This is a genomic window from Mesorhizobium sp. B4-1-3, from assembly GCF_006439355.1.
In the GTDB taxonomy this organism is placed as follows: Bacteria; Pseudomonadota; Alphaproteobacteria; order Rhizobiales; family Rhizobiaceae; genus Mesorhizobium.
The window spans coordinates 228310-276706 of sequence record NZ_VFTG01000006.1; the positions used below are offsets into that span (position 1 = coordinate 228310).

Annotated in this window: 41 protein-coding genes and 1 pseudogene (1 of these 42 cut by a window edge); 11 read left to right on the forward strand and 31 right to left on the reverse strand. The window is 64.3% G+C overall.

What is annotated here, in order from left to right:
* The 4 genes from FJW06_RS11215 to FJW06_RS11230 all read left to right on the forward strand — a co-directional run.
* Positions 1-274, forward strand: partial view of a substrate-binding domain-containing protein gene (locus FJW06_RS11215; RefSeq protein ID WP_246674578.1) — the end only. 788 nt of this gene lie to the left of the window's left edge; the window shows 274 of its 1062 coding nt (coding positions 789-1062); its start codon lies beyond the left edge, outside the window; the stop codon is at positions 272-274.
* Between the two features lie 43 nt (positions 275-317).
* Positions 318-1289, forward strand: a complete 972-nt coding sequence (locus FJW06_RS11220) for an ABC transporter permease (RefSeq protein ID WP_140751527.1) — start codon at positions 318-320, stop codon at positions 1287-1289.
* Positions 1290-1301: 12 nt separating this feature from the next.
* The gene (locus tag FJW06_RS11225) at positions 1302-2501 is read left to right on the forward strand and encodes an alanine racemase (protein ID WP_140751529.1); all 1200 of its coding nucleotides are present in this window, start codon (positions 1302-1304) and stop codon (positions 2499-2501) included.
* 86 nt (positions 2502-2587) lie between these two features.
* The gene (locus FJW06_RS11230) at positions 2588-3325 is read left to right on the forward strand and encodes an ATP-binding cassette domain-containing protein (RefSeq protein ID WP_140751531.1); all 738 of its coding nucleotides are present in this window, start codon (positions 2588-2590) and stop codon (positions 3323-3325) included.
* A gap of 78 nt (positions 3326-3403) precedes the next feature.
* Here the strand turns inward: FJW06_RS11230 and otsB are convergent, their stop codons facing one another.
* The 4 genes from otsB to FJW06_RS11250 form a co-directional block, all read right to left on the reverse strand.
* Positions 3404-4186, reverse strand: coding sequence for a trehalose-phosphatase (otsB, locus tag FJW06_RS11235; protein ID WP_140751533.1), 783 nt, complete (start codon positions 4184-4186; stop codon positions 3404-3406).
* Entirely contained in the window at positions 4183-5976 is a 1794-nt protein-coding gene (locus FJW06_RS11240; protein WP_140751535.1) for a trehalose-6-phosphate synthase, read from the reverse strand. The genes otsB and FJW06_RS11240 overlap by 4 nt, the downstream gene beginning before the upstream one ends.
* A 146-nt stretch (positions 5977-6122) precedes the next feature.
* Positions 6123-8285 carry an amylo-alpha-1,6-glucosidase gene (locus FJW06_RS11245; RefSeq protein WP_140751537.1) on the reverse strand — a complete coding sequence of 721 codons (2163 nt, stop codon included), beginning with the start codon at positions 8283-8285 and terminating at the stop codon, positions 6123-6125.
* Between the two features lie 149 nt (positions 8286-8434).
* A complete protein-coding gene (locus FJW06_RS11250; protein ID WP_140751539.1) occupies positions 8435-9493 on the reverse strand; it encodes a glycosyltransferase family 4 protein in 1059 nt (352 codons plus the stop codon).
* 214 nt (positions 9494-9707) lie between these two features.
* On the opposite strand from FJW06_RS11250, the gene FJW06_RS11255 reads away from it, so the two are divergent.
* Positions 9708-10913 (forward strand): ROK family transcriptional regulator, encoded by a 1206-nt coding sequence (locus FJW06_RS11255; protein WP_140751541.1) that lies wholly within the window; start codon positions 9708-9710, stop codon positions 10911-10913.
* A gap of 3 nt (positions 10914-10916) precedes the next feature.
* On the forward strand, positions 10917-11414 hold the full coding sequence (locus FJW06_RS11260) for a peptide deformylase (protein ID WP_140751543.1): 498 nt from the start codon (positions 10917-10919) through the stop codon (positions 11412-11414).
* A gap of 10 nt (positions 11415-11424) precedes the next feature.
* On the opposite strand, the gene FJW06_RS11265 is transcribed toward FJW06_RS11260, so the two are convergent.
* The 10 genes from FJW06_RS11265 to FJW06_RS11310 all read right to left on the reverse strand — a co-directional run bounded on the left by FJW06_RS11265 (position 11425) and on the right by FJW06_RS11310 (position 23182).
* On the reverse strand, positions 11425-12222 hold the full coding sequence (locus FJW06_RS11265; RefSeq protein WP_140751545.1) for an ABC transporter permease subunit: 798 nt from the start codon (positions 12220-12222) through the stop codon (positions 11425-11427).
* Between the two features lie 2 nt (positions 12223-12224).
* On the reverse strand, positions 12225-13085 hold the full coding sequence (locus tag FJW06_RS11270; protein ID WP_140751547.1) for a 2-aminoethylphosphonate ABC transporter permease subunit: 861 nt from the start codon (positions 13083-13085) through the stop codon (positions 12225-12227).
* Positions 13078-14226, reverse strand: a complete 1149-nt coding sequence (locus tag FJW06_RS11275) for an ATP-binding cassette domain-containing protein (RefSeq protein ID WP_140751549.1) — start codon at positions 14224-14226, stop codon at positions 13078-13080. The genes FJW06_RS11270 and FJW06_RS11275 overlap by 8 nt, the downstream gene beginning before the upstream one ends.
* A 31-nt stretch (positions 14227-14257) precedes the next feature.
* Entirely contained in the window at positions 14258-15289 is a 1032-nt protein-coding gene (locus FJW06_RS11280; RefSeq protein ID WP_140751551.1) for a 2-aminoethylphosphonate ABC transporter substrate-binding protein, read from the reverse strand.
* A gap of 254 nt (positions 15290-15543) precedes the next feature.
* Positions 15544-16554 (reverse strand): NAD(P)-dependent oxidoreductase, encoded by a 1011-nt coding sequence (locus FJW06_RS11285; RefSeq protein ID WP_140751553.1) that lies wholly within the window; start codon positions 16552-16554, stop codon positions 15544-15546.
* 5 nt (positions 16555-16559) lie between these two features.
* Positions 16560-17906, reverse strand: coding sequence for an aspartate aminotransferase family protein (locus tag FJW06_RS11290; protein WP_140751555.1), 1347 nt, complete (start codon positions 17904-17906; stop codon positions 16560-16562).
* Positions 17903-19021 carry a TIGR03364 family FAD-dependent oxidoreductase gene (locus tag FJW06_RS11295; protein ID WP_140751557.1) on the reverse strand — a complete coding sequence of 373 codons (1119 nt, stop codon included), beginning with the start codon at positions 19019-19021 and terminating at the stop codon, positions 17903-17905. The genes FJW06_RS11290 and FJW06_RS11295 overlap by 4 nt, the downstream gene beginning before the upstream one ends.
* A 4-nt stretch (positions 19022-19025) precedes the next feature.
* On the reverse strand, positions 19026-20480 hold the full coding sequence (gene phnY / locus FJW06_RS11300) for a phosphonoacetaldehyde dehydrogenase (RefSeq protein WP_140751559.1): 1455 nt from the start codon (positions 20478-20480) through the stop codon (positions 19026-19028).
* A 231-nt stretch (positions 20481-20711) separates the two neighbouring features.
* Complete coding sequence (phnA, locus tag FJW06_RS11305; protein WP_140751561.1) at positions 20712-21968, reverse strand: phosphonoacetate hydrolase; 1257 nt, start codon at positions 21966-21968, stop codon at positions 20712-20714.
* An 11-nt stretch (positions 21969-21979) separates the two neighbouring features.
* Entirely contained in the window at positions 21980-23182 is a 1203-nt protein-coding gene (locus tag FJW06_RS11310) for a 2-aminoethylphosphonate--pyruvate transaminase (RefSeq protein WP_140751563.1), read from the reverse strand.
* 148 nt (positions 23183-23330) lie between these two features.
* Between FJW06_RS11310 and FJW06_RS11315 the strand changes: the two genes are divergently transcribed.
* Positions 23331-24200, forward strand: a complete 870-nt coding sequence (locus FJW06_RS11315; RefSeq protein WP_140751565.1) for a LysR substrate-binding domain-containing protein — start codon at positions 23331-23333, stop codon at positions 24198-24200.
* A 9-nt stretch (positions 24201-24209) separates the two neighbouring features.
* Here the strand turns inward: FJW06_RS11315 and FJW06_RS11320 are convergent, their stop codons facing one another.
* The 3 genes from FJW06_RS11320 to fghA all read right to left on the reverse strand — a co-directional run bounded on the left by FJW06_RS11320 (position 24210) and on the right by fghA (position 26995).
* Entirely contained in the window at positions 24210-25502 is a 1293-nt protein-coding gene (locus tag FJW06_RS11320) for a sorbosone dehydrogenase family protein (protein WP_246674579.1), read from the reverse strand.
* A 40-nt stretch (positions 25503-25542) separates the two neighbouring features.
* A complete protein-coding gene (locus FJW06_RS11325) occupies positions 25543-25995 on the reverse strand; it encodes a DUF2231 domain-containing protein (protein ID WP_140751569.1) in 453 nt (150 codons plus the stop codon).
* A 166-nt stretch (positions 25996-26161) separates the two neighbouring features.
* Positions 26162-26995: an S-formylglutathione hydrolase gene (gene fghA / locus FJW06_RS11330; protein ID WP_140751571.1), complete on the reverse strand. Its 834-nt coding sequence runs from the start codon at positions 26993-26995 to the stop codon at positions 26162-26164.
* A 324-nt stretch (positions 26996-27319) separates the two neighbouring features.
* Between fghA and FJW06_RS11335 the strand changes: the two genes are divergently transcribed.
* The gene (locus FJW06_RS11335; RefSeq protein WP_140751573.1) at positions 27320-28816 is read left to right on the forward strand and encodes an aldehyde dehydrogenase family protein; all 1497 of its coding nucleotides are present in this window, start codon (positions 27320-27322) and stop codon (positions 28814-28816) included.
* Positions 28817-28852: 36 nt separating this feature from the next.
* Here FJW06_RS11335 and FJW06_RS11340 read toward each other — a convergent pair whose 3' ends face one another.
* From FJW06_RS11340 to FJW06_RS11360, 5 genes are all read right to left on the reverse strand, one after another.
* A complete protein-coding gene (locus FJW06_RS11340) occupies positions 28853-29914 on the reverse strand; it encodes a maleylacetate reductase (protein ID WP_140751575.1) in 1062 nt (353 codons plus the stop codon).
* Positions 29895-30215: a YciI family protein gene (locus tag FJW06_RS11345; RefSeq protein ID WP_140751577.1), complete on the reverse strand. Its 321-nt coding sequence runs from the start codon at positions 30213-30215 to the stop codon at positions 29895-29897. Before FJW06_RS11345 ends, FJW06_RS11340 begins: the two co-directional genes overlap by 20 nt.
* A gap of 220 nt (positions 30216-30435) precedes the next feature.
* A complete protein-coding gene (gene ftsZ / locus FJW06_RS11350) occupies positions 30436-31428 on the reverse strand; it encodes a cell division protein FtsZ (RefSeq protein WP_140751579.1) in 993 nt (330 codons plus the stop codon).
* Positions 31429-31650: 222 nt separating this feature from the next.
* Positions 31651-32691, reverse strand: coding sequence for a proline racemase family protein (locus tag FJW06_RS11355; protein WP_140751581.1), 1041 nt, complete (start codon positions 32689-32691; stop codon positions 31651-31653).
* Positions 32692-32853: 162 nt separating this feature from the next.
* The gene (locus FJW06_RS11360) at positions 32854-34923 is read right to left on the reverse strand and encodes an FAD-dependent oxidoreductase (protein WP_140751617.1); all 2070 of its coding nucleotides are present in this window, start codon (positions 34921-34923) and stop codon (positions 32854-32856) included.
* Positions 34924-35200: 277 nt separating this feature from the next.
* On the opposite strand from FJW06_RS11360, the gene argE reads away from it, so the two are divergent.
* Positions 35201-36358, forward strand: coding sequence for an acetylornithine deacetylase (argE, locus tag FJW06_RS11365; RefSeq protein WP_140751583.1), 1158 nt, complete (start codon positions 35201-35203; stop codon positions 36356-36358).
* A 3-nt stretch (positions 36359-36361) separates the two neighbouring features.
* Here the strand turns inward: argE and FJW06_RS11370 are convergent, their stop codons facing one another.
* Genes FJW06_RS11370 through FJW06_RS11390 form a run of 5 tightly spaced genes read right to left on the reverse strand, consistent with a single transcriptional unit; the run spans position 36362 to position 41260 of the window.
* Positions 36362-37291 (reverse strand): LysR family transcriptional regulator, encoded by a 930-nt coding sequence (locus FJW06_RS11370; protein WP_140751585.1) that lies wholly within the window; start codon positions 37289-37291, stop codon positions 36362-36364.
* 50 nt (positions 37292-37341) lie between these two features.
* Positions 37342-38832: an aldehyde dehydrogenase gene (locus tag FJW06_RS11375; protein ID WP_140751587.1), complete on the reverse strand. Its 1491-nt coding sequence runs from the start codon at positions 38830-38832 to the stop codon at positions 37342-37344.
* A gap of 21 nt (positions 38833-38853) precedes the next feature.
* Positions 38854-39528 carry a DUF1028 domain-containing protein gene (locus FJW06_RS11380; protein ID WP_140751589.1) on the reverse strand — a complete coding sequence of 225 codons (675 nt, stop codon included), beginning with the start codon at positions 39526-39528 and terminating at the stop codon, positions 38854-38856.
* Between the two features lie 5 nt (positions 39529-39533).
* Complete coding sequence (locus FJW06_RS11385; protein ID WP_140751591.1) at positions 39534-39950, reverse strand: RidA family protein; 417 nt, start codon at positions 39948-39950, stop codon at positions 39534-39536.
* Positions 39951-39985: 35 nt separating this feature from the next.
* Positions 39986-41260 (reverse strand): NAD(P)/FAD-dependent oxidoreductase, encoded by a 1275-nt coding sequence (locus FJW06_RS11390; protein ID WP_140751593.1) that lies wholly within the window; start codon positions 41258-41260, stop codon positions 39986-39988.
* Between the two features lie 303 nt (positions 41261-41563).
* Between FJW06_RS11390 and FJW06_RS11395 the strand changes: the two genes are divergently transcribed.
* Positions 41564-43195 carry an amidohydrolase gene (locus tag FJW06_RS11395; protein ID WP_181178218.1) on the forward strand — a complete coding sequence of 544 codons (1632 nt, stop codon included), beginning with the start codon at positions 41564-41566 and terminating at the stop codon, positions 43193-43195.
* 20 nt (positions 43196-43215) lie between these two features.
* Positions 43216-44817 carry a GMC family oxidoreductase N-terminal domain-containing protein gene (locus FJW06_RS11400; protein ID WP_140751597.1) on the forward strand — a complete coding sequence of 534 codons (1602 nt, stop codon included), beginning with the start codon at positions 43216-43218 and terminating at the stop codon, positions 44815-44817.
* A 203-nt stretch (positions 44818-45020) separates the two neighbouring features.
* On the opposite strand, the gene FJW06_RS11405 is transcribed toward FJW06_RS11400, so the two are convergent.
* From FJW06_RS11405 to FJW06_RS30495, 4 genes and pseudogenes are all read right to left on the reverse strand, one after another.
* Complete coding sequence (locus FJW06_RS11405; protein ID WP_210238956.1) at positions 45021-45779, reverse strand: ABC transporter ATP-binding protein; 759 nt, start codon at positions 45777-45779, stop codon at positions 45021-45023.
* A 122-nt stretch (positions 45780-45901) separates the two neighbouring features.
* On the reverse strand, positions 45902-46705 hold the full coding sequence (locus tag FJW06_RS11410) for an ABC transporter permease (protein ID WP_140751601.1): 804 nt from the start codon (positions 46703-46705) through the stop codon (positions 45902-45904).
* 90 nt (positions 46706-46795) lie between these two features.
* Positions 46796-47779, reverse strand: a complete 984-nt coding sequence (locus FJW06_RS11415) for an ABC transporter substrate-binding protein (RefSeq protein ID WP_140751603.1) — start codon at positions 47777-47779, stop codon at positions 46796-46798.
* A 480-nt stretch (positions 47780-48259) separates the two neighbouring features.
* Positions 48260-48397 (reverse strand): annotated as a pseudogene (locus FJW06_RS30495) (aldehyde-activating protein); the annotation flags it as partial.

A 48397-nucleotide genomic window follows, 5' to 3' on the forward strand; every position in this document is an offset into this window, starting at 1 on the left:
CAACACGCACACCAAGATCGTCACCCTCGACCTCAATGAACCGGCCGCGCTCGACATGGTCAAGGGCGGCAACATCGCCGCCCTTGTCGCCGACGAGGCCTATTCCATCGGCGTGACGCTGGCGCGCGCCTCGGCGGGTTCCCTGGTCGGGCTCAAGGCCGAGCCTTTCTACGCGGTCGATTCCATCGCCGTCACCAAGGAGACGGTGAAGGACGGCTGGAAGAAGTCGCTCAACAAGGATGTGCCCGCGACCATCGCGGACGCCATGAAGTAAACGGCATGGCAGGCTGCGAAGCACGCACCATCGGAGATCGAACATGACCAGCGCCAACACCGGCACCGAGGTGGGCAGCTTCGTCAGCCGCTTCAATCTGCAGCAATATGTCGTCTATCTCGGCTTCCTGGCGATCTTCCTGTTCTTCGCCTTCATGCTGAGTGACAGCGGCTTCCTCACCGTCCGCAACCTCTCCAACATCGTGCTGCAGACGGCGCCGGTAACGATCATGGCGATCGGCCTCGTCTTCGTCATGTCGGCCGGCGAGATCGACCTTTCGATCGGCTCGATCGTGGCGGTATCGGCGCTTGCCGCCGCCGTCACCATCGCTTCCTACGGGATGGCGGCGGGCATCGTCGCCGGCCTGGGCGCCGGTATCCTGATCGGCCTCATCAACGGCGCGCTGGTTGCCTATGTCAGGCTGCCGTCCTTCCTGGTGACGCTGGCGACGATGGGCCTGTTCGCCGGGGTCTCGCGCTCGATGACCGATCTGCGCTCGATCTCGGTCACCAACGGGGCCTTCACGGGTTTCTTTGGGTCCGGCTCGCTGCTCGGCGTCCCCTCCCTGATCTGGTGGACGGTCATTGCCATCGCCGCCGGCCACCTCGTCTACCGCGAGACGCGTTTCGGCGCGCATGTGCTGGCGACCGGTGACAATGCCCGCGCGGCCAGCGTTTCAGGCATCAGCGTGCCGAAAATCAGGCTCGCCGTGCTCACCATCAGCGGCGGGCTCGCGGGGCTTGCCGGCCTGCTTTACGCGGGGCGCCTGCAGGCGGCGAAATACACGCTTGGCGAGACCGATCTGATGACGGTCATCGCCGCCGTCATCGTCGGCGGCACGCTGCTCAATGGCGGCAAGGGCTCGATCGTCGGCGCCCTCGTCGGCTCGCTGATGATGGGCATGTTGAACAACGGGCTGATCCTGATGGGCCTTTCGGTCTCCGACCAGATGATCGTGCGCGGCCTGATCATCCTCACCGCCGTCGCCGTGTCGCTGCGCGATAAATCCCGCTGAAGGAATCCTTCCATGTTTCTCGACGTTCTGCGCCGCCGCAACCCCGGCTTCATCGAAGCGGCGATCGGTCTTCACCAGCAGGGCAAGCTGCCGGCCAACGCCTATGTGCTCGATCTCGACACGGTGGAGCACAACGCCAAGGTTCTCAAGGGCGAAGCCGACCGGTTGGGCCTGAAGATCTTTGCCATGACCAAGCAGGTCGGCCGCTCGAGCTCGTTCTGCAAGGCGGTGATGCGCGGCGGCATCGAGCGCGCTGTCGCGGTCGACATGGCTTGCGCGCGTGCCACCCACAAAGCCGGTATGAAACTCGGCCATCTCGGCCATCTGCAGCAGATCGCGAAATTCGAAGCCGACGCGGCGGCATGGACCTTCAAGCCGGACTACTGGACAGTCTTCAACGACACCAAGGCCGAGCAAGCAGGCAAGGGCGCCAAGGCGGCCGGCTATGTCCAGGACCTGCTCGCGCGCATCGCCGCCGAAGGCGACATCTTCTACCGCGGCCATGAAGGCGGCTTCGACGCCGGCAAAATTGTCGCCGTCGCCGACCGGCTCGATGCCGTCCCGGGCGGCCGCTTCGCCGGCATCACCACCTTCCCCGCCCTGCTCTTCGACCATGCCGCGCGAAAAGTGTTGCCAACGCCCAATCTGGCGACGCTGAGCAAGGCAGCCGAGGTGCTCGCCAAGGCCGGCCGCGGGGAGATCGAAATCAACGCGCCGGGCACCACGTCGAGCGTCATGCTGGCCGCGCTGGCGGAAGCCGGGGCCACGCAGTGCGAACCGGGCAACGGCCTGCACGGCACCACGGCGCTGCATGTCATGGAAGACCTGCCGGAACTGCCTGCCGTGCTCTACCTCACCGAAGTGTCGCATCTGTCAGGCGGCAAGGCCTACTGCTTCGGCGGCGGCTTCTACATCGACCCCATCTTCCCGAACTATGACGTCAAGGCGATCGTCTCGGCTGAGCCGACCACCGCCGCGTCAGCTCTCAAAAGCGTCGAAGTGCCGCCGCCGTCGGCGATCGACTACTACGCCATGATCGACGCTTCCGGCACTAAGGCGCCAAGGCCTGGCGACAGCGCCGTCTTCGGCTTCCGCGGCCAGGCCTTCGTCACCCGCGCCTATGTCGTCGGCGTCTCAGGCATCTCGAAGGGCAAGCCAGTGGTCGAAACCATCGAGAACGGCTTCGGCGAGCCCTATGCCTGGCCCGTCTAGAGCATGATCCCAAACCGAAGGACCGCGTCAGCGAAAAGCGGGAACCAGTTTTCGGACAAGATCATGCTCCAACGAAGGAGATCACGATGAGCGCCCCCATCCTTCAGCTTCAGGACATCCGTAAGAACTTCGGCGGCATCACCGCGATCGAGAATTTCTCGCTCGAGGTCTTTCCGGGCGAGATCGTCGCCCTTGTCGGCGACAACGGCGCCGGCAAGTCGACGCTGGTCAAGATCATCTCCGGCGTGCATACGCCTTCCTCGGGCACGATCATGATCGAGGGCAAGCCAGTGACGATGTCGAACGCCACCATGGGGCGCGCGCACGGCATCGAGGTCGTCTACCAGGATCTCGCTTTGGCCGACCAGCAGACGGTCTATATGAACATGTTCCTCGGCCGCGAGCCGCTGAACCGCTTTGGCCTGCTCGACCGCCGCCGCATGATCGACGAGACGGAGAAGCTGGTGAAGGAGCTCGACGTGCGCATTCCTTCCGCGCACGCCACGATCCGCGACCTCTCCGGCGGTCAGCGCCAGGGCGTCGCGATAGCCAGGGCGACCCACTGGGCGAGCAAGTTGATCTTGCTCGACGAGCCCACCGCCGCGCTCGGCGTCGCCGAGACCGCCAAGGTGGAGGCGATCGTCCAGTCGCTCAAGCAGCGCAATGTCGGCATCCTGATCATCAGCCACAGCCTCGACCAGGTGTTCAAGCTGTCGGACCGCATCTGTGTCCTGAGGCGCGGCAAGCAGATCGGCGTGCGCGAGACGAAGAAGACCGACAAGAACGAGATCATCGCCATGATTACCGGCCTGCAGCAGCAGTAGCCGGATAGAGCAATTCCAGGAAAAGTGCGCAACGGTTTTCCGTCCGGAATTGCGTGGAAACAAAAGGTTAGCGCTGGCTCAGGCGACGAGATTGCGGCTGACCGTTGGCGCGGCAGGATCGCCGAAATTGGCCTCCAGCCAGGCGAGCGCGCTGGCGACATCCTCGATGGCAAAGCGGGCAGCCGTCTCGCCCTGCGGCTTCACGCGGATCGAGATCCCGCCCGCGGCATTGACCGTGTGGAAGCCGTTCTCGTCCGACGTGTCGTCGCCGAGGAAAACCGGACGCCTGCCGGTGAAAGGATCGAGCTGCATGAAGCGCCGGATCGCGGCGCCCTTGGCGGCTTCGAGCGGCATCAGTTCGACGCCCGCATTGCCGGCGATCACGCGGTAGCCCTTTGGCAAGCGCGCGAGCGCCGCCTCGACCAGCTCCGTCGCCCGCGTCAGAAGCTGCGGCGCAGCTCTTGTGTGGATGGCGAGCACCGGCCCCTTGCGCTCGACATAGACGGCCTTGCTTGCCAGCTCCAGTTCGATCTCATCGGCAAGCGCCGCCATATCCGCCGGCTCGTCCGCGGCCTCAATTGGACCGTCCGGCAGAAGTCTATGCTCCAGCCCATAGAGGCCAGCGATCCGGAGTTTCAAAGGGTGGAACAGATGGTCGACGGCTGCGATCGAGCGCCCGGTGATGAAGGCAAGCGCACCGTCAAGCCGCTGCTCGATTCTCTCCAGGAGAAAGCGCAGCTCTTCGCTGACCGAGACGGCGTCGGGATGCGACGCATGCTCAAGCAAGGTCCCATCGATGTCGAGGAAAAGCGCCCAGCGGCCTTCGGGAAGCGCCGGGGTAAGATCTGCCTGGATGTTCATCGGAATCCGACTGCCTGTTTGCGCTCGAACATGGAGACGACATTGTCGCCGGTGGGGCCTGCCGGCCGGTCGTACAAGGCGGTGACCCGGTCGAGTTCGCCGCGCTTTCTCAGGCGCGCCGCATCGAGCAGCATGCTGCCGGCCCAGCGATAGACATTGTTGTCGCGCACGATATCGCGCATGCGCCGCATGCGCTCACGCTGCTCGTCCGGCCCCATGGTCAGCGCCTGCAGCATCGCCTCGCTCATCATCGCCGCGTCGTAAGGATTGACGATCAGCGCCTCCAGCAACTCGCGCGAGGCGCCGGCGAAAGTGCTGAGCAAAAGCACGCCCTGTTCGTCGTCACGCGACGCGACGAACTCCTTGGCGACCAGGTTCATGCCGTCGTGCAGGCTGGTGACCAGGCAGATGTCGGCGGCGCGATAGAGTTCATAGACCGCCGCTTGCGAATGATGCTCGGCCACCATGACGACCGGCCGGTAGGTTTCGCTGCCGTAGCGTTGGTTGAGCTCCTCGGCGCAGCGCAGACATTCCTCATGCAGCTGTCTGTAGGCCGGCAGCGTGCCCCGGCTCGGCGCCGCGACCTGCAGGAACACGACTTTACCCACCATTTCGGGATGCCGAATGAACAGCTCCTCCAGCGCGTGGAAGCGATCGAGGATGCCCTTGGTGTAGTCGAGACGCTCGACGCCCACGCACAGCTTGGCGCCAGCTGGGATCCTGAACCGCTTGCGCACGCGCACCCGGCACTCCTCGACGCTGGGCAGGGCATTCAGGAGCTCGACCGGCCATTCGATCGATATCGGATAGGAATGCACCAGCGTCACCTGGCCGCCGTAGGAAATGGCTGCATCGGCGCGCTCGATGCGGCTTTCCATGAATCGGTCGACGCTCTCGGTGAAGTTGTTGGCGTGGAACTGGGTATGGAAGCCCACGATCGAGCTGCCGAGCAGGCCATCCAGGATGCGTTCACGCCAGGGGCAGATGCTGAACACTTCCGAGTTCGGCCAGGGGATGTGCCAAAAGGTGATGACGATCGCCTCGGGCAGACGCTCGCGGATCATGCGCGGCAGAAGCGCGAAGTGATAGTCCTGGACGAGCACGATCGGCCGCTCGTTGCGCGCTTCGGCAACCACCGTCTCGGCGAATTTGCGATTGACGGCTTCGTAGGCCTCCCAATCCGACTCGCGAAAGATCGGCCGCGTGAAGGCGATATGGCAGAGCGGCCACAGGCCCTCATTGGCAAAGCCCAGATAGTAGCCCTGGTACTCGTCGTCGCTCAACCAGACTCGCCGCAGCGTGTACGAGGGATGGTTCGGCGGCACCTGCACGCGATCGTTTCCGTCGACGACCGTCCGGTCGGCGCTGCCGCCGCCATAGGCAATCCAGGTGCCGGCGCAGGCGCGCGTGATCGGCTCCAGCGCGGAAACCAGTCCGCTCGCCGGCACGACAAGCTCGACGTCGCCATCCTTCGTCTCGTTGTGGATATAGGGTTCGCGATTGGAGACGACGATCACCTGCGCATCCGGCAGGTCCTCGGCAAGGATCTTGCGCAAGGTTTCCGGCGACCAACTCACGAGAGCCGCATCGACCGACTGCCCGTTCTTCTCAAACTCGCGCAGCACCTTGCGCGCGGCTTCGGTGGCAAAGTCCTCGCCGGAACCCGGCATGGCCGATGCCCTCGGATGATTGCGACGGTAACGGGATATCGAAATGAAAATCGCTAGTGCGGACAATCCGAGGCTTGCGAGAATAAGGACCAGTAACAGGTCGACGCCATATTGTGTCATTGAAATGCCAGGTTGCCTCCGGCCATCGTTCATTGTTTTTGTTGGTGCCGGCCGCGGACGGGCAAGCCGGGTCAAGTTTGGAACGCGCAAGCCTGCGATCAGTTCCGACATTTCCGATTGTTGAACGCGCGGTTGCGGCGCTTTGTTTACGTGCGCACGATGAGCGGCACTTGGCCCTCGTGCCGGTCGGGCAAGAAGGCGGCAACGCGGTCGCCGACCCGCTGGAAGGTGAGATCGACCGCTTTGTCGCCGACCGTCAGATGCCGGAGCGTGAGCGTGTCGATGCCGATCGGGAGCCTTGGGCGCGAGACATGCAATTCGCCCGCCCAGCCATCGATTTCGAGCCCGAGACAGGCCTGCATCAGCATGAAGGTGGAGCCGGCCGACCAGGCCTGCGGCAGGCAGGCGACGGGATAGGCGATCGGCGCTTCGCCCGGAGCCCGGGCGAACCCGCAGAACAGTTCGGGCAGACGCATGTTGAAATGCACGGCCGACTCGAACGTGCCGCTCATCAGCCGCACCACGCTGTCGCGTTCACCGTAGCGTGCAAGACCGACGCCGCAGAGCGCCGTGTCGTGCGGCCAGATCGAGCCGTTGTGGTAGGACATCGGATTGAAGAACACCGCATCGTCGGCGAGCGTCCTGAGCCCCCAGCCGGAATGAAAGGACGCCGACAGCAGCTGGTCGGCGACCAGCTTGGCGCGCTCGGGCTGCGGCAGCCCGACGAAAAGCAGATGTCCTGCGTTCGATGTCCGCACCTTGCAGGGCTGGCCCTCGCCATCGATGGCCAGCGCATAGAAATTCATGTCGTCCTGCCAGAAATCCCGTTCCACCGCGACCCGCATTTCCTCGGCGCGGTCCTCCCAGTGCTCGGCGTCGGCGAATTCGCCGCGGCGGCGTGCGAGTGCCGCCATGCCGCGGAAGGCGGCGAAGACATAGCCCTGCACCTCGACCAGCGCTATCGGCCCCTTGGGGATGCGGCCATCGGCGTGGAAGACCGAATCGAAACTGTCCTTCCAGCCCTGGTTGGCAAGGCCTGATTCGGCGGCGCGCTGATAGGTGACGAAACCGGTCGCGCGGCTCGCCTCCTCGGTCCATTCGGCGGCTGCTTTCAGCGAAGGCCAAAGCTTGTCGATGAAGGCCATGTCGCCGGTGCGGTCGGCGTAAGCGGAAGCCAGATGGATATAGAGCGGCGTGGTGTCGACGCCGCCATAATAGCGCCCAAAGGGAAGCTCGCGCAGCGCCGCCATCTCGCCCTTGCGCGTCTCATGCATGATCTTGCCGGGCTGGGAATCCGAAAACGGCGACGTTTCGGTCGCCTGGTGCTCGGCCAGAAAAGCCAGCACGCCCCGCGCCAGTCCGGGATTGAGCCAAAGCATCTGCAGGCTCGAAATCACGCCGTCGCGGCCGAACGCCGTCGAGAACCAGGGGATGCCGGCATAGGGATAAGGCCCCGTCGGAAGCTCGGTGGTAAGCAGCGCCACATCTGCGCGGGCGCGCTCGACCCAATCGTTGAAGACGCGGCCCGAGCTGTGCACCGTGGCGCCATGCCTGCGCTTGGCCCGCATGGCGAAACGGGCCCGTGCCGCCGCGGCCCGGAAACGGTCGCGATTGGGAGCCTCGGAAACTTCCGGACCGACTTCAACATAAAGCACCTTGCTGCTGCGCTTGGTCACGGCGATCAGGAAGTCGGCGCGGTTGTCGCTTAGTTTGTCGGGAGCCTGCGAAAAGGAGATGGCCGACAGCCGCGGCAGCCCGTCGAGACCGTCATAGCCGAGCATGACGGACTCCTTGTCCGTCTTTGCCAGGTGCGTCGTTCCGCGCTTCGCCCGCGTCGAGCCGCGCACCTCGAACATGTCGCGGAAGTCGGCTGCAAAATGCAGCGAGACGGTGATGGTCGAATGCTCACGGCTGTAGTTGGAAAGCGTGATGCGCTCGAACAGCCTGTCCTGCCACAGCAGCCTGACGCGTTCGATATGGATTGCCCCCTGCGGGATGTCGCGGCCGGCCGCGCTCTGGATCGGCAGGTTGGTAAGATTGGACGTGAACAGCACATTGTCCTGGCTGAGCGAGGCTCCGAGCAGCGACATCTGCCGGCCGCCGATGGTCAGGCGGAATTCGGAAAGCACGCGCGTGTCGTCGCGAAAGAAGCCGTCGCCCGATCCTCTGATGTCGCCATAGGCGTCGGCCACGGCGAAGCAGTCGCCCTGCTTTAGGGCAAAAAGCCGGTGCGGTTCCCGCGGCGCCGTTTCGTCGAGCGATGAAAGGGCCACGGCGGGATCGAGCTTGCGCTCGTCGAGCTCCGTCATTCGTCACCTCTTTGTTTGCCCCGCCCTAGAGCGTCATGCCGAGTGTGAAGCGGCCTTCGGACGATATCATGCTCTATCTCTTTGATTTAGAGCCGGATTCAGATTTCAGGTCGAACAGACCTGAAATCATCCGGCTCTAGGCGTCAAGGTCAGGAGGCCTTGGCCTCCGGAGCGCCGGTCAGACGCATATAGGCAGCAAGATAGTCGCGCGCCATTCTTGTCGCCGAGAACCTTGTCTCGAAGACCGCCCTCACCTGCCGCCGGTCCAGATCGAGAAGCGCGGGCATCGACGCGAGAGCACCCTCCACGCTGTCCACGACGAAGCCGGTGATGCCATTGTCGACGATCTCAGGTAAGGCGCCCTGATCCCACGCAATCACCGGCGTGCCACAGGCCATGGCCTCGATCGCGACGAGACCGAACGGCTCCGGCCAGTCGATCGGGAACAAAAGGCCCGCCGCATTGCCGAGAAATCCGGCCTTCTCGTCTTCCGTGATCTCGCCGACATAGTCGATGCGGTCGCCGTCGATGAGTGCCTCGATATTGTCGCGGAAATAGGCGCGGTCGTCGTCGCCTATCTTGGCCGCCAGCTTCAGCTTCAACCCGGACCGGCGCGCGATCTCGATGGCGCGGTCCGGACGCTTATCGCGCGACAAGCGTCCGAGGAAGGCGAGATATGGTTCTTCCGCTTGCGGCTCATAAGTCGGTTGGTAGGCGTCGAGCGGCAGCCCGTGATGGATCGTGGCGAGCCAGTTTGCGTCCGGCAGGCCGCGCTTCTGGCTATGCGAGATCGAGATCATCGGGAAACGCGGGAAGCGTTTGTAGGCCGGTGCCAGATCCACATAGTCAAGCCGGCCATGCGGGGTCGTCACCGTCCGCCCCGCGATCTCTTCAAAGAACGGAAAATGCAGGAAGTGGCTGAGATGGAAATGGATGACGTCGAACTCGCTGGCGCGTTCGCGCACCTCGGCGAGCATCGCCAGATGGGCGGCGATCTCCGATTTCTTCGGCCGCAGGTCGAGGCGTATCGCCTGGTCGCGGCCGGGCACCAGCCTCGCCGACGTCTCGCTGTCGCCGCTCGCGAACAAAGTCACGTCGTGGCCGAGTTCGACCAGCGCTTCGGTGATGTAGAAGACGATCCTCTCCGTCCCGCCATAGAGTTTCGGCGGCACGGATTCATAGAGCGGCGCGACGTGAGCTATGCGCATTTGGTCCCTCGGCTACTGACGCGAGGCAAATGCGTCAGCCGCGATATCGTTCCTGCCCATTGAGCGCAGGCGCCGTTGAGATCCGTTCGACAGGGGACAAGGCGGCCAAGGCTTTCACCCTGCAGCGCTCTCTTCGATACCGAGGGCCAAGCAATTAAATCAACTTGATTTTCTAAAGTACCCATCTACAGTTTCCGTGACTGGCAACGACCGCATGACCCTCAAGAAAGCCATCTCCGGCACCAATCTCGAGCAAGCGAAATCGCACAACCGGCGCGTGGTGATCGAGGCGATCCGCACCAACGGCGCACTGTCGCGGGCGGCGATCGCCAGGCTGACGGCGCTGTCGTCGCAGACCATCTCCAACATCGTCGAGGAACTGGAAGCGGCCGGGCTGCTGCGCCCTGAAGCAACGCTGAAAGGCGCGCGCGGCCAACCTGCCGTGCCTTATTCCATCAATCCCGGCGGCGGCTATTCGATCGGCCTGCAACTCGACCATCAGCTTGCCGTCGGCGTCGTCACCGATCTCTCCGGTGCGATGCGCGCCCGCGTCGAGAGAAATGTCGACCGGCCGACTCCCACAGAGGCCATGCCGCTGCTTGCCGCCATCTCAAGCGACCTGATCGCAACCTCTCGACTGGATCGCACAAGGCTGCTCGGCATAGGGATGGCGATGCCCGGGCCGTTCGGCGTCGAGGGCATGACTTCGGTCGGCCCGACGGCCCTTCCCGGCTGGCAGGATTTTCCGGTGGCTGACGAATTGGAGCGGCTGACCGGTATCGCCGTCACGGTCGAGAACGACGCCACCGCGGCGGCCATAGGCGAGCGGCTCTATGGCGTTGCCCGCAAGCTCGGCAGCTTCGTCTACCTCTTCATCGGCACGGGCCTCGGCGCCGGGCTTTTCCTCGACGGCCATCTCTACAAGGGCTCTCGCCACAATGCAGGCGAGATCGGACACATCATCGTGCAGCCGGGCGGACTTGCCTGCGGCTGCGGCAAGCGCGGCTGCCTGGAGCGCTACGTCTCGCTGCGCGCGGCCTATGACAGGCTCGACCTGGCGGATCCCGACCATGCTTCTCCCGAGTTGCTGGAAAACCTCCTGGCAAAGGGCGACCGCCGTTTCGAGGCATGGCTCGCCGAGGCGGTCGAGCCGTTGCGGCAGGCAATCGACATCCTGGAAATGGCGCTCGATCCAGAAACCGTCGTGCTTGGCGGTTTCATGCCGCTGTCGGTGATCGAGGCCCTGGCCGGCCGGCTTGAACCGCTCCATCTCTCGGTTAGCGCGACCAGCGTCCGTACCACGCCGCGCGTCATGGTCGGCGCCGCGGGCAAGGACACCTCCGTCCTCGGCGCAGCCGCCCTGCCGATCTTTTCGGAAACCAACCCGCAATTCGACGTGCTGCAGAAGCCGGTCACCTGACACATGGCAGTTCGGCCGATCATAAATTTTCCCGATCCCCTGCTGCGCGCCGTCGCGGATCCTGTAGAGCTTTTCGACAGCGATCTGCGCAACTTGGCCGGCGATCTCATCGACACCATGCACGCGGCGCCCGGGATCGGCATAACCGCCCCGCATATCGGCATTCTGAAGCGCCTTGTCGTGATCCAGGTACCTCCTGCCGCAAAGCCTTCGATCTATGTGAATCCGTCGATTGTCCAGGCCTCGACCGAAACGGTCCACCATACGGAAGGCAGCGTTTCGATGCCTGGCGTAACGGAAGATGTCGAGCGCCACGCCCGTGTGCGGGTTGGCTATCAGGATCTCGAGGGTAAGAAGCAATTTGAGGACGCGGAGGGCCTGCTGGCGGTCTGTCACCAGCATGAGATCGATCAGCTCGACGGGCTCTTCTGGACGCAGAGGCTGTCGCGCCTGAGGCGCGACCGCCTGATCAAACGCTACGCCAAGCTGCGATCCTCCTAGATTGGCGAGATTACGACCTCGTCTGCCGACCGGTGACCCGTTCGAGCCCGAGCAGCAGGATGAGCGTCACGGCGACGAGCACCATGGTCAGCGCCGCACCCGCGAAAACATCGCCGCGATCCGTCAAGCTGAAGATCGATACCGGCAGCGTCACCCAGCCCGGCGGATAGACCATGACGGTGGCCCCGAGCTCGCCCATCGACAGCGCGAAGCTCAGCCCGAAGGCGGCGACCAGATAGGGCGTAAGCAGCGGCAGTGTGACATGCCAGAGCCGGTAGGCCGGACGGGCGCCGAGGCTCGACGCCACCTGCTCGAAATCGGGCGAGAGCCGCGCCAGCCCGGCCGAGACATTGCCGAAGGTGAAGGCCGAGATCAGCACGAAATGCGCCACCATGACGATGGCGACGGTGCCGTTGAGCAAAAGCGGCGGATGGCTGAAGGCCACCAGCAGGCCTAGACCGACGGACACCGAAGGCACGGCGCTTGGAATGAAGAACAGCACGCCGAGCACCCTGGCCAGCGTGGCGTCCTGGATACGCAGGGCAAGCGCTGCCCAGGTGCCGCTGATCAGCGCCAGCGCGCTGGCCAGGAAGCCGGTGACGAGGCTCGCCCTCACCGCCTGCCATGCCGCCCCTTGCACGACATCACTGTAATGCTCTGTTGTCAGACCGCTCGGCAGCACGCCGTTCCATTGATTGGCCAGGCTGGAAAGCAGGATTACCGCCAGCGGAGCGAGGAACAGCACACCAAACAGCAGGGCAAAGACTGCCCAAATCACGATGCGACCGGGGCGCGACCAGACCAGCATCCCTATGCTCCGAGACGGCCGGCGGCGAACCGGTAGAGGCCGAACAGCCCCAGCGACAGCGCGATGTTGATGACCGCGATGATGCAGGCGACCTGATAGGCCGATTCCTGGATGGCCTTGCTGTAGATCAGCAGCGGCAGCGTGATGACGCCCTTGGCGCCGATGAACAGCACGATGCCGAACTCGTTCACCGTCAACAAGAGACACAGGCTGCCGCCGGCGATCAGCGCCGGCACGGCGGCCGGCAGGATGATTTGGCGCACGATCCTGAACGGCCGCGCGCCGAGTACGCTCGCCGCTTCGATCTGGCCGCGGTCGACGAGCGAAAAGGCGGCGAGCAGCGGACGCAGCACGAAGGGCGAGTAGACGGTGACCTCGGCCAGCACCACGCCCCAGGTCGAGTAGAGGAAATCGACCGGCGGCGCGTGCAGCGAGAGGACTTCCATCAATCCGGCATTGAGCATGCCCGCCGAGCCGTAGAGGAAGGTGAAGGCGAGCGTCACCAGGAACGTTGGCAGGGCGATGAAGGTGTCGATCAGCCGGGCGATTACGCCGCTGCCGGGAAACGGCACGAAAGCGAGGATCAGCCCCAGCACCAGCCCGACGATCAGGCATCCGGCGGTCGCCGCGACCGAAATGGTGATGGTGTTGAGGAGCGCGTTGAGGAAAAAGCGCGCATGCAGCACGCGCACGAACTCGGCGACGTTGGCCATGCCGCTGTCGTCGGTAAAAGCCTGCTGGACGATCAGCACCAACGGATAGAAGAACAAGAGCGCCAGCAGCGCCGCCGGCGGCACGATCCAGAACCGGCCGGGCACTCTTCTCACCGCCGACGTGGCGGGAAGGACGGCCGCGTCAGCCACAGACGTCTTCCGGTACGAGCGAGGTATCGCCGGGCGTGAAGAACAGCGGCATGGCGGAGCCGCGCTCCGGTAGGCTCAGCGGCAGCCTGGTCGCCGAGACGCGCACCGGCGTGCCGTCGACATCGAGCACCAGATGGGTGAGTTCACCCTGCCAGTGCACTTCCTTTAGCGTGCCGACGATCCTGTTGGTGTGTTCCGCGTCGCCGGTGAGGCTGAGATGCTGCGGTCTTATGCAGAGCAGGGTCTTGTCGCCGGGCTTCTCGCCACGCGCGGCGCCGGCCAGCACGGCATCGCCAAGCCTGGCCTTGGCGAACCCCTTCGGTCCCGCGGCGCTTTCCGCGACGGTGACCGGCAACAGGTTCGCGCGACCCAGGAACTCCGCCGTGAAGCGGTTCGGCGGCCGGCGATAGAGTTCGGCCGTCGGCCCGTGCGAGGACACCCTTCCGTCACGCATGATGGCGATCTTGTCGGCAAGCGTCAGCGCTTCGGTCTGGTCATGAGTGACGTAGAGGATCGTCAGTCCAGGCAGGTCGCGATGCAGCCTGGCGATTTCCTCGACCATGTTGCGCCGGATCTGAGCGTCGAGCGCTGAAAGCGGCTCGTCGAGCAGAAGCACGCGCGGCCTGACCGCCAGCGCCCGTGCAATCGCCACACGCTGCTGCTGGCCGCCGGAAAGCTCGCGCGGATAGCGCTCGGCAAAGCCCGACATGCCGACGGTCGCGAGCGAGTCCTTGACGCGTTCGGCAATCAGCGCCTTATCGGCGCCTTGCGCCCTGAGCCCAAAGGCGACGTTGTCCTCGACCCGCATATGCGGGAAGAGCGCATAGTTCTGCACCACCATGCCGAGCCCGCGCTCATAAGGCGGAAGATCGGTCACGTCGGTGGCGCCGATACGGATGCGGCCGCTTGCCGGCCTGACGAAACCGGCGACGGCCCGGAGCGCCGTCGTCTTGCCGGAGCCGGAGGGCCCGATCATCGCCAGGATCTCGCCAGGCGCGATATCAAGCGTCAGCGGATGCAGTACAACATGCGCGCCATAGGCGACGCTGACCTTGTCGAAGTGGACGTTGGAGCCGGCGCCGCGAATTTTCGCGGCGTCGACGTCCATGACATTGCTTCCCGTGAATGCGGGCACCGACATGGCTGCTCCTCCGGATTTGCTCACCAGGAGATCAACTTCCCGTCGCTTCGTTCCACTTCTTGACGTAATCGGGCAGCTTGGTGAGCGCGTCGTCCCAGTTCGGCGCCCAGATGGTCACGCCCTTCATCGCCTCCTGCGCCTTGGCGAAATTGGCGTCGTCCGGCTTCACATCCTTGCGGGCAGGCAGGCCGAGCGCGACGGAGCTTACCGTCGACTGCGCTTCCTTGGAGAGCAGGAACTCGATCAGCTTCTTGCCGTTGTCGGAATTGGGCGCGCCGGCGACCAAGCCGATTTCATAAGGCAGCGCGAAGGTAGAGCGGGTGCCGTCCGGACCGGCGGGCCAGAACACCTTGATGTTCGGATTGTCGGCCATCTGCGACAGGTTCATCTGCAAGTCGCCATTGGCGACATGCAGCTCGCCCTTGTTGACCAGCGCGGTCAGCTTGCCGGTCGAGGCGGACGGGCCGACATTGTTGTCCTGCAGCTTCTTCATGAATTCGAAGCCGGCATCCTCGCCGCCGAAGGCGTGGATGATCTCGAGCATGACGGCGGTGCCGTCGCCGGCCTGGCCGGGCGTCGAATACTGGATTTTGCCCTTGAACTTCGGATCGAGCAGGTCGTTGTAGCTCTTCGGCGCTTCCGGAAGCACGGAGGCGTTGTAGATGAAGTCCATGTAGTTGTTGACCAGCGGCCGGTACTTGTCGGTACCGCCGTCGATCTGGTCAGAGCCTTCGGGCTTGAAGTCCTGCAAAAGGCCGTCGGCCGCAGCGCGCTGGATGAAGGGTGGTAGCGTCACCAGGACGTCGGCCTGCGGGTTCGACTTCTCCTTGGCCACGCGTTCGACGACGCCGCCTGAGCCGCCCTCGATATACTGCACGGTGATGCCGGTGGCCTTCGTGAAGGCGGCGAACTCGGTCTCGTACCAGCTGCCGTTGCCGTCATGCAGGCCGTCGGCCGAATAGATGGTGACGACGCCGTCGGCGAAGGCCGGCGCGACGAGCGCCGATGAGCCGAGCAGCGCCGCCGCGAAGGTCATGGCTACGGCAAGATTTTGCGATTTCATGGTCGGTTCCCCTTTGATTGAAAGGCACGATCTGCGACGCACTCGTGGTGGCGTTGGTCGGCCCGCTAAGGGCTCGGTAGCGCTGGTGCATGTCGTCGTTATGTCAACTTTGAGGGTCCTCAATCGATAAGTAAAATCTATTTATTTTATGACAGGCAAGTATGAGCTGATATTTGTCACGAAACTGTCGCATGGCCGCCATCGGCGTGTTCTTGCATGTTTGGTTGTGATTCCTTATGCAAGTGGCGGATTTTTCAGCGAAATTCGACGCTTGTCGTCTGCGCGCGCAAGCGCGGGTCGCGCGAACGGATCGTCACAGGCCGGCCGTCGAGCAGTTCGAAACAGCGAGCTAAAGTGTCGTCCTCCAGCCGCCGCATCGCCTCATGCGTGAAGAAGGTGAGGTGCGGAAACAGGATCACATTGTCGCGATCGAAAAGCGCGCTCATTGGATGGCCGGACCTCGCCAGCGGCTCCAGCGAATAGACATCGAGCCCGGCTCCGGCAATGCGACCGGCAACGATCGCTTGGACAAGTGCGGCTTCATCGATGATGGCTCCGCGCGAGACGTTGATGAGGATCGCCGAAGGCTTCATGCAAGCGAGTTCTTGCGCGCCGATAAGGCCTCGCGTGTCATCGTTCAGAACGCAGTGGATCGAGACGAAATCGCAGACCCCAAGCACCGCTTGCAGATCGTTCACCTTCTCGATGCCGGCAGCCTGCATCGTTGCCGCATCGACGCCGGGATCGAAGCCGAGCACCCTTGCCCGGAACCCCTGCCCCGCCATGCGCGCCATGCTGCGGCCGATCTTGCCGCAGCCGACCAGGCCAATCGTGGCGCCGGCGATATCGCGGCCCAGCCAGCGCTGTTCCGGCCAGAGCCAGCCATCGCGCGAAACAGCCGCCGTGATCGCCGGCAGCCGCTTCGCCAGCGCGATCAACAACGCGAAGGCGCCTTCGGCGACCGTCTCCTCGGCATATTCAGGAACATTGACCACGGGAATGCCGCGCCGCATCGCCGCCTTTATGTCGATGGCATCGATGCCGACGCCGTATTTGACGATGCCCTTGAGGTTTCGCGCCGCCTCGATGACGCGCGCGGTGATCGGCGTGTAGCACATCAGGATGAGGTCGGCGTCGGCGACCGCCGCCATAAGCTCGGCTTCCGGAATGCCGTCCGGCAGTGTCACCAACTCGACGCCGCGCGCCCTCAAGCCCGCGTCGATGCCCGGGCATTCGAGCTCGCGATCGGTGCGGACCGCCTTCACTGGGCTCAGGCCGCCAGCACTGCGGCCTCGACAATGTCGAGCGCCCGGTCGAGATCGGCGCGCGAAATCACCAGCGGCGGCGAAAGGGTGAGCACATTGCCCTGGCTGATCTTGAAGCTCAGCCCCTGGTCGAGGCAGCGGTAGTAGATCTTCTCGGCAAGCGCACGCGCCGGCGTCCGGCTCGCCTTGTCCTCGACCATCTCGACGCCGAACATCAATCCCCTGCCTCTGACGTCGCCGACGAAAGGCGAGCGCTGCATGAGGTCGCGCATCCGCGCGACCGCGTGGGCGCCGAGCTCCGCGGAGCGCTCGACCAGTCCTTCCTCGCGAATGATGGCGATGGTGGTCAGCGCCGCGCGGGCCGTCACAGGATTCTTCTCATGCGTGTAGTGGCCGATGGCATAGTCGCCGGCCACGTCGAGATCGCGCCGCGCGATGACCGAGGCGATCGGCAGGATACCGCCGCCGAGCGATTTGCCGAGCACGAGGATGTCGGGCGTCACCCCGTCATGCTCGGAGGCGAAGAATTTGCCGGTCTTGCCGAGACCGGTCGGGATTTCGTCGAAGATCAGCAGCGTGCCATGCCGGTCGCAGGCTTCGCGCACCGCTTTCCAGAAGCCCGGCGCCGGCACCAGCGGCGTAGCGCGCATCGGCTCGGCGATGAAGGCGGCGAAATCGCCTTCGCGCCCCAGCACGTAAGCGATCATGTTGGCGCAAGCGCGGGCGGAATCCTCCAGCGAGTTGGTGCCGTATGGACAATTGTGCGGCGCCCAGGGCGCGACATGCTCCGTGCCGGGCAGCAGCGGCCCGGCGATACCGGAGCGGAACGTCGCTTCGCCGCCGACGCTGGATGCGCCGAAACCGGCGCCGTGGAAAGCGTCCCAGAAGGATAGCGTCTTGAACCGGCCGGTCGCCGCGCGCGCCAGCTTCAGCGACACCTCGATCGCGTCGGACCCACCTGTGGTGAACAGCACCTTGCCGAGGTCCCCAGGCGCCAGCCTGCCAAGCGTCTCGGCCAGCTCTACCGCCGGCTCGCAGGTGAAGCGGCGTGGCGCGAATGGCAGCTCGTCCATCTGCCTGGCGATCGCTTCCTTGAGCCGCGGATGGCCGTAGCCGATATGGTGGACGCTGTTGCCATGGAAATCCATGTAACGGCGTCCGGCGGTGTCCTCGATCCAGATGCCTTCGGCCTTGGCGATGGCCGAGACGCAGGGGCTGGACAAGCTCTGGTGCAGGAAGGCATCGGCGTCGCGCCGCAACAGCGCCTGCGACGGCGCGTGGCTCTGTTTGGCGCTCCATTCCTGGCGGGCCGCCGCCTTGTTGGATTCGCCTTCGGTATGGACGAGCGTCATTGGCCGAACAACTCCGAGATCGTTTCCTCGCCAAGCCCGAAGCCGGTGCTGGCGCCAGTGCCGCTGGTGACGATCACCAGCCGCACGTCTCCATGCGGCGCATCGCGCAGCACGGCATTCTTCGCCGAAGCGTAATATCCCGTCCAGCGCGCGAGCACATTCGGTACCTTGCCGAACAATGTCTTGAACTCGTCGAGGATCAATTGATCGACGGCCTCCGATCCGAACGGGTCGAGCGTGAGCCCATAGTGATGGGAATCGCCGACCACCAGCGAGCCGTCGGCGCTCTGCGCGACGATCAGATGGACGCCGTTGGCCAGGGCCGCTCCGCGTTCCTCGCTCAGTTTCGCTCGCAACGCGCGGGCTTCCGGCAATGCGGCGAAGCCGCCGTAACGCAGCAGGCTGAGGTCCGACATCACCGCCGACTGGAGCCGAAAGCCGGGATCGGCCAGCCGCAGCATCTGCAGCTTGCAGCGCTGCACGCCGTGCCTAGCGATCAGTTCCGGATAGAGCGACGAGAAATCGTCGCCGGGACAAACGACAACCTTTTCGGCGTGAAGCCGTCCCGCGCTGGTCTCGACGAAGGGCGGCGCGACCTCGGTCACCGACACGCCGGTGCGGAATATCACGTCATGCTTCTCAGCCAGGAACGATGCAAGCCGCGGCAGCACCTCCAGTGACTCCACGCGCAACTCGAACGGGCTGTAGAGCCCGCCGATGATCGCCTTCTCGTCGAGGCCTTGTTGCTGCGCGAGCGCCTCACGCGCTGTCAGAAGCTTGCATTCGCCGCCATGCTCGCCGCACTTGAACGTCTCGAGCAGCGCAAGCGCTTCCGGGCGCTGTGCCGCGATCAGTTTGCCACGATGGAGAATTTCGATCCCGGCCTCGTTAGCCATTTCGAGCCAGATCTCGCGGCTGCGCTCGGCTAGCCGGCGCGACGGCCCTGGCTCCTGCCCGGTGACGACGACGAGGCCGAAATTGCGGATCGAGGCCCCGTTGGCCTTCTGATCGCGATCTATGACGACGACACGCAGGCCGCGTCGGGCCGCCGCAAGAGCATGAGCCAGCCCAAGAATGCCGGAGCCAACGACGGCAAGGTCGAAACTGTCCGTCACAGCGCTACCACGGCAAGGAGAAGGTCTTGACGTTGGTGTAGCTCTTCATCGCCTCGATGACGCCTTCCTTGTAGCCGTTGCCCGAATCCTTGATGCCACCGAAGGGGCTCATCTCGATGCGGTATCCCGGCACTTCCCAGATGTTGACGGTGCCGACTTTGAGGCCGGTGATGTATTTCTGCATGCGGCGGAAATCATTGGTGCAGACGCCCGACGACAGGCCGAAGGCCGTCGAGTTCGACAGCCTGATCAGCGCCTCGTCATCGTCCGGCGCGCGCACGATCGGCACGATCGGCCCAAAAGTTTCCTCCATAACCAGCTCGGACTGGTGCGGCACGCGGTCGACGACGATCGGCGGCAGCAAGGCACCCTTGCGGCCTGGATTGTAGAGCACTTCGGCGCCCTGCTCCGCCGCCATGTGGACACGGCTTTCGAACAGCGCCGCGGCCTTCTCATGCACCACCGTGCCGAGCTGCGTTGCCGGGTCGCGCGGGTCGCCGAATTTGATGGCCCTGGCCCGTTCCAGCACCATCGGCACGAACCGGTCGGCGACCTTCTCCTGCACCAGGATGCGCTTCACCGCCGTGCAGCGCTGGCCGGAATTCTTCGTCGCGCCGGCAACGGTGAGGTCTGCCGCCTTGGCCAAATCCTCATCCGACAAATCGTTGAGCACGATCAGCGGGTCGTTGCCGCCGAGCTCCAGCACCTGGCGCTTGTAGCCGGCCTTGGACGCGATCATCTTGCCGACCGGCACGCCGCCTGTGAAGGTGATCAGGTCGATATTGGAATTGGTGATCATCTCGTCGCCGATATCGGCCGGCCATCCGGTGACGACTGACAGCATCTCCGGCGGCAGGCCGGCCTCGTAGAGGATGTCGGCCAGGATCAGCGCGGTGATCGGCGTCAGCTCGGTTGGCTTGACCACGACGCAGCTGTTGGTGGCGATCGCCGGAGCCACCTTGTGCGACACCATGTTGAGCGGATGGTTGAACGGGGTGATCGCCGAGATCGCATTGAGCGGCTCGCGGATGGTGAAGATCTTGCGCTGCTTGCCGTGCGGAGTGAGATCGCAGGAGAAGATCTGCCCGTCGTCCTGGATGGCCAACTGACCGCTGAGGGTAAAAACGTCGAAGGCGCGGCCGACCTCGTAGAGCGAATCCTGCTTGGAGATGCCGAGCTCCAGCGTGATGAGGTCCGACAGCTCATCCTTGCGGGCATCGAGCAACTCGGCGGTCTTGAGCAGGATCTTCTGCCGCTCGTAACGCGTCAGCTTCGGCTGGTAGGCGGCGGCGATCTCGAAGGCGCGCCGCGCATGCTCCGCCCCACCCGCCGGCACGGTGCCGATGACGGTATCGTTCCAGGGAAAGCGCACCTCCAGCCTCTGCTCGGCGTCGACCTTCCGGCCGGCGATGCGCATTGGCTCGTGGCGGACTTTGATGGCGGGATCGAGTTGGGTCATCGGTTGGTTCCAGTCTTGGATGCGCACGGGGTCGCCCCCACTCCGGCCCTTCGGGCCACCTCCCCCTATCGACGGGGGAGAGGAAATCAGGTCAGCGCTCTCCTCCAATCCAACAGCGGAGCATTTGAGAAAAAACGCTGCGGAATAGACTGGGCGCATTTCCTCTCCCCCGTCGATCGGGGGAGAGGTGCCGGGCGAAGCCCGGCGGAGTGGGGGTCGACAGCGCCCATCTCAACCCAGCGCCGCCGCCATCGTCGCGTAGTAGAACGCGTCAAAATTGCGCAGCTTGGGCTCGTTCGGCAAATCCGGCAGCACCCGGTTGACGATGAAGGGCACCTCCTGCTCGGTCAGCCCGCCATGCGAGCGCAGCGGTTCATCGAGCGCCGCGAGATTGTGCCGGTGCTCTGAGGTGCCGATCGTCTTGTTCTCGCCGGAGATCAGGATGATGTCGCCCATGCGATCCTCCGGCAGCTCGAAGCGGGCGCAGCCCTCCTCGCGACCGAGCACCAGGATGATCTCGTCCACCTTGCGCAGCTTTTCCATCACCGCCTCGCGGTCCGCGCCCTTTGGCAGATAAGCGGTGGCGAAGGAACCTAGCGCTCCGTGATGCACGACATAGGGGTCGGTGATCGGCAGGATGACACGGGCGGCGTCCTTGCCCAGCCATTCGTCGAGCAGATCCTGAACATAGACCACGTTGGGCGAACCATCCGAATGGTGCTTCGGCTTCATGCCGTGGTCGGCGGTCACGACGATCGCCGCCCCAAGCGCGTCGAGCTCGGCGAGATATTTGTCGAACATCTCGTAGAAGGCGTTGGCCTGGGGTACGCCAGGCGCATATTTGTGCTGCACATAGTCGGTGGTGGTGAGATACATCACATCCGGCCGGAACTCCTTCAGGAGTTGCACGCCTGCGGCGAAAACGAATTCCGACAGCTCGGCCGAATAGACCTCCGGCACCGGCAGGCCGAAATGCTTAGAGGCATTGTCGATGCCGTGCTCGGCTTTCGTCGTGGTGTCGGACCTCTCGGCCGAGAAGCACATCGCCCTACCGTCGTCGAACTTCAGCCCCTTGCCGAGCAGCGCCCTGAGCTTGTCCTTGGCCGTCACCACCGCCACCTTGGCGCCCGCATCGTAGAAGGCCTGGAACACCGTCGGCGCGCGCAGGAACTTCGGATCGTTCATCATCACCTCCTCGCCCGTCTCCGGGTTGTAGAGGTAGTTGCCGCAGATGCCGTGCACCGCCGGCGGCCGGCCGGTGGCAATCGACAGATTGTTGGGGTTGGTGAAGCTCGGGATCACCGAATGCGCGAAGCGCACCGTACCCTTCTTTTTGATCCTTTCAAGCGCCGGCATCAGCCCGGCTTTGATCGCTTCATCGAGATAGGCCGGCTCGCAGCCGTCGAGGCAGATGGCGATGGCCGGCACGCGCGGCCAGGCATAGGAACGGCCATTGGCCGTGACGTTGACGGGAGACATCTGGTTCATTCGAAGACCTTTCAGGCGGCGAGCTTGGCGCGCTCGGCGATAGCGGCGGGTGACGGGGCGGCGGTGTCGACACCCATTTCATTCAGCGAATGCGCTGCCGCTTCGACCACGCGGCGCATGACATGCTCGTCCATCTGGCCGATGCAGCCGATGCGGAAGGAATCGACCACCGTGAGCTTGCCCGGATAGATGATAAAGCCCTTGTCCTTCATCAGCTCGTAGAACCGGTCGAAGGCGAAGTTTTCATGCGCCGGGTTGAAGAAAGTGACGATGATCGGCGACAGCCAGCGATCCTTGAGCAGCGTCTCGAAACCGAGCTCGCGCATGCCGGCCACCATGACGTCGCGGTTTCGCGTGTAGCGCGCGCCGCGCCCGGCGACGCCGCCCTCGGCCTCGTGCAGGCGTAGCGCTTCGAGGAAGGCGGCGACGACATGCGTCGGCGGCGTATAGCGCCACTGCCCGGTCTTGTTCATGTTCGCCCATTGCGCATGGACGTCGAGCGACAGCGAATGGCTGCGTCCCTTGGCGGCTTCGAGCTCGCTCTTGCGGGCGATGACGAAGCCGAAGCCCGGCACGCCCTCGATGCATTTGTTGGCAGACGAAACCATCGCCTCATAGCGGATGTCGTTGACGTCGAGCGGGATGGCGCCGAAGGCACTCATGGAATCGACCAAAAGCTTGCGACCATTGGCATAAACCGCTTCCGATATCTCGGCGACCGGATTGAGGATGCCGGAACTGGTCTCGCAATGGATGGCGATCACATGGGTGATAGCCGGATCGGCCTTCAGCGCCGCCGCGACTTCCTCGCCGCGCGGCGGAAGATAGTCGCCCTTGTCGATCAGCGTGTAGGCGCGACCGATATATTGCATCGTCTGCGCGGCGCGCAGGCCGTAGGCGCCGTTGGCTAAAACCAGCACCTTGCCGTCCTTCGGCACGAAGGAGCCAAGCATGGCTTCCACGCAGAACGAACCGCTGCCCTGCATGGGCACGCAGTCGAATTCGCCTCGGCCGTCGCCGGTCAACGCCAGAAGGCGGCGGCGCAGTTCGGCGGTCATGGCGCGGAAATCGCCGTCCCAGGAGCCCCAGTCGCGCAGCATCGCCTGCTTGACGGCGTAAGCCGTCGTAAGCGGGCCGGGGGTGAGCAGATAAGGTTCGCCCAGCGCCGGCGCGTCCAACGGCTTGGTCGCCGAAAATTTCGTCTCAGCGCGCATGCTGCCCTCCCACTTCGATCCTGTCATCGGAATATGACAGCCATTCTCGGTGAGCATGATATATTTGTAAAATCGTTATTTTGTATTGATGTATCGATCTGATCGATGCTACAAATTAGGCAGAAGCGCCGCCAAGGGAGCCAAGCGAATGCGCTATGTCCAGCTCAGGGCATTTCACCAGGTCGCCATTTCCGGCGGCTTTTCGCGCGCGGCCGAGGCATTGTTCCTGACCCAGCCGGCGATTTCGGATCAGGTGCGCAAGCTCGAGGAAGAGTATGACGTGCTCCTGTTCAACCGGAACAAGAAGCAGGTCACGCTGACCACCCAGGGCCAGAGGCTGCTCGAGATCACCCACCGCATGTTCGAAACCGAGCAGCAGGCGCTGGAACTGTTGACTGAATCGCGCGCGCTGCGTTCCGGCACGTTGCGCATCGTCGCCGACGCGGCGCATCATCTGCTGCATATCCTCGGCGCCTTTCGCGCCCGTTACCCCGGCGTCCAGGTGTCCGTACGTTCCGGCAACACGGAGACTGTGATCAGCAGCCTTTACAGCTACGAAGCCGATATCGGGGTTCTGGGCGAAATGCCCGCGGGGCGTGATTTCGAGATGCTCAAGCTCAACTCGACGCCGATCATCGCTTTCGTATCCGCCGATCATCCGCTGTCCGGCAGGAAATCGCTAACGCTCGAGCAGTTGGCGCAGGAACCGCTTGTGATGCGCGAGCGCGGCTCCAAGACACGCAAGAAGCTGGAGGACCTTGCCGAGTCCTCTGGCATCGAGCTCAAGCCCGCGATCGAGGCCGAAGGCCGCGAGGCGGTGCGCGAGATCGTCGCCTCCGGAGCCGGCGTCGGCTTCGTCTCGGCGGCCGAGTTCGGTCACGATTCGCGGTTGGCTGAGATTGCGATCGATGCGCCGGAAACGCTGATGGACGAAGCACTGATCTGCCTGCGCGAACGCAGCGGCGGCAAGCTGGTGCGGGCCTTCCTCGACATGGCTCGCTCGATGTCGGGGGATTGACGCTCTGCTTTACGTGGAGCCGGGCGCCGCCGCGGTGACCCGCCAGACCGTGTTGCCGACATCGTCGGCAATGAGCAGCGCGCCGGATTTGTCGACGGCAACGCCGACCGGACGGCCCCTCGCCTCGCCCTTGTCGTTGAGGAAGCCGGTGACGACGTCCTGCGCCATGCCGTTCGGATGCCCGCCGCTGAACGGCACGAAAACCACCTTATAGCCGTTGAAGCGGGAGCGGTCCCAACTGCCATGCTCGCCGACAAAGGCGCCGCCGCGATAGGATTGCGGCAGGTTGCTCGCGGTGTAGAAGGCAAGCCCGAGCGGCGCGACATGCGAGCTCAGCGCGTAATCCGGCGGGATGGCCTTGGCCACCATGTCCGGCCGCTGCGGCATCACGCGCGGATCGACATGTTGGCCATAGTAGCTGTAGGGCCAGCCATAGAAGGCGCCGTCCTTCACCGACGTCATATAGTCCGGCACGAGGTTCGGCCCGAGCTCGTCGCGCTCGTTGACCACCGTCCACAGCGCCTTGCTTTCGGGTTCGAACGACAGGCCGTTGGGATTGCGAAGCCCACTGGCGAAGATGCGCCAGCGGCCGGTGGCGCGGTCGACCTCCCATATCGCGGCGCGGTCCTTCTCGGCCTGAATGCCGTTCTCGGTGATATTGCTGTTCGAGCCGACGCCGACATAGAGGAGCGAACCGTCAGGGCTTGCGACCAGGCTTTTCGTCCAGTGGTGATCGATCGGCCCGCCCGGCAGTTCCGTCAGCACCTTGCCGGGCGCCGTGATCTTGGTGTCGCCCGGCTGATAAGGGTAGCGCATAATGGCATCGGTGTTGGCGACATAAAGGTCGTTGCCGACCAGCGCCACGCCGAAGGGTGAGTTGAGATGGTCGAGGAACACGCCTTGGTAATCCGGCTTGCCGTCGCCATTGGTGTCACGCAAGAGCGTGATGCGGTTGCTCGGGCCGGTGTCGCCGCCGGAGGTGACCCAGCTTTCGACCAAGCCCATGACGATGTCCTTAGGTCGCTTAACCGATGCTTCGTCCGGCGCCTTCGATTCCACCACCAGGATGTCGCCATTGGGCAGCACGTAAAGCGAGCGCGGATGCTGAAGACCTTTCGCCAGCGCCTCGATCTGCAGGCCCTGCGCGACGGTCGGCTTCCCATCGTTTTTCCAGCCGACCACCGAGGCCAGATGCATCGGCGGGAACAGATACTGATTTATCTCAGGGAGCTTCGGATTCGGGCCGATCTGCGCGTTCGGATCGGTGTTGTCGTCGCTGCAGCCGGCGACCCCCAAGGCCATTGCGCAGCAAAGCGCCGCGCTCGTCCTCCTGATCACGCTGTCAAACCGTCTCATCGGCCACTCCTACATGATGGCGATAGACCAGCCCCCAGCCGAGCCAGCCGGTGAAGATCAGGATGATCACCACCAGCGCCGACAGGATCAGTCCGGTCGGCACGACGGAGGTCCAGGCGTCGCGCGTGTGGATGAGCATGTTGAAGAAGGACAGAACAAGCGCGACGAGGTTGCCGGCCATATGCAGCCATGCCGTCGGTTGAGCGCGTATCTTGCGACCGCCAAGAAAGTCCGTAAGCCCAGCGATGGCGGCCAGAATGCCGACGATGACGCCAACAGTCAGGAGCCAGGCCGAGAAATTGGCCCAGGTCATCTCGGCTGTCCGCCAATAGGCGATATCGGTGAGCAAGGCCCCGACGAAACAGGCGATCGGGATGGTGACGAGCATGGGATGGATTGGATGGCCGGCTATGCTTGCCGTGGATCGCGGGTTGTCCATGCGGAAGCTCCTTTCCGCTCTGCTGCTTGGATGTAACAGCGCGAAAAGGCGAATGTTCCGCCGGAAATTCTTGTGCTCACCAGAAGGTGAACGCCCGATCGTCAGCCACGGCTGGCGTGGAATGGATCGTTCCACGGCGGCCGGGCGCGCATTTTGCGGGCGATGATCAGGCAAGCCGCGCGGCATGCCATTCGAGGTGATCGTCCATGAAGGTCGAGATGAAATTGTAGGAGTGGTCGTAACCTTCCTGCATGCGCAGGGTCAGGTCGATGCCTGCTTTCTTACATGCCTCTTCGAGCAGCCAGGGCCGGAGACCATCCTGCAGGAAGCCGTCCGCCGTGCCTTGGTCGACGAGGAATTCCGGATACCGCCGGCCGTCCTCGATCAGCAGCGTGGCGTCATAGGCGCGCCAGCTGTTTTCTTCGACTCCGAGATATTTTTCGAAAGCGGGGCGCGACCAGCCGGCCGTCGACGGCTGCACGATCGGCGCGAAAGCCGAGCAGCTCTTGAACCGCTCAGGATTCTTCAGCGCGATCGTCAGCGCGCCGTGTCCGCCCATCGAATGGCCGAAAATGGCCTGGCGTGACATGTCGACCGGGAAGTTGGCGGCGACGAGCGCCGGCAATTCCTCGGCGATGTAGGAATACATGCGATAGTTCTTCGCATAAGGCGCTTGCGTCGCGTCGAGGTAGAAGCCGGCGCCGCAGCCGAACTGCCAATTGTCCTTCTCGTCCGGAACGTCGGCGCCGCGCGGGCTGGTGTCGGGGCAAACGATGACGAGCCCCAGTTCGGAAGCCAGACGCCGGTACTCGCCCTTGTCCATGACGTTTGCATGCGTGCAGGTAAGGCCCGACAGGTACCACAGGACCGGCAGCGACCGGTCCTTGACCTGTGGTGGCACGAACACCGCAAAGGTCATGTCGCAGGCGCAGACTTCGGAAGCGTGCGAATAGACGCCCTGGACGCCGCCATGCGATTTCGATGTGGAAACGACCTTCATCGGTTCTGCCTTTCGTCAGGAAATCCTGACCCGGCATAACCGCCGGCTGGGACTCGCGCAACCTTGCGCCGCGCAAAACCAGACCGGCGCGATGGAATAGCCGGCGCCGGTTAGTCTGCCGGGCCAATACTGGCCTGTGCCGCCGGGAGCCGCCCAATACCGCTGGGCCAGGATCGGGGATTGCCGCAAAGCTCTCGCCTGTCGACGCTTCGCCGACGCGAGGATGCGCACAGTCCGATTATCTGAACGCCCTTTTAGCTTTCCTTGTTTGAGGTCGCCGGCAGCGGGAGTAATAGTCGCCTCTGAATTCGTGAGGAGGAGACGATGACGCTGAACTTCGACCCGAGGGCGAAGGCCACGACGCTCTACCATGGCGAATTCCGGCCGATGTTCATCGGCGGCAAGTGGGTCGCGGCGCAATCCGGCGACGTGATGCAGGCGCTGAACCCGGCGTCGGGCGAAGTGCTGGCGACGGTGCCGCGCGGCGGAGCCGCCGATATCGACGCGGCGGTGGCCGCCGCGCGGACCGCGTTCGAGGGGCCTTGGTCGAAATTCTCGCCCTACGAGCGGCAATGCTTGTTGCTCAGGATCGCCGACCTGTTCGAAAAACATTGGGAAGAGCTCAGCGTCTCCGACACGCTCGACATGGGGCTGCCGATCACCCGCACGCTGGCCAACCGGCGCCGGGTCATCGGCATGCTGCGCTTCTATGGCGGCATGGCGACCGCGCTGCATGGCGAGGCGATCGACAATTCCATCCCCGGCGAGATCGTCACCTTCACCCGGCGCGAGCCGGTCGGCGTCGTCGGCGCGATCATTCCTTGGAATGCGCCCACCGCTGCCTCGGTCTGGAAGATCGCACCGGCTCTCGCCACCGGCTGCACCATCGTGCTGAAGCCGTCGGAGGAAGCATCGCTGACGCCGCTGCTGATTGCGAAGCTGATGCAGGAAGCCGGCTTGCCCGACGGCGTCGTCAACATCGTCACCGGGACCGGCGCCGAGACCGGCGCACGGCTCGCCGAGCACCCGGATGTCAACAAGATCGTCTTCACCGGCTCGACCCTGACGGGCCAGGCGATCGCCCGCGCCGGTGTCGCCAACCTCAAGCGCGTTTCGCTGGAGCTCGGCGGCAAGTCGCCGATCATCGTTTGCCGCGATGCCGACATCGACAAGGCCGTGCCGGTCGCGGCGATGGCGGTGTTCGTGCATTCGGGCCAGATCTGCATCGCCGGCTCGCGCCTGTTCGTGGCGCGCGAAATCCACGACGAGTTCGTGCGCCGCGTCGCTGAATTCGCCGGCAAGCTGCGCATCGGCCACGGCATCGAGGCGGAGACAGAAATCGGACCGCTGATCAGCGCCATGCAGGCCGGCAAGGCGGAAGGCTACATCAAGGCCGGCATCGACGAAGGCGCCAAGCTGGTCGCCGGCGGGTCGCGGCTGACGGGCGAACTCTATGACGGCGGCAACTTCATCGCGCCGACCGTCTTCGGCGCGGTGTCGGACAAGATGACGATCGCACGGGAGGAAATCTTCGGGCCGGTCATCTCGGCGATGCCCTTCGACACACTGGACGAGGCCGTCGCGCGCGCCAATGCAACGCCTTACGGCCTGGCGGCCGGCATCTTCACCACCAATCTCGGTACCGCGCACAAGCTCGCGCGCCGCGTCAAGGCGGGCTCGGTCTGGGTCAACATGTACCATGCCATCGATCCGGCCGTGCCGTTCGGCGGCATGAAGATGTCCGGCTATGGCCGAGAGGGCGGCATCGAGCATCTGCACGAATATCTGGAGACAAAAGCGGTCTGGATCCAGACAGATTGATATTGGGGTGAAGGCCGGCCTGCGACGTTCGGCTTCTCAGTCCTGTGGCGGCTCGCCGGCATAGGCGCGCGCGATAAGAGCCCGGATCGGTTCCCGTTCCAGCGCCCGCGGGTTCCAGTAGGGATTGGCCAGTGCACGGTCCGTCGCGATGTCGATCCCGTCAGGCGGCATGCCGATTTCGGAGAGCGCGCGCCTGGCGCCGATCCGGCCGGCGAGGTCGTAGAGAGCGATCGCGGGGTCGTCAGTCTTCAGCACCGTCCGCAAGGTTTCCATGGCTGTCGGAACGGCGGGAGCATTGTAGGCCAGCGCATGCGGCAGCACGATCGTATGGGTCTCCGCATGCGGCAGATCGAAACTGCCGCCCAGCGTATGGCAAAGCTTGTGGTGCAGCGCCATGCCGACCGAGCCGAGGCAGATGCCGCAGAGCCAGGCGCCGTAAAGCGCCTCGGAGCGCGCGTCGCGGTCATGCGGGTTCCCGGCGATGACCGGCAAGGCGCTCACCAAGGCGCCGATGGCCTCGGTCGCCATCAGGTTTACCACGGGGTTGCTTTCCCTGGCATAGAGCGCCTCGACCGCATGGGCGATGGCGTTCATGCCGCTCGTTCCCGACAAGGAAGCGGGAAGCGTCAGCGTCAGGTCGACATCGTAGATCACCACTTCCGGCAGCACTTTCGGGCTCGATTGGGTGACCTTCACGCCATCCTTGGTCTCGCCGAGGATGGGCGTCATTTCCGAGCCGGCATAGGTCGTCGGCATCACGATCTGCGGCAGGTCGGTGCGCAAGGCGATCGCCTTGGCGAGACCTGTCGTGGAGCCGCCGCCGACCGCGACCAGCCCATCGGCCTGAAGCTCCGCCACGACCTTCAGCGCGTCCTCGGTCACGGACAGGGGCGTGTGCATCGTCGCCTTGGCGTACACGCCCGCCGCCGCGCCGCCGAGCGATGCGGCCAAGCGCCGGGCCTCCGCCTCCTGCGGCGGCGTCGCCAGCACGAGCACGCGTTTCAGCGCCAGCCGGTCGATCTCTTCCGGCAACCTTGCGATCGTGCCCGACCCGAAGACGACGCGCGCCGGTTGGCCGTTATAGACGAAGCTTTTCATCGAGCCCCTCCCCGTCAGGCCGGTTGTCGACGCGCAGCAGGAAAGGATTGATGCTGACGCTCTGCCAAACATTGGCGGCGTTGAACGGGTCACCGGCGTTGAATGCCTTCACCTCATCGAGGCTGTCGGCAGAAAAGACGAACAGCGAGCCGATCATGGTTGCGCCATCCGCCGCGACCAGCGGCCCGGAGATAACGGTCGCGACCGAGCCGCCGGCAAGATAAGCCTTGTGGGCGTCGTAATTGGCAAGACGGCGCGGAAGCGCATCGGCATGGTCGAGACAATGCACGGCAAAGAGCAAGGTAATCCTCCCGGGTAGGCGCAACGCTTGATCGACCGTCGCTAAGTCTACTCCTCCCCGAAGGAACTTAAATCGACTCCCGTCGAACAGGCTGGTCAATTAGTCCAATCTGGACAGACGCCGGCCGATGCTGCGCGAGGGCTTGCGACGAAGAAGAAGCGCGCAAGGGTGCCACCCCGCATCGCGCGGTCCGGGAGCGCAGCCGCGAGATCGCCGGGTCTCAGGCGATCCTTTGCTCGAACTGCGCGATCTCCGCGCTCTTGCGCAGACCGGTCGCGACCACCGACACGCGGAACTTTCCCGCCAGGGCCTGGTCGAAGATGGCGCCGACGATGATATCGGCATCGGCATCAACTTCTTCCCTGATCCGCGTCGCGGCTTCGTCGACCTCGAACAGCGTCATGTCCATGCCGCCGCAGATCGACACGAGCAGCCCCCTGGCGCCGGACATGGAGGCCTCGTCGAGGAGCGGATTGGCGATCGCCGCCTCGGCCGCGATTTTGGCGCGCCCTTGCCCGGAGGCCTCGCCGGTTCCCATCATCGCCCGGCCCATGTCCCGCATCACCGACTTCACGTCGGCGAAATCGAGATTGATCAGGCCTTCCTTGACGATGAGATCCGTGATGCAGCCGACACCTGCGTAGAGAACGCGGTCCGCCATGGCGAAGGCATCGGCAAAGGTGGTTTTGGCGTCGGCGACCCTGAAGAGGTTCTGGTTCGGGATGACGATCACGGTGTCGGCGCTTTCGCGCAGCCGTTCAATGCCTTCCTCGGCCGCCTGGGTCCTGCGCTTGCCTTCGAAGACGAAAGGCTTGGTGACGACGGCCACCGTCAGGATGCCGGCCTCCCGCGCGGCGCGCGCGATCACTGGCGCCGCGCCGGTCCCGGTGCCGCCTCCCATCCCGGCGGTGATGAAGCACATATGCGTTCCCGCCAGGTGATCCATGATCTCGTCGATGGATTCCTCCGCGGCGGCGCTGCCGACCTGCGGCAGGGATCCGGCGCCCAGGCCCTCGGTCACATGCGCGCCCAACTGGATCAGCCGCGACGACTTCGACATAGTGAGCGCCTGCGCGTCGGTGTTGGCGACGACGAACTCGACCCCCTGCAGCCCCTCGGCGATCATATTGTTGACGGCATTGCCGCCGGCGCCGCCGACCCCGACGACGGTGATCTTGGGCCTCATCTCCAGGATTTCCGGCTTGGCGGTCATTTTTTCATCTTTCTACCAAAGCACCTGCTTCCCTGCCCCAAGACCATGCGGGACCGGAACAACAAGCACGCGAATCAGGCGATCCCCACCAAGCGCAGGGAATCAGAGGAGACGCCTCCCTGCAAGGTCCGCTGACATCTGTCCAGGCGCAAATGCCCCTGCCAAGAGCTGGAAAGCGTCCGCGCGCTCGAGTGATCCGAGTCGGAACCGTCGCAGGAAATTCTACTGCGTCACCGAGGTCGAGGTGCCCCAGGTGTCCGACAGCACGTAGCCTTGTGGATACGGATCCGTCGGATCGACATAGTAATTGTGTTCGCCCGTGATCCAGGCCCTGCCCGTGATCTGCGGCACGATCGCCTTGCGCCCGGCCACTTCGGTGAGTTCGAGGATCTTGCCGGCGAAGCGCGAGCCGATGATCGATTCGTGGATCAGCACCTCGCCTTCCTTCATCTGGCCCCGCGCCTGCAGCACCGCCATGCGGGCCGAGGTGCCGGTTCCTGTCGGGCTGCGGTCCGAACGTCCGGGCGAGACGATGCAGGTGTTGCGCGTGACGTTGCCCGCCCCCTGGAATGGCATCGCGAACTGGACAATCGACACGCCGCGCACATTGTCGAACTGCGGATGCACGACATCGAGCTGCTCGCGCGCCGCGCGTCGCACCTTCTCGCCGGCCACGGCCAGCTCGCGCGCCTCGTCGGGCGTGACCGAGAAGCCTAGCGCGGGCGCATCGACGATGGCGTAGAACATGCCGCCGTAAGCGATGTCCACCTTCAGCGTCCCCAACCCCTCGACTTCGATATTGGCATCGAGGCGCTCGGCGAAGGCTGGCGCGTTGCGGAAGGTGATCGACAGGCATTTGCCGTCGCGGCATTCGGCGCTGACCTCGATGACGCCGCCAGGCATGTCCAGCTTGAAGCGTGTCTCAGGCTCCTGCATCGGCACCATACCGGTCTCGAGCAGCACCGTGGCGACGCAGATCGTGTTGGAGCCGGACATCGGCGGATATTCGGTCGGCTCCATGATGATGGCGCCCGCGGCGCAATCATCGCGCGTCGAGGGCACCAGCAGATTGACGTGACGGGCAACGCTGCCGCGCGGCTCGCAGATCAGCATGCGCCTTATATGATCGTGATCGCGCTCCATGGTGATCATCTTTTCCATCATCGTGCGGCCCGCGGGCGGCAGCACGCCGCCCACGATGACATCTCCGATCTCGCCCTCGGCATGGCAGCCGACGACGCGGATGCTGGTCTTGGTGCGCATTGTTGTTCTCCCTGTCCGCCGCAGCCTGGCAAGTGGTCCCGCTTTGAGACAAACTGACCAATCCGCGCGCCAGCCTCAAGGAGAATTCTGACTGCAGGTGTTTTTCCGCTGCATGCCGAAGCAAGAAACGATAGTGCTCCGAAGCGGCCGCAGTTGATCGCGCTATCCGTCTGCCAGCGCCGTCACCTCGCGCCGGAACGGCAAGGCATCGCCTATATCGGCTTCGTCCAGCTCGCGGGCGAAGCGATGGCCGGCATAGGTTGCCCAGGCGATCGGTCCCGGCGCTTCGGCGTCACCGATGACCTTGATCGAACGGATGCCGTTGCCGGTCCACTCGCTCTCTCTGGCCTTCAGCTCGCGCCAGACGGCATCGTCCTGATTGCGCGATGTGACCAGGACGACGGCATCGGCCGTCAGCTCCTGTTTCGCGCCGGTGTAGACGCAGGCCGTGACGACGCCGCCCGAGGCGATGTTCGTGACGGTCCTGTTGAGGACGATATCGACGCCCATCTCCACCAGACGGCGGTGAATGGCGCCCTGCTCCAGCGTGTTGCGGGTCCAGTCGGAGGCATAGGCCGAAGGGGTCACCAGGGTCACGCTTGCGCCCTGCCGCGCCATCAGCTCGGCCAGCACGCCGCCCATGTAGTAATGGTCATCGTCGAACAGCACGACATTGCCGGAGGGCACCTTGCCGTCCATCAGATCGTCCGGCGTGTAGACCGGCATGGCGGCGTCGATCGGCATAGGCACGACATGGGCGCGCGCGACGCCGTCGCGCCGCCAGCTCGAACCGGTCGCGATGGCGACGTTCTGGAAGCCGAAGGACAGGATGTCGTCCGCCGTCAGCCGGCTTTCGAAATAGATCTCGACATTGGGCATCTGGCTGAGCTGGTACTGGCGATAGTCGCGCACCCGGCCCCAGGCCGACAGGCCCGGAAGCAGGCACTCGCGCGCCACGCGTCCACCAAGCGCGGTGCCGGCTTCCGCCAGCGCCACCTGATAGCCGCGCAGGCCGAGCGCGCGGGCGGCCTCCAGCCCGGCCGGCCCGGCGCCGACGATCAGCACGCTGTCGCTGCCGCCCTTGGCCTGCATGCGCTCCGGGTGCCAGCCCTTGCGCCATTCCTCCATGAAAGTCGGGTTCTGCGTGCAGCGCGAGATCGACATCGTCATGTCGCCGGTGATGCAGATGTTGCAGCCGATGCATTCGCGGATGTCCTCGATGCGTCCCTCCTCGACCTTCCTCGGCAGGAAGGGATCGGCGATCGACGGACGAGCGCAACCGATGAAGTCGAGCGTGCCGGACTTGATCATCCTGACCATCACGTCCGGTGAGGTGAAGCGCCCGACGCCGACGACCGGTTTGGAAGTCAGCTTCTTGATGCCGGAGACGAGACTTTCCTGCGCCGCCTCTTCCTTGAAGCGCGACGGCCCGGAGCAATCCTCCCAGGCGCCATGCGCGAGATCCCAGAGGTCGGGCAGATCGGCATGCATCTCGATCATGTCGCGGACTTCGGAATTGGCGAAACCAAGCTCGCCGATCATCTCGTCCAGCGATAGCCTGAGCGTCAGGCCGCACGTGTCGCCGATCGCGTCGCGCCCTTCCTCGATCAGCTCACGCATCAGCCGCGAGCGGTTTTCCAGCGAGCCGCCATATTCGTCGCTGCGCTGGTTGGTGGCGGTCGACAGGAAATGCTGAATGATGCCGAAGCCATGCGCCCCGTAAAGGCATACCAGGTCGAAACCCGCCTGCCTGGCGCGCTTGAAGGCATTGCGATGCCAGCGGCGCAGGTCGCGGATATCCTCTCTGTCCATGGCGCGAGCCTGCACCGGATCGTTGGTGAAGGTGCGGATCGGCAGCGCCGAGGGCCCGCGCGGAACCTCCTTGGTGTAGAGATTGGGACCGTTGATGCCGGAATAGGCGAGCTGGATGCCGGCAAGCGCGCCATACTCGTGCATGGCTTTCGCCATCTTGGCGAGCGCCGGAATGTCGGCGTCGTCCCACAGCCTGAGTTCGATGAAGGGCGTGATCTCGGAAGTGTGGTGCATCTCCGTCTGCTCGGTGAAGATGACCCCCCATCCGCCTTCGGATTTCATGCGGCGCATCTCGGCCGCGGCCGACGGATCGCGATAGCCGCCGCCATTGCAGTGGGGAACCTGATAGAAGCGGTTCTTGGCCGTCACTGGACCGATCTTCATCGGCTCGAACAGAATGTCGTAGCGTGGGTCGCGCATAGTAGCTTCCTTCATGCCGGCTCGGTCCTGCCGATCCGCCCAGGAGCATGATCCCGAAAAGTGGAAACCGGTTTTCGGAAAAGATCATGCTCCATACCAGAACTACTCATAAGTTGGCGCCGGCGCGGGACAACTACGGAAATCTTCTGCGCGGATTAGGACGCGCCTAATCGCGCATCCGGGATTAGCCTGCGATGAACCGGGGCTGAGCCAAATTCGACTTCAGGGCGGCGACCGCACGATTTAGACAACCGGCTGCGGCAACAAGGCAAGAGACATGGACAGCATCAGGATACTCGAGCGGCTGATCGCTTTCCCGACGGTAAGCCGCGACTCGAACCTCGATCTCATCGGCTACGTGGCGGACCTGCTCGGAGCGAATGGTATCGCCAGCCAGCTGATCCACAGCGCCGACGGCCACAAGGCAAACCTCTTTGCCACCATCGGTCCGGCCGACAGGCCCGGCATCATGCTGTCCGGCCATACCGACGTCGTGCCCGTCGACGGCCAGAACTGGACACTGCCGCCCTTCGCGATGACCGCGCGCCACGGCAAGCTCTACGGGCGCGGCGCGGCGGACATGAAGGGTTTCGTGGCCTCGGCACTCGCGGCCTGCCTCAAGGCCTCGAAAATGCCGCTGCGCACGCCCTTGCATCTCGCGCTCTCCTACGACGAGGAGGTCGGCTGCCTCGGCGTGCGCGACCTGATCGAGATGTTGGGCGCGGCCCCCCAACGCCCGCTGCTCTGCATCGTCGGCGAACCGACCAACATGCAGGTGGCGACGGGGCACAAGGGCAAGCTTGCGGCGCGCGCCACATGCAAGGGACGCGAAGGCCATTCGGCGCTCGCTCCCCTGGCGCTCAACGCCATCCATCTCGGCTGCGATTTCGTGCGCGCCCTGCGCGACGAACAGGACCGGCTCGCCCGCGACGGCGCGCGCGACGGCGACTACGACATTCCCTATACGACCGTGCATGTCGGCAAGATCAATGCCGGCGTCGCGCTCAACATCGTACCCAACCTTTGCGTGGTCGATTTCGAGATCCGCAACGTCGCCGCCGACGATGCCGCCGGCATTCTCGACAGACTGCGCGACTTCGCCGCGCGCATTGCCGCGGATGCCATTTCGATCGCGCCCGAAGCAGCGATCGACATCGAGATCACCAACACCTATCCGGGCCTCGACACGCCGGCCGCTTCGGAAGCGGTGGCCTTCGTTAAATCGCTCACCGGCGCCAACGACACCATGAAAGTCGCTTTCGGCACGGAAGGCGGATTGTTCAGCCGCGATCTCGGCACGCCGGCTGTCGTCTGTGGTCCAGGCTCCATGGCGCAGGGGCACAAACCGAACGAGTTCGTCAGTGTCGAGCAGCTGCGGCGTTGCGACGAGATGCTGCAGAAGCTGCTGTCGCGGCTCGCGGACGGCTGGCCGTGAATCTTACTTGACGATGCGCTCTGTGCCGAAGACGCCCTGCTCGACGACGAAGCGGCGGCAGTGGTCGATGAACGCCTGCACCGTCAGCGTGCGGTGCTCGGCGTTGGGCAGCGCAATGCCCATCATCAGCGGCCTGATGTCGCCCAGCAAGGGCACGAAGACCAATAATTTGCCGTCCGGCGACATAGCGTTGAGCGGCCGCATATTGGCGATGCCGTAGCCGAAGCCGTTGGCGACCATCGAGCGCATCACGGCGATATCGCCGGTGCGCTCGGCGATCCTGGGCCGCAGGCCCTGGAAAGCCGAGAGGAAGTATTCCCGGCTGTAGGGCAGATCGAGCAGCACCATCGGCTCGTCGACCAGTTCCTCGGGCGTGATACCCGCCCTCCCCGCCAGGCGATGCGCGGCCGGCAGCATTACATAGGCCGGCAACTGCATCAGCGGCTCGAACGTCATGTCCTGCGACAATTCGAGATCGTAGGTAAGTGCTGCGTCTATTTCGCCACGCTGCAGCATCTCGAACAATTGCCCCTGGTTACGCTCGAACTGGCGGACGCGCACATCCGGATAGGCGTCCTCGAACTTTCTGCGCAGCGCCGGCAGCACGATCTGCGCGAACGTAAGCAGGCAGCCGATCGCCAGCGGTCCGCGCACCTTTTCGGCGATATCGCCGGCAATGTCGTGCAGTGCGTCCGCATCGTTGAGCAACCGCGCGGCTTCCTTGAGGAACAGGCGCCCGCCCGCCGTCAGCGCCAACGCATGCGAGTGCTTGCGCACAAAAAGCTGGACGCCGAACTCCGCTTCGAGCTGGGCGATCGAAGCCGAGATCGACGGCGGCGAGACATTCACCTGCTCGGCCGCCTTGGCAATAGAGCCCGCCTCGCCGACGGCGACGAAATATTCGAGTTGTCTGAGCGTGAAGCGGAGCGGCATGGGCTTCTATGATGCCCGTTTGATCGCTGCAATCAAGTCGGGGCCGCTCCTCAGTACTTGATCCAGGTGGTCTTCAGCGCGGTGTATTTGTCAAGCGCGTGCAGCGACAGGTCGCGACCGAAGCCGGACTGCTTGAAGCCGCCGAAGGGCGTCATCGGGCTCAGCGCATCGACGGTGTTCACCGAGACCGTGCCCACGCGCAATCGTTCCGCTATGCGGTGCGCCCGCGACAGGCTGTCGGTCCAAAGCGAAGCCGCAAGGCCGTAGACGCTGTCATTGGCAATCCGCAGCGCCTCCTCTTCGCTGTCGAAGGCGATCACCGACAGCACCGGGCCGAAAATCTCATCGCGGGCAAGCGGATCTTCAGGCGAGACCTCGTCGAAGATGGTGGGTTGCACGAAGCTGCCGCGCCCATCGACGGCCACCCGGTCGCCGCCGGTCACCAGCCTGGCCGACTTCCTGCCGCCATCGATGAAGCGCATGACGGTCGCGGCGTGCCGCGCATCCACCATCGCCCCCATCCGGGATGCCGGGTCGAGCGGGTCGCCCGGCTGCATCGCCACCGCGCGCTCCGCCAGCTTCTCCACCAGCGCATCCTTGATGCCACGCTCCACCAGAAGCCGGGAATTGGCCGAGCACACCTGTCCCTGGTTAAAGAAGATGCCGAAGGCAGCCATGTCGGCGGCCGCGTCCAGGTCGCCGCAATCCGCGAACACCAGATTGGGGCTCTTGCCCCCGGTCTCCAGCCATACCTGCTTCATGTTCGACTGGCCGGAATATTGCAGGAACAGCTTGCCGACGGCTGTCGATCCGGTGAAGGCGAGGCAATCGACGTCCATATGCCGGCCAAGCGCCTGGCCGGCGGTCTCGCCGAGGCCCGGCACTACATTGAGCACGCCGGCGGGCAGACCCGCCTCCATGGCGAGCTCGGCCAGCCTGAGTGCTGAGAAAGGCGATTGCTCGGCCGGCTTCAGCACCACCGAGTTGCCCGCCGCGAGCGCCGGCGCGCATTTCCAGGTCGCCATGTCGAGCGGGAAATTCCACGGCACGACGGCGCCCACGACCCCAAGCGGCTCGCGCCGCACCAAAGCGAGATCGCCCTGCCCTGTCGGCGCCACCTCGTCATAGACCTTGTCGATCGCCTCGGCATACCACTGGAAGATAGCCGCGGAGCCCGGCACGTCGATGGTGGCCGCGTCCTTGACCAGCTTGCCCATGTCGAGCGATTCCAGCAGCGCGAGTTCCTGCAGGTTCTCGCGCAGCAGTTCCGCCAGCCGCAGCAGCACTTGCTTGCGATGCGCGGGACTGGTTCGCGACCAGACGCCGGCCTCGAAGCTGCGTCGCGCAGCGGCGACCGCAAGATCGATATCCTCTTCACCGCAGGAGGCGACCTCGGCGAGCGTCGCTCCCGTGGCCGGATTGATGCTGGTGAAGGTCCGGCCGGAGCGCGCCGGCACCGGCTTGCCGTCGATGAACGCCTTGTCGCGAAAGCGGATCGCGGACGCTTTGCCGATCCAGTCCTTATGACTGAGTTCGCTCATGCTGACTCCAGAGTGCCGGTACTACTCGTCACCGGGAACGCCGTAGCTCGGCGCGCCGGACGGATTGAGGGCGCGGGTGACGTAGGCGTCGAGCTGAGGCTTGTAGAGTTGCCACAGCGTTGCCAGTTGCTCGATCGGACAGCCCTCGGTCCAGTCGCAACGCAGGTCGGCAACGGGCCAGGATACATCGCGCACCAGCTTCATGCCGGCGGAGCGGACGGGCCCCGCCTCGCCGCCGGCTTTGAGCGCGGCGCGCATCGTGGCGATCAGCCGGTCGCCGAGGTCGCCTTCGGACGCAAGGAAGGCGTCGACCATGGCACGCGGGACGCCGTCATTCGCGAGCAAATTGCCGCCGCAGGCGACGTCCTCGCCGCGCGCCTCGGCCCAGATGCCGAGTGCTTTCGGTCCCGAATGGATTGCGCTGCCGCCGGCCGCGTCAACCGCCAGCACCTGCCGGTATTCGCTGAAGGCGGCCGTGCGCTTGATGATCGCGAGGGCCTCGGTGGCTGAGGCGCCGCGTGCCATCAGCTCCAGCGCCCGGACCCCGAGCGTCGGGTCGGTGACGTTCTGGCTGGCGACCGCCCCGACGCCGGCCTGCGCATAGGCGCAGCGCGCCGCGACCGCGGGGGACGACGAGGACACCGCCACCCCGAACATGCCTGTGCGCCGGCAGCGCGCGACGATGGAGAAAGTCATGGCACTCAGTCCGGAATGACGGCGGTGCCGTCGATCTCGACCAGCCATTCCGGTCGCGCAAGCGCCGACACGACCAGGCCGGTCGAAACCGGGTGGACGCCCTTGATGTATTCGCCCATCGTCCGGTAGACGGCCTCGCGATGGCGGACGTCGGTGATGTAGACCACCACCTTCACCAGATGCTCCATCGTGCCGCCGCACTCCTCGATGAGCTGCCTGATGTTCTGCATGACCTTGTGGGTCTGCTCGACCGGATCGTGGCTGTCGATGTTCTTGGCGGTGTCGAGGTCCTGCGGGCACTGTCCCCGCAGATAGATGGTGCGGCCGCCGCGCGTGACGACGGCCTGGCAGAGGTCGTTGTCGAGCTTCTGCTCCGGATAGGTGTCCTTGGTGTTAAATTTGCGAATTCGCGTATGCGCCATCTTGGTCTCCATCGGGATCTGGCTCGCAGCTCTGGTCAGGCGTCCACGGGCTCGCGCTTGGCGGCGGCGTGGTAGGCGAGATATTTACGCTGCGTCGAAATCCGGTCGGCCACGTGCTTGGCATCGTGCCAGACGCCCCAGATGAAGCTCGACCCTCTGCGCGACTGCCAGGGCAGCCCCAGAAAATAGATCCCCGGCTCGACCGAAACGCCGCGCTGATGCCTTGGCCGGCCCCTCTCGTCGAAAGCGTCGACCTTCAGCCAGCTGTAGTCGACGGCGAAGCCCGTCGCCCAGATGATCGTCGCGATCCCGGCCTCGGCCAGATCGAGCTCGAGGATCGGATTGGTCACGCAGTCCGGATCGGGGTCGATCTTGCGAAGAGCAGGCTCTTCCGGAAGATCGAGGCCATTGCGTTCGACATAGGCGTCGGCCTCGTCCAGCAGCGACATTAGGCTGGCGTCGCCCTTGGCGATATTCTTCGCAAGGTCGGGCGCGAAACTCATCACGCCGTCCTGGTATGCCTTCGTCATGCCGACGAGCGTGAGCCCCTGCGCGGCCAGCCGGCGGAAGTCGATCGTCTCGCCGCCGCGCGCGCCGCTGACCGCGATCGTGACATGCTCCGTTCCGGGCCCTGGGGTTTCGAGATCCCATTTGCCGAGGACGCCCAGCCACCAGCAGAAGTCGCGCCCGCGATAGGCGCGCGGCGGACGATCATGCGGGCCGACCGAGAGATAGACGCGCCTGCCTGAACGCTGCAGCTCATCGGCGATCTGCACGCCCGACGATCCTGCCCCGACCACCAGCACCGCGCCCTTCGGCAACTGCGCCGGATTGCGGTAGGCGCTGGAGTGGATTTGCAGTATGCCGGCATCCGCGGGAACGAGAGGCGGGATGACGGGAACCTGGAAAGGGCCGGTCGCGGCCACAACGCTGTTGGCCTCGATCACCCCTTCCGACGTCTCGACGCGAAATCCCGGACGGCCGACATTCCTTTGCACCAGCTTGACCTCCACGCCGCAGCGGATCGGCGCGTTGATCTGCTTTGCGTAGGCGACGAAATAGTCGGCAATCTCCTCCTTGGAAGGAAAGCCGTCGGGACCCGTCACGGGAAACTCCATGCCCGGAAACCGGTCATGCCAGGCTGGACCGTTGGCGACCAGGGAGTCCCACCGCTGCGAGCGCCATCGCTCGGCGATCCGGCCGCGTTCGAGCACAAGATGAGGTACCCCGCATTTGCTCAGGTGCTCGCTCATGGCCACACCGGCCTGGCCGCCTCCGACGACGAGCGTGTCTACCTTCTCAACCGACATATCCACGTCTCTTCCGATGGGGCTTTCGCCGCTGTGATGGAGGTCCGGTTTGCTTTTAGTGACGGGCCGGCGGAGCGAAAATTATGATTTCATGTGTCAGTGCTTAGCTTATCCCTAAACGCTGAGACGGACCGCGGAACGGTTGCGGATTCCCGTGACAACGTCGATCACACCCCCTCCGAACGTCGAGCAAGCTTAGGCAAACCCTAAGCACGGGTACCGGAAAAAATTATTCTTCCGCCTCGAATTCGGTGGTTCCTTGCCTTCATCACCCGCATGAGAGCGACGGCCGCTGAAAGTCAAATGGCGCGAGAGACCCTTTACGCAAATGGCGCCCTCTATACGGTCGATGCGGTGAATCCCCATGCCGAGGCGATGCTGGTTCGCGGCGAGCGCATCGCGGCTGTCGGCTCCTGGGCGTCCGTCAAGGCGCAAGCATCCAAAGACGCGGAAATCATCGATCTCCAAGGCCGGTTCGCAATGCCCGCCTTCATCGATTCCCATCTCCATTTCGCCTGGGGGAGCAAATACCTGGATGAGGTGCGGTTGCGCGAAGCAAAGACCTTTAGCGACGTCCTCGACCGGCTGAGGGCCTATGCGCAGGCTCATCTCAACCGGGCATGGATCGTGGGCAGCGAGTTCAGCTACGGCTACCCCGATCTCCCCGATGGCGGCTTCCACAAATCGCTTCTCGATCAAGCCGTCGCCGATCGCCCCGTCTTCTTTCGCTCTGGCATGGCGCATGCGGCCTGGGTGAACAGCAAGGCGCTGGACCTTGCCGGCATCACGCGGGAAACGCCAGATCCTGAAGGCGGCGAGATCGTCAGGGATGCGAGCGGTGAGCCGACCGGATGGTTGAAGGAGAAGGCGTGGTCCAAATTTGAAGCCTTGGTCCCCCAAGCCTCGCAATCCGCTATGCGATCGACACTACTCCGCGCCATCAAGGAAGCGAACCGCCTCGGATTATCGCGGGTTCAAAGCGCCGGAATGGATGACGAAGCTGTTCCGTTGCTGGCGGAGATGTTCGCCGATGGTGAGCTGAGCCTGCGCTTCACGCTTTCGAGCATTGCCAATCCGGATTCGAATCTCGACGAGGTGATCGCGCGCGTGTCCGGATGGAGGGATTCCCTCGACCCGGATTTTCTCGACGGACGTGTCATCAAATTCTTCCTGGACGGCGTGCTGGAGTCCCACACCGGCTTCATGCCTCAGGGCTACGCCGACAAGCCGGATGAAACCGGAACCTGCCTGTGGAAGGCATCGGCCTACAACGCGGCTGTCAGCCGTGCGCAGCAAGAGGGATTTCAGGTCTGGACGCACGCGATCGGCACGGGCGCCATCGAAATGGCCCTCGATGCCTATGCCGCGGATGGGCACCGCTCGCGGCAGCGCCGGCCGCGGGTGGAGCATTGCGAGATCCCCACCACGCGCGACATCGAGCGGTTTGGCCAGATCGGAGCGATAGCCAGCTTCCAGCCCGCCATGATCTATCCACGCGACCAATGGCTCGGGATGGAAGGACTTTGGGAAGTGCGGGTCGGCTCCGAATGCTTGCCGCGGGCCTTTCCTGTCCGCTCCGTCCTGGAAGCTGGCGGCGCCGTCGCGTTCGGAACCGATTGGCCCATCGTCGACCTCAATCCGCTCATCGGCATACGCAATGCGGTGCTGCGCCAAAGCCGGGACCACCAGCCGAAAGACGGCTGGGTCCCGGAGCAGCGGATCGCCGTCGCGCAGGCGCTTCATTCCTATACGCTGGGGGCAGCCTTTGCCGGTCACCGGGAGAACGACGAAGGCAGTCTGGCGTCGGGGAAGCTCGCCGACTTCATCGTCCTTTCCGATGATCCGCTGCGGGTCGAGCCGGACAGAATCGCGGATATCAAAGTGCTGAAGACGATTGTCGGCGGCAAACCGGTTTGGGAAGAACCCGCGGCGTGAGGCCGCGTCCTGGGGGTCGGATGGAAGCCGTTGAATTTGACTACATCGTCGTCGGCGCCGGCTCGGCTGGTTGCGTGGTCGCCAATCGGCTAAGCGCCGATCCGTCGGTGAAAGTATGCTTGGTCGAGGCCGGCGGCAGTGACAACAGCCTGCGCGTCAAGGTGCCGGCGGGCATCCTCTCCCTCTACGGCGATCCGAATTACGACTATTGTTTCGTCGGCGTGCCGCAACCCCACCTCAACAACCGCAGCATTCCGGTGAACCGCGGCAAGGCGCTGGGCGGATCGAGCTCGATCAACTCAATGGTCTATATTCGCGGCGCCGCCGAGGACTATGACGAGTGGGCTGGGCTCGGCTGCGCCGGCTGGGCCTATCGCGACGTGCTGCCCGTGTTCAGGAAGCTGGAGCGCAACCTGCTCGGCCAGGACCCGCGCTATCATGGCAGCGACGGCGAGCTGCTGGTCGACAATCCGCGTGATCCGAACGTGCTTTCCGCCATGTTCGTCAAGGCTGGAGAAAATGCCGGTTTGCCCGCCAACCCCGACTTCAACGCCGAAAGCCAGTTCGGCGTCGGCATCTACAACGTCACGCAAGACCGCGGACAGCGCTTCAGCAGCTTCAGAGCCTTCATGCGTCCGGTGCTTCATCGTAGGAACCTGACCCTGCTCAGCGAATGCGAGGTGATCGATGTTATGCTCGCCGAAGGGCGCGCCACGGGGCTGCGCGTGCTTCATGACGGCCAGCAGAAGACGCTCTCGGTCAGCGGCGAGATCGTGCTGTCGGCCGGCGCCATCAACTCGCCCAGGGTCCTGATGGCCTCCGGGATCGGTCCCGCTGCCGAACTCCAAGGGATCGGCATCACGCCGGTGCTCGACCTGCCAGGCGTCGGCAAGAACCTGCAGGACCATGTCGACGGCATGATCACCGTGCGCTCCAGGAGCACCAGGACGCTCGGCCTGTCGATCGCCAACCTGCCGCGCATCGCCGCCGCGCCATTGCAGTATTTCGCGCGTCGCAAGGGCATGCTCACCACCAACTACGTCGAAGCCGGCGGCTTCGCGAAGACCAGGCATGCAAACGGCCTTCCCGACATCCAGTTCCATTTCGTGCCGGGCTATCGCAGCCATCGCGGCAGGCTGATCGAATACGGCCACGGCTACGCCATTCATACCTGCGTTCTGAGGCCGAAAAGCGTAGGCGAGATCAGGCTGTCGCGCGACGACTCCCGCCGCGATGTCCTGATCGACCACCGCTTCTTCACGCATGAAGACGACGCCATGGTGCTGGTCGAAGGCATCAAGATCGGACGCCGGATTTTCGCCTCGCCCGAATTCGACGCGGTGCGCGGCAAGGAGATGCTTCCAGGCAAGGATGTCCGCAGCGACGACGAGATCCTCGCCTATCTGCGCGCCGAGGCGCTGACCGTCTATCATCCGGTCGGAACCTGCAAGATGGGAACGGACGACATGGCCGTCGTCGACCCGGCGACGCTTAAGGTGCGGGGCGTCAAAGGGCTTCGCGTCGCCGATGCCTCGGTCATGCCGAAACTGATCGGCGGCAACACCAACGCGCCAAGCATGATGATCGGGCAAAAGGTTTCGGAGATGATCCTCGGCAAATAGGTCGCGGCTGTCCGTGACGCCGAGGCGCCGCCGCGGCGGAGAATTCTGCTCCGCTGCGCCTCGGCCAAGGTTAGGGAATGGATCCTCGGGTCTCCGCGTCCGCTCCGCCCGTGGATGACGAAGCTGAGAGGCTTTGGCCAATCCCCAGCGGCTGCGCTGATTCACGGTAATGAACGGTGAAATCCTGCCGCCACGAGACTGGTTTAGTGATCCTCGTCGATCTCGTCGTGCAGGAGGCCGAGGATGCGGCGCTTGAGCGCGATGAAGTCTGGTTCGAGGATCACGTCCATCGAGCGCGGCCGCGGGATGTCGACCTTGATCTCGGCCTTGATCTTGCCGGGCCGCGCCGTCATCACCAGGACGCGATCCCCGAGCACCAGAGCCTCGTCGATATCGTGGGTGACGAAGAGCACCGTCTTCTGCTGCCGCTCCCAGACGCGCAGGAGCAGCTTCTGCATCGTGCCGCGCGTCTGGCTGTCGAGCGCGCCGAAGGGTTCGTCCATCAACAGCACGGCCGGGTCGTTGGCAAGGGCGCGCGCGATCGCCACGCGCTGCTTCATGCCGCCGGAAAGCTGGGCGGGATAGTGGTCCGCGAAAGGCGTGAGGCCGACCTCGTTCAGATACTGGTCGACGATCTGCCTGCGCTGCTCCGCCGGCAACCCCTTGCGCTTCGGCCCATATTCGATGTTGGCGCGGACGGTGAGCCAGGGAAACAAGGTGTAGCTCTGGAACACCATGCCCCTGTCGGGACCCGGTTCGATCACTTCCCTGCCGTCGACCTTGATGCAGCCCGAGGTCGCGTCGTTGAGGCCGGCGGCGAGATAGAGCAGGCTGGATTTGCCGCATCCCGAAGGGCCGACGATGACGCAGAATTCGTTCTTCGCCACCTCGAGCGACACATCGTCCAGCGCCAGCACGCCATTGGCGTCGCCATAGCGCAGTGTCACGTCTTCGATGGCCATGGTGGTGCCGGCCGAACGGGAATCGCTTGCCGTATGGGCCTCGCCGGCCGGATTGTTCGTCCTGATGGTCTCGGTCATCACTACCCTTGATCCGGCTGCGGTTGGCGAGGATGCGTTCAAGATCAAGGTGCCCATGGCGCGACCCTCGCCCGGAGAATGCGGAACGCCGTGTCGGTGATCAGGCCGAGAAGCCCGATCGCGGCGATGGCCATGAAGATCACGTCGACCTGGAAGCCGCGCATCGCCTTGAGACTGATATAGCCAAGGCCGCTCGACGCGGCGACGAGCTCGGCCACGACCAGATAGGTCCAGGCCCAGCCCATGGTGACGCGAAGCGTGTCGAGGATGGCCGGAAGCGCTGCGGGGAAAATGACATGCCACACCGCTTCCGAGCGCTTGGTCCCCAGGGTGTAGGAAGCGTTGACCAGATCCCTTGAGACGCTGCGCGCGCAGTCGGAGATCATCACCAGCTGCTGGAAGAAGGTGCCGAAGAAGATGACCGCTATGCGCTGCTCGATGCCGATGCCGATCCAAAGGATGAACAGCGGCACGAAGGAGGTCACCGGCAGATAGCGGATAAAGTTGACCAGCGGCTCCAACGGCGCCTGCACCGCCCGGTAGGTGCCCATCCAAAGCCCCAGCGGCACTGCGATCAGCGAGGACACGATGAAGCCCAGGATCACCACCTTGGCGCTTGTCAAAGTGTGATAGAAAAGACTGCCGTCCAGCGACATGCGATAGGTCGTCTCGAGCACGGTTCCGGGCGTCGGCAGGAACATGTTCGGCACGACGCGGCCGTAGGACAGAAGAGCCCATCCGCCGATCACGGCTATCCACATCGCCAGCGCGAGCGTGGTTGCCGTGCTGGCGGGGATGTTGGCGAATGGGGTCGTCAGGCGCGTCCACGCCGTTCGCCTCTGTGCCATAAGATGGCCTCCGTAGAATCTGAACGCGAAAACCCGGCTTCGAGAAAACGGGATCGGCCCGGATGGGCCGATCCCGGCGATCCCGAAGGCTCACTGTTCCTTGATGAAATCGGTGTCGAGGATGGTTTTCGAGTCGATCGTCATCTTGAGCTTGCCGGCCTTGCCCCAGATGTCCTGCGCGAAGTTCACCAGGTCGGCCGCTTCGCTCTTCTCCGGTGTGCCGAAGAATTCCAGGTTGCGGGCGCGGTCGTAGTAGCGCACGCCCTTGGCGCCGGCCGCGAAATCCTCCGGCTTCTCGAGATAGCCGCCAATGCCCTTGGCCATGATCTCATAGGCCTTGTCCGGGTTGGTCTTGATGTAGTCGACGGCCTTGTAATAACCCTTGATGAGAGCCTTCACGTCCTCGGGGTGCTTCTCGATCAGGTCGCATTTGAGCGCGATTACGTCGACGATCAGGCCGGGAGTGGTCGTGGAATCGATCAGCACCTTGCCCTTGCCGCCTTTGCGGACTTCGGTGAGATGCGGCTCCCAGGTCACCGCGGCCGGAACCTGGCCTGCGATGAAGGCGGTCGCTGCGTCATCGGCGGTCATGTTTGTGATGGTGACGTCATCCTCCGTCATGCCTTCCTTTTTCAGGAGCACGTTGAACCAGAACTCGGAAATGGAGCCCTCGTTCAGGGCCACCTGCTGGCCCTTCAGACCCTTGAGCGACTTGACGTCGGGCTGCGTGACCACGCCGTCGCCGCCATGGCTGTCGTCGAGCGCAATCACATATTTGAAGCAGAGCTCGTCGGAGCGGTATTTCATCAGCTCGTCGACGGTCGAGGCCGCGCCGTCGAGGTCGCCGCCGGCAACCGCCGCCATGTAGAGTGCTGATTCCTCGATGATCTTCAGGTCGACATCGACGCCGGCTTCCTTGAAGTAGCCGAGGTCACGGGCAAGGAACAGCGGCCCGTAGCCTACCCAGGTTGTCATGCCGAGGCGGATGGCGCCGGCATTGGCGGGAGCGGCAAGCCCCAGGCTGAGCAGGCCTGCGCCGACCGCGGTCATCAGGCAGTTTCGGAATGTCTTCATTGTCGTGGTTCCCCATGGCTGTTGCCGGCATCGGCCCCATTCAAGCGGCCTATGCCACGCGGCGTTTTGGCAGCCGCTCTCTTGTTATGCGTCGCCTCGCGGGCGGGCCTAGCGTGTTCTAGGCTCGCAACAGAGCATCCGGGCCGGATCGCAAAAAGAAGTCTTTTTCTGTCCTTTGCTTCGCCGAAACCGAAGCAGCGGGCCGAGCTTGGCTGATGCGCTTGAACTGACGACGCCGGGCGACCGCGGGTCCGGTGGAGCCGGCAGATGCGCCGATGACAGTGGACGGCTGGCTGGCCGAGGGATTCTGGAGGACAGTTTGCCCAACCGGAGGTGTTCTCGGGTCTCCGGGAAAATCGACGGCGGCGCGAGGACGAATGGTAAATTAGGCGCTTCGAGGGGGCGGCAAGGGATGCGGCCTCATCGGCCGCATCCCGGAAATTTCGGCGCAAGCCGCGCCCCTCGGCGCGGCAAGGCGAACTAGGCCGCCAAGGCGCCCGACTTCTTGGCGGTCCAGGTGGCGATATAGTCCATCAGGCCGGGGCTGAGGCAGTCATAGGGTTCCAGCCCGATCGACTTCAGTTGGCCGCGGATGCCGTCCATGCGGCTCGGGTCGAC

Excerpts from the sequence above, each read along its gene's own strand:
- FJW06_RS11220 (WP_140751527.1), top strand. The coding sequence starts at position 318 with ATGACCAGCGCCAACACCGGCACCGAGGTGGGCAGCTTCGTCAGCCGC.
- FJW06_RS11225 (WP_140751529.1), top strand. The coding sequence starts at position 1,302 with ATGTTTCTCGACGTTCTGCGCCGCCGCAACCCCGGCTTCATCGAAGCG.
- FJW06_RS11230 (WP_140751531.1), top strand. The coding sequence starts at position 2,588 with ATGAGCGCCCCCATCCTTCAGCTTCAGGACATCCGTAAGAACTTCGGC.
- otsB (WP_140751533.1), bottom strand. The coding sequence starts at position 4,186 with ATGAACATCCAGGCAGATCTTACCCCGGCGCTTCCCGAAGGCCGCTGG.
- FJW06_RS11240 (WP_140751535.1), bottom strand. The coding sequence starts at position 5,976 with ATGACACAATATGGCGTCGACCTGTTACTGGTCCTTATTCTCGCAAGC.
- FJW06_RS11245 (WP_140751537.1), bottom strand. The coding sequence starts at position 8,285 with ATGACGGAGCTCGACGAGCGCAAGCTCGATCCCGCCGTGGCCCTTTCA.
- FJW06_RS11250 (WP_140751539.1), bottom strand. The coding sequence starts at position 9,493 with ATGCGCATAGCTCACGTCGCGCCGCTCTATGAATCCGTGCCGCCGAAA.
- FJW06_RS11255 (WP_140751541.1), top strand. The coding sequence starts at position 9,708 with ATGACCCTCAAGAAAGCCATCTCCGGCACCAATCTCGAGCAAGCGAAA.
- FJW06_RS11260 (WP_140751543.1), top strand. The coding sequence starts at position 10,917 with ATGGCAGTTCGGCCGATCATAAATTTTCCCGATCCCCTGCTGCGCGCC.
- FJW06_RS11265 (WP_140751545.1), bottom strand. The coding sequence starts at position 12,222 with ATGCTGGTCTGGTCGCGCCCCGGTCGCATCGTGATTTGGGCAGTCTTT.
- FJW06_RS11275 (WP_140751549.1), bottom strand. The coding sequence starts at position 14,226 with ATGTCGGTGCCCGCATTCACGGGAAGCAATGTCATGGACGTCGACGCC.
- FJW06_RS11280 (WP_140751551.1), bottom strand. The coding sequence starts at position 15,289 with ATGAAATCGCAAAATCTTGCCGTAGCCATGACCTTCGCGGCGGCGCTG.
- FJW06_RS11290 (WP_140751555.1), bottom strand. The coding sequence starts at position 17,906 with ATGACGCTCGTCCATACCGAAGGCGAATCCAACAAGGCGGCGGCCCGC.
- phnY (WP_140751559.1), bottom strand. The coding sequence starts at position 20,480 with ATGACCCAACTCGATCCCGCCATCAAAGTCCGCCACGAGCCAATGCGC.
- phnA (WP_140751561.1), bottom strand. The coding sequence starts at position 21,968 with ATGAACCAGATGTCTCCCGTCAACGTCACGGCCAATGGCCGTTCCTAT.
- FJW06_RS11310 (WP_140751563.1), bottom strand. The coding sequence starts at position 23,182 with ATGCGCGCTGAGACGAAATTTTCGGCGACCAAGCCGTTGGACGCGCCG.
- FJW06_RS11315 (WP_140751565.1), top strand. The coding sequence starts at position 23,331 with ATGCGCTATGTCCAGCTCAGGGCATTTCACCAGGTCGCCATTTCCGGC.
- FJW06_RS11320 (WP_246674579.1), bottom strand. The coding sequence starts at position 25,502 with ATGGCCTTGGGGGTCGCCGGCTGCAGCGACGACAACACCGATCCGAAC.
- FJW06_RS11325 (WP_140751569.1), bottom strand. The coding sequence starts at position 25,995 with ATGGACAACCCGCGATCCACGGCAAGCATAGCCGGCCATCCAATCCAT.
- fghA (WP_140751571.1), bottom strand. The coding sequence starts at position 26,995 with ATGAAGGTCGTTTCCACATCGAAATCGCATGGCGGCGTCCAGGGCGTC.
- FJW06_RS11335 (WP_140751573.1), top strand. The coding sequence starts at position 27,320 with ATGACGCTGAACTTCGACCCGAGGGCGAAGGCCACGACGCTCTACCAT.
- FJW06_RS11340 (WP_140751575.1), bottom strand. The coding sequence starts at position 29,914 with ATGAAAAGCTTCGTCTATAACGGCCAACCGGCGCGCGTCGTCTTCGGG.
- ftsZ (WP_140751579.1), bottom strand. The coding sequence starts at position 31,428 with ATGACCGCCAAGCCGGAAATCCTGGAGATGAGGCCCAAGATCACCGTC.
- FJW06_RS11355 (WP_140751581.1), bottom strand. The coding sequence starts at position 32,691 with ATGCGCACCAAGACCAGCATCCGCGTCGTCGGCTGCCATGCCGAGGGC.
- FJW06_RS11360 (WP_140751617.1), bottom strand. The coding sequence starts at position 34,923 with ATGCGCGACCCACGCTACGACATTCTGTTCGAGCCGATGAAGATCGGT.
- argE (WP_140751583.1), top strand. The coding sequence starts at position 35,201 with ATGGACAGCATCAGGATACTCGAGCGGCTGATCGCTTTCCCGACGGTA.
- FJW06_RS11370 (WP_140751585.1), bottom strand. The coding sequence starts at position 37,291 with ATGCCGCTCCGCTTCACGCTCAGACAACTCGAATATTTCGTCGCCGTC.
- FJW06_RS11375 (WP_140751587.1), bottom strand. The coding sequence starts at position 38,832 with ATGAGCGAACTCAGTCATAAGGACTGGATCGGCAAAGCGTCCGCGATC.
- FJW06_RS11380 (WP_140751589.1), bottom strand. The coding sequence starts at position 39,528 with ATGACTTTCTCCATCGTCGCGCGCTGCCGGCGCACAGGCATGTTCGGG.
- FJW06_RS11385 (WP_140751591.1), bottom strand. The coding sequence starts at position 39,950 with ATGGCGCATACGCGAATTCGCAAATTTAACACCAAGGACACCTATCCG.
- FJW06_RS11390 (WP_140751593.1), bottom strand. The coding sequence starts at position 41,260 with ATGTCGGTTGAGAAGGTAGACACGCTCGTCGTCGGAGGCGGCCAGGCC.
- FJW06_RS11395 (WP_181178218.1), top strand. The coding sequence starts at position 41,564 with ATGGCGCGAGAGACCCTTTACGCAAATGGCGCCCTCTATACGGTCGAT.
- FJW06_RS11400 (WP_140751597.1), top strand. The coding sequence starts at position 43,216 with ATGGAAGCCGTTGAATTTGACTACATCGTCGTCGGCGCCGGCTCGGCT.
- FJW06_RS11405 (WP_210238956.1), bottom strand. The coding sequence starts at position 45,779 with ATGGCCATCGAAGACGTGACACTGCGCTATGGCGACGCCAATGGCGTG.
- FJW06_RS11410 (WP_140751601.1), bottom strand. The coding sequence starts at position 46,705 with ATGGCACAGAGGCGAACGGCGTGGACGCGCCTGACGACCCCATTCGCC.
- FJW06_RS11415 (WP_140751603.1), bottom strand. The coding sequence starts at position 47,779 with ATGAAGACATTCCGAAACTGCCTGATGACCGCGGTCGGCGCAGGCCTG.